The sequence below is a fragment of the Mycobacterium sp. NPDC003323 genome, assembly GCF_053589535.1.
Genome location: NZ_JBSFSB010000022.1, coordinates 1 through 55,851, shown reverse-complemented (window position 1 = coordinate 55,851; position 55,851 = coordinate 1). Strand labels below are relative to the sequence as shown.

Below are 55,851 nucleotides of genomic sequence, written 5' to 3'. Positions count from 1 at the left end.
GCGGATTCCTCTTCGCGGCGTTCCTGACTCCTGCCCAGCCCAACGGCGTCCTCGATGTGGGCGGCTATCGCGCCCTTCGACTCGGGGGTTGGGCCTGCGCGGTGTGGGCGACCTGCGCAGCGCTCCTCGTGGCCCTGAGCGTCTCGGACGTCTCCGGGCTACCCCTGCACCAGCTTGGGCTGGGCGATATCTGGACGGCCGCCGACCTTGTCGAAATCACCAACGCCTGGCGGTGGACCGCCGCCCTGGCCGCGGTGGTCGCGGTGGCGAGCATCCCGGTGCTGCGGTGGGCCCCCACACCGTTGCTGCTGCTGGCCTCACTGATGACTTTGGCGCCGCTGGGGTTGTCGGGCCATTCCTCCTCCGGTGGCGCCCACGACATCGCGACCAACAGTCTGCTCATCCACCTGATGACTGCTGCCCTCTGGATGGGCGGACTGCTGGCTCTGCTCACCCACGCCCGGCGGGTCGGAAACCATCTGGACACCGCCGTACGGCGATTCTCGACGATGGCCCTGTGGTGCTTTGTGGCGGTGGCATCCAGTGGCATCATCAACGCCGCCCTGAGGATCACCCCGGCAGACCTCCTCAGCGAGTACGGCTTGCTGCTTGGCGCCAAGGCACTGGCACTGGTGGCGCTGGGGATGCTGGGCTGGCAACAGCGCCGATCCGTGGTCAATGCGTTGCGCGACAACACATCCGCTCGCCAAGCCCTGGTGCGCCTGGGGCTGACCGAGGCACTGATCTTCGCGGTGGCCGTCGGTATCGCGGTGGGCCTGAGTCGCACGCCGCCGCCGGCGAATCGGGTCGAACCGTCGGCTGCGCAAATGGCCATCGGCTTCGAACCTGCCGGTCCGCCCACCACGGCACGCATCCTGCTCGACTGGCGTTTCGACCTGATCCTGGGGACACTCGCAGTCGTCCTTGCGGCCCTCTACCTACGTGGGGTGCGTCGGTTGCGACGACGAAAGACGCCATGGCCGTTGCCGCGCAGCATCTGCTGGTTCGGTGGTTGCGCCGCTCTGCTGGCGGCGACCTCATCGGGGCTGGGCAGTTATATGCCCGCGATGTTCAGCATGCACATACTGGTCCAGGTGTTGCTGTCGACCGTCATCCCGGTGTTGCTGGTGGGGGGCGCGCCAGTAACCCTGGCGCTACAGGCTTTGCCGAGGACGGCGACAGCGGCGGTACCGGGCCCACGAGAGTGGCTGCTCACAGCGTTGGGTTCCCCACTTGCGCGAGCGGCCTCCGATCCGCTGGTGGTGTCTGTGGCATTCATCGGCGGCATCGTCGTGCTCCACACCGAGACGATCTTCACCGTGTCAGTGAGCAATCACAGCGCCCATGTGCTCACCAACCTTTATCTCTTGGTGACGGGTTGTCTGTTCTTCGCCGTGATCAGCAGATCGGCGGATGCTCCCCGGCGGCGAGCGGCGATGCTGATCGCCGTGCCCGCAACCTATTTCACGGCGGGCCTGCTGGTGAGCAGGCGCGGCGACGTGCTCGGGGAATCGTTTTACCGATCGCTACAGCTGCAGTGGCACACCGAGCTGCTCGCTGACCAGCGCATCGGCGGCGCCATCGCGATCACCACGGCGCTCATCGCACTGTGGTGCGTCGTCATCTTCGCGGTGTGGCCGAAGCTTCGCCGCCGATGGACAGTTCGCGCCGTCGGCGTCGCAGGAGCGCCCCGATGACCGATAAGCCATCCCGCGTACGCGCAACGATTCCGTCCGATCACGCAACACTGATCCATGCTGTCGGCCTCAGTACCGCCGCGCTCGTCCTCGGATTCTGGGCGTTGGGGGCGCTGGCCGCTCTGGTGTTCAGCGCCGGCTTCGTCGGGGGACTTGTGCTGTGGCTGCTGGTGCCCGCGAGGGGCAGCTGGATTGATATCCACGTGCCGTACTGGCTCGCCCTTGTGCTGTTCATCGCCCACCGAATCGAGGAGAAGCAGTGGGGCTTCTTCGCCTTTCTGTCGTCGGTGACCGGGGTTCAGACACCTGAGATCGCCTCAGCGCCGGTCATTTCGCTCGTCGTGGTCTCGGTGGGCGCGTGGCTACTCGTGCCTGTGCTGATGCGCATGGAGCACCCCTTGGGACCGTATCTGGCGTGGACCTTCTTCGCCTCACTCGGCATCGCAGAACTGGCCCACTGGTTGGTATTTCCCTGGCTGGCGCCGATGGGCGTCGGTTACGTCCCCGGCATGGCCACGGTGGTTGCGCTTGCGCCGGCCGCGTGGTGGGGAATGTGGCGGCTGTGGCGCGGCCGCCCAGCTGAGCCTGCCCCGCGCACCTGAGGCATCGGGGGGTCTTGAGTTCCCGGGCGAACACGGGGTCTCGCCGCTGCCGGCACACGCGCCAGTAGGTGTTGGAACGCGGCGCGGCACGGATTGACTTACTACATCCACTAGTACGTATTTACTCAGTACGTTAGTCTACGTATTTAGTCAGTAGATTGTGGTGATCTGTCGTGGATTGCAGCCGATATCAGGAGGATTCGTTGGTAGCCGAAGCGCCCCCGGCCGGAGAACTCGTGCCACGGCGTCCGTTCCCGCCACGGATGGGCCCGAAAGGCAACCTCATCTACAAGATGATCACCACGACCGATCACAAGGTGATCGGCATGATGTACGTGGTCACCTGCTTCGGGTTCTTCATGGCGGGCGGCCTGATGGCGCTACTGATGCGCACGGAGTTGACGGTGCCGGGGCTGCAGTTCCTGTCCAACGAGCAGTACAACCAGCTGTTCACCATGCACGGCACCGTGATGCTGCTGTTCTACGCGACCCCCATCGTCTTCGGGTTCGCCAACCTGGTTCTGCCGCTGCAGATCGGCGCGCCCGACGTCGCCTTCCCGCGGCTCAATTCACTGTCCTACTGGTTGTTCCTTTTCGGCGCGCTGATCGCCATGGGCGGCTTTATCACCCCCGGCGGCGCCGCCGACTTCGGCTGGACCGCCTACACGCCGCTGTCCAACGTCATCCACACCCCCGGCGCCGGCGCGGATCTGTGGATCGTCGGCCTGATAGTCGGCGGTTTGGGCACCATCCTCGGTGCGGTGAACATGATCACCACCGTGGTCTGCATGCGCGCCCCCGGTATGACCATGTTCCGGATGCCGATCTTCACCTGGAACATCCTGGTGACCTCGATCCTGGTACTGCTGGCCTTTCCGCTGCTGACCGCCGCGCTCTTTGCGTTGCTGTCGGATCGGCATCTCGGATCGCTCATCTATGACCCGGCCAACGGTGGTGTGCTGCTGTGGCAGCACCTGTTCTGGTTCTTCGGCCACCCCGAGGTATACATCATCGCACTGCCGTTCTTCGGCATCGTCTCCGAAATCTTCCCGGTGTTCAGCCGCAAACCGATCTTCGGTTACACCACCCTGATCTACGCCACGCTGGGTATCGCGGCGCTGTCGGTCGCGGTGTGGGCGCACCACATGTACGCCACCGGTGCGGTGTTACTGCCGTTCTTCTCGTTCATGACGTTCCTGATCGCGGTGCCGACCGGTATCAAGTTCTTCAACTGGATCGGCACCATGTGGAAGGGGCAGTTGACCTTCGAGACACCGATGCTGTTCTCGGTGGGCTTCCTGATCACCTTCCTGCTCGGTGGCCTGTCGGGGGTGCTGCTGGCCAGCCCGCCGATCGACTTCCAGGTCAGCGAAACCTATTTCGTCATCGCGCACTTCCACTACGTGCTCTTCGGCACCATCGTGTTCGCCACCTACGCGGGCATCTACTTCTGGTTCCCGAAGATGACCGGCCGCCTGCTCGACGAGCGCCTGGGCAAGCTGCACTTCTGGCTGACCTTCCTGGGCTTCCATGCCACCTTCCTGGTACAGCACTGGCTGGGCAATGACGGGATGCCGCGTCGTTACGCGGACTACCTGCCCAGCGACGGCTTCACCACACTCAATGTCGTTTCCACGGTCGGTGCGCTGGTCTTGGGTGTGTCGACGTTGCCGTTCGTGTGGAACGTCTTCAAGAGCTGGCGTTACGGCGAGCCCGTCGTGGTCGACGACCCGTGGGGCTACGGCAACTCCCTGGAGTGGGCCACCAGCTGTCCGCCGCCGCGGCACAACTTCACCGAGCTGCCCCGGATCCGTTCGGAGCGTCCGGCGTTCGAGCTGCACTACCCGCACATGGTCGAGCGGATGCGGGCCGAGGCCCATATCGGCCGTGCGCACGGTCCCGACGACGGCGACGTGACCCGGCTCGACGACGAACACGTCCGCACCTGAACTCGGGGATTGACTACTCATATGCACACATGCGTATAGTTGCATGTATGACGGAACGAGAATGCGGCGGTGATGCCGGACGCAACGCTTCCCCCGCGGTGAACTCATTGGCCCTCGCCCTGGCGGACCTGCTCCCCGACGGAGACCAGCGCTGCGCTGAGCGATTGACGTATGACCTTGCCGCACAGACGATCATCAAGCAGGCTCACGTCATCGCAGGGGAGGGCCGCACGCCGCAACTGTGTGTCCACTACGACGCTGCCGAGGTTGGCGAAGGTGATGTCGCACGTCGAGCGCAGCGCGCGGCGGCCACCATCAATACCCGCTACGGTCACCTCAGTCGGTCACTGGACGAGACGATGCCCGGCGAAAAGACCCGCGCAGCCCTCGCCCAGTTGCGTGCTACGCCGGGTGTCGTGGCCGCGGAGGTCACGTCGGCCGCCATCGTCGTGGAGTTCGAACGCGCACGCGTCACCGCCCAGGAACTAGTCGAACTGATCAGCGACCATCTCCCGTCCGTCACGGAGCCTGGAACCCCCGAGCACGACAGCGAACACGCCGGTGGTGGCCACTCCGATGACGGCGACGCTCACGACGGCCATCGGCACAGTCATGGCGGAATCTTCGGAGAACGCAGTGAACTCATCTTCGCGGGATTGTCCGGGGCACTGCTGGTTGCGGGCTGGGCCCTGGCGAGCTTTGCCGACACCCCACGTACGGTGGAGGTGATCGCCTATTCGCTGGCCTTCTTCTTCGGTGCCTTCTACACCGTGCAAGAGGCGTACGCGAGTGTGCGGTACGGCAAGTTCGAGATTGACTTCTTGATGCTGGTCTCAGCGACGGGCGCCGCTGCACTCGGTGAGGTTGCCGAGGGTGCTCTGCTGCTGTTTCTGTTCAGCGTCGGCCACGCGCTTGAGGGCTACGCGATGGGCCGCGCACGGAGTGCGATCGAGGCACTGTCTGAACTTGCGCCCAAGACAGCTCTGGTGCGGCGCGGTGGCACCGGGGATGCCATCGAGATCCCGGTCGCCGACCTTCGCGTCGGCGATATCGTCGTCGTCCGCCCCAACGTGCGCTTGGCTGCCGACGGTTTTGTGGTCGCCGGGTCGAGCAGTATCGATCAGGCCCCGGTGACCGGCGAGAGCGTCCCGGTGGACAAGAGTCCGGTGGCCGACATCGCGGCCGCCGCCGCGGCACCGGAACTTGTCGATGCATCGGGACGCGTCTTCGCCGGCACGATCAACGGCACCGGCGCCATCGAGATCCAGGTAACCCGACGCGCGGCAGACTCGACGTTGGCGCGTGTGGTGCGCCTCGTCGCCGAGGCGCAGACCAAAACAACCTCTGCTCAACGCTTCACGGACCGCTTCCAACGTATCTTCGTCCCGACCATCTTGGCCGGGGTTGTGCTGCTGTTGTTCGCCGGACTAATCGTCGACGAACCGTTCACCGCGACGATGTATCGCGCGCTGGCTGTACTGGTGGCGGCCAGCCCGTGTGCGTTGGCCATCGCCACACCGAGCGCGGTGCTGTCCGCGGTGGCGCGCGCCGCGCGGGCCGGCATTCTCGTCAAAGGCGGTGCCGCGCTGGAGGAACTGGGCCGCGTGCAGGTCTTGGCCTTCGACAAGACCGGGACCCTCACCCAGGGCAGGCCACAGATTACCGATGTCATCGCCACCTCCGGCGCCGACGACACCGAACTGCTCTCGGTCGCGGTCGCCGTTGAAGAGCAAAGTGACCACCCGTTGGCACGCGCCATCGTCCGTGACGGCCGTGCGCGACTGTCCGGGGCGGCGTTGCCTCAGCCGAGCAATATTCGTGCGATGACCGGCCGTGGTATCGCCGCGACCGTCGATGGGCTAGATGTCCGCATCGGTAAGCGCAGTCTTTTCGAGGAAGCGGGCCAACAGATTCCGACTCAGTTGTCGGCCGATGTCGACTTTCTCGAACAGTTGGGCCGCACAACCATGCTGGTGCGTGCCGGTGATCGCTGGCTGGGAGTGATCGGCCTGATGGATGTGCCGCGCGTCGAAGCAGCAGCGGTCATCAAGCGCCTCGGACGCCTCGGCATCGAAGAAACCGTCATGCTCTCCGGGGACAACCAGCGTGTCGCCGACGCTGTCGCCGCGCAGGTCGGCGTGGCCACCGCACGTGGTGACCTGATGCCCGAAGACAAGGTGGCCGAAATCGCGTCCTTGCGTGCGCACCGTGGGCGGGTGGCCATGATCGGTGATGGTGTCAACGATGCGCCCGCGATGGCACGGGCGAATGTCGGCATCGCCATGGGTGCCGCCGGCTCGGACGTGGCGCTGGAGACCGCCGATATCGCGCTCATGGCCGACGACCTCAAAGCACTGCCTTTCGCTGTCGACCTCAGTCGCCGGTCCACGCGCATCATCAAGCAGAATCTGTGGGCCAGCCTGGGCATCGTCGCCGTACTGATCCCGGCGACTGTCTTCGGTCTGGGTATCGGCCCGGCGGTCCTCATCCACGAAGGTTCCACCCTGATCGTCGTGTTCAACGCACTGCGCCTGCTCGCGACGCCGACCCCGACTGACGTTGCGTCAGGCTCATGATCGACGCGGCTAGTCGCTGTAGCACAGGTGATTTCGACCATCAGGATGTGCGGTCGGTGGTGGTGTTCGCAGATATAACCGGGTTCACGACCTACACCGAAGCCCATGGGGATCACCGCGCCGCGCAGCTGGCGACTTCCTTTGCCGAGATCGCTGCAAGCGTCCTCGGGCCCGGCGATGAGATGGTCAAGACGATCGGTGACGCCGTCATGGTCACCTGCGCCACTACCGTGGCTGCGGTCGGTTTTCTGCGTCGACTCAACCGCGAAACTTCCCGCATTAGCGGCTTTCCCCTGTTACGCGTGGGCATGAGCGAGGGACCGCTGGTGCGGCGGGGTGGGGATGTGTTCGGTGCCACCGTCAACACCGCGGCCAGGCTGGTGGCAGTCGCGCGACCGGGCCAGGTGATCGCCGATCACGCCACCGTGTCTGCGGCCGGGCACCAGGGTGGCCTCACCGCGGCACCCCTGGGGGCCTTGCGATTGCGCAATATCGATCTGCCCGTTGAAGCGTATCTCGTGGACATCGATTCTCAATGATCAGGATGAAGATCTAGATCTGCCAGTCCTGGGCGCCGTCGTTGTCGTCATAGACTCCCACGGAGTTCTTGACGACCACCGGATCTCCGCTGCCGAAATTGTCGAAGAACCATTGAGCGTCGGCCGGGCTGAGATTCGGACATCCATGGCTGACATTGCGCACGCCCTGATCGTCCACCGACCATGGCGCGCCATGGACGAAGATCCCGGCATTGTTGATCCGTACGGCATCCTGAACTCTGATCCGGTAGCCCTCGGCCGAGTCGATCGGTACCCCGTAGGTCGATGAGTCCATCACCATGTCGGCGAACTTCTCCAGCACGTAGTAAGTGCCGTTGGGTGTTTCGTAGCCGGGCTTCCCTAAGGACACGGGGATGGTCTTGACCAGTTCACCGTTGCGCATCACCGCCATCTGTTTGGTGGCGTCATCGATGGTGGCCACCAATGCATCGCCGGTTCGAAAGCTCGACTTCGTCCCGCCGGCATCAATGTTGACGGTGGTCCCGGCAGGCCAGAATTCCAGCGGTCGCCAGCGCAACTGAGTGTCACTCATCCAGTAGAACTTGCCAGGGACCGCCGGTTCAGAGGAGATGCGTACGGCCTGCTCGGCCATGGGCCGATCCGCGATGGGGCGTTGGAAGTTGATGATGATGGGCTTGGCTACCCCGACCGTCGAGCCGCTGAGCGGGTTGAACGTCGGCGGGGCGAAGACAGCTCGGCCGACATAAGGTTCGGGATTCTGGCCTGCCGGAACGGCCGGCGTATCGCCGGGAACCACGGGTTGGACAGGCTCGGCATGAGCGGATGTAGCTGCCGCTACCACGAACAGCATCGATGCCATCGACAGGACCGCGATGACACGCGTGCGGGCGGGCGAGATGCGCATGGCAGTGCCGGTCAGTTCTGCAGAGCCTGGTCGAGGGCAGCCGACATGTCCTCGTATGTCCTGAACTCCAGCTGCTCACCGTTGACAAAGATGGTGGGTGTGCCCCGCACACCGAGAGCCTCGCCGTCGGCGACGTCCACGTTGATGCGGTCGATGGTCGCGGGATCGTTGTAGGCGGCGTCGAACGCGGTCATGTCCAGACCGAGCTCGGTGGCGAACCCGCGGAACGTGGCGTCGGCGGGGACTTGCTGCTCACCCCACTGGGCCTGGGTTTCGAACATCTTCTTGTACATCGGCTCGAACTTGCCCTGACCGGCGGCGGCTTCGACGGCTCGTGCAGCCCGCTCGGCGTTGAAGTGGGATTGGATGGGGAAGTATCGGACGACGAAATTCACCCGATCGCCGTACTCGGCGCGCAACTGCTCCACGAGCGGAAACGCGGCCCGGCATGCTTCGCACTCGAAGTCCAGGAACTCGACGAAGGTGACATCGCTGTCGTCGGCGGTGTTGAGGCGATGACTATCACCACGGACAAGTTGACCGGGGTCATCCACCTGAGCCTGTGTCGGCGAAGCCGCGTCGCGGACCGAGAGATACACCCCGGCACCGATGAGCGCGGTGATCACCACAAAGAGGGTCACGAGAAGTCGTGTGAGCGGGGCCAACTGTGTACATCCTTCGTGGTGGTGGGACATCGCCGTGCCGGAACTCGTCGCTTCGGCGGTGCCACCGACTATATACGGAGTAACTCAGTAGACGTCCGCGTGTGCACGTCACCGGTCCAGCGGCGATTCACTACGCGACAGGTGTGCGCGAGGTGGCCGGCCGGCGCGCAGCATGATCGCCGCGATCACGATCAGACAGATCACCGCGACCGACAGAATCCAGAACGCCGGATTCGAACCCGCCGATGACTGATCGGTGTGGCCATCGTCGTAGCTATGCGTCGCCGGCGTCGAGATACCCGGTGACTGCGCCGACGACGTCGACCCGTACACAGGTGGGGCCGCTGCACACCCGGCTATCCAGACGGTGATCACGACCAGTGCCGCCCGTACCGTCATCGCACGAAGTAGATGACGGCGAACAGCGCGATCCAGACGATGTCCACAAAATGCCAGTAGTAGGAGACGACGATCGCAGCAGTCGCCTGCGCCGGGGTGAACTTGCTCATCCTGGTCCGCGCCAACAACATCAGGAACGCCACGAGCCCGCCGATCACATGCAGCCCGTGAAAACCGGTGGCAAGGTAGAACACCGATCCGTAGGCGCTGCTGGCGATGGTGGTGCCCTCGGCGACGAGTTTGATGTATTCGTAGCCTTGGCCCAGGACGAAGAACAAGCCCATCGCAAAGGTGACGAGATACCAGCGGCGCAGTCCGAACACATCACCGCGTTCGGCGGCGAACACGCCCATCTGACAGGTGAGCGAGGACGCGACCAGCACCAGCGTCACCGGCACCGCCAGCGCCAGGTTCAGTTCCGTGGGCGGGGGTGGCCATACCTCGGCCTGGGCGCGGGCGGTGAAATACATCGCGAACAGGCCGGCGAAGAACATCAGCTCGCTGGAGAGCCACACGATCGTGCCGACCGCGACCATGTTGGGCCGGTTGAGGGAATGCACTTTCGCCGTGATGGCGGTTCCGCTGGTCATCGTCGTTCCTCACGGGCAGTCGGTGCCATAGTACGTAGTAAATACGTACTATGGCACAACGTAGTAAGCGTGCCAACTCGCCTATGCGGGAACGGCATTGCCGATCCGGTGATCTCGGATGGACATCGGACGCCATCTTCCGTAACCTTTCCGTGATCTACGTAGTAGATACGTAATAGCCGGGAAGGCGAGGAGAGCCGATGCATCACGTCCGCGCGCGTGCGCGATCCCGAGACTTCCGCGCCCGCTGCTACGCGCTCGCCCTGATGGCCGCGGCACTACTGCTGGCCGGCGCCGGACAGGTGCACGCAGACCCCGCTGCCGACGCACTGGCACGCATGAATGAGCTTGCGCGTGAAGCCGAACGCCTGACCGAGCAGATGTACGCCGCCGAAATCGACCTCGAAGCCAAGGTGGCTGCCCAGCGGGCAGCAGACGAGCGTCGCCGTATCGACAGCGTTGCTGCAGCTTCTTCGGATGCCGCGCTCACCACGTATCAGGCAGCGGTGGACGAAGCCGCCGCTGCGGCCTACACGGCCGGATCGACAAGCACCCTAGCGGCCGTTCTCGTCGCCTCATCCCCGCAACGCATGATCGACGACCTGTCGCTCAAAACGCTGATGGCAGAACAAATGGCCGAACGAATGACGGCGCATCGCGCAGCGATGGCCGCAGCGCGAGCCGCTGCGGCCACATCGCTGCAATCAGCGACGCAGGCCCGCGCCGCCGCCGCGGCAGCCGCCGCGGTGCGAGCCGACCTGCAGGCCACACAGAGCCGCGTCAAGGAGCAGATCGATGCGGTCGAGGCTCAGTACCGCGCACTGACACCGCAGCAGCAGGCCGTGCTGGCCGATCCCGGCCCGGCCCCGGCGCCGCCGCCCGACACCGCCATCCTTGCGCTGCCCGATACCGCACCTGCGCCGCCAATCGCGGCAGGAGCAACGACTGTGGTGCAAGCCGCACTGAGCCGCATCGGGTCGCCGTACTCCTGGGGGGCCAGCGGCCCCGCTGCTTTCGACTGCTCGGGGCTGATCAAATGGGCATTCCTGCAGGAAGGCAAGTCGCTTCCGCGATCCAGCCAGGCCCTGGCGGCCGGTGGAGAGCCCGTAGCCATCGAATCGCTGCAGCCCGGCGATATCGTGACCTTCTATTCGGATGCCTCACATGCCGGCATCTACATCGGCCAGGGAAACATGGTGCACGCATCCACCTATGGCACACCGGTCAAGGTCGCCCCGATATCGTCGGCGCCGATCTACAACGCGCGGCGCTATTGATCATGCAGCAATCGAATCTCGGCATTCTGGAAAACGCGGTCATGGACCGGGTCTGGCAAGCATCTTCCGGAGTCACCGTCCGCGAGGTGTTCGACGAACTCGCCAGATCGCGCCAGATCGCCTACACAACGGTGCTTTCCACGCTGGATAACCTGCACCGAAAAGGCTGGGTGCGACGAGAACGGGAACGCAAGGCCTTTCGGTACTGGCCGACCATGACCCGCGAGCAACGCTCCGCCACGGTGATGCGCACGGCGCTGGAGGCCGGCGGCAATCCTGACGTGGTGTTGGCCTTCTTTGTGGAACAGATGAGCGCGGATGAGTCCGAGCATCTGCTCCTAGAGGCGTCGCGATTGTTCGATCGCCGATAGCGTCTAGACGGCGGCGTTGCCGGCCTTCCACTGCTCCCACGGAATATTCCAGTCACCCAGGCCGTCTGTGCCAGACAATGTCGAACCGACGGTGTTGACGACCTCGACGATGTCGCCGCGTTTGGTGTTGTCGTAAAACCACTTTGCGTTCTCGGTGCTGGCGTTGAGGCAACCGTGACTGACGTTTGTGTGGCCCTGGCTGCCGACCGACCACGGTGCGGCGTGCACGAAGATGCCGCTGTAGGACATCCGGGTGGCGTAGTTGACCTCGGTCCGGTATCCGTCGGCGGAGTTCACCGCCACACCGTAGGTCGAGGAATCCATGACCATGAAGTAATGCCGTTCGGCCACGATATAAGTGCCGTTGTCGGTGGGCGTGGAGTCCTTGCCCATGGAGATCGGCATCGTCTTCGCCACCTCGCCATTCACCCGAACCGTCAGGATCTTGGTGTTGTCATCTGCTGTGGCGATCACCTGGTCTCCGACGGTGAAGGCGGAGGTTACATCCTGTTGTCCGAACAGGCCATCGCCGAGGTCGACCCCGTAGGTCTTGACCTGGACCTCCACCTTCGTGCCGGGCTCCCAGTACTGCGCAGGGCGCCAACGTACTTCACGGTTGTTGAGCCAGTAGAACGCACCCTCCACCTCAGGAGTCGTCTTCACCGTGATGGCGCGTTGGGCGGCCAGCCGATCGGGGATGTCTTCATCGAACTGGATGGCCACGGGCTGACCGACCCCGACGATCGCCTGGTCGGCTGGCGTCACATACGGCATCGTCTGGTTCTGAGGCGAGTGCGTTTCGAAGGTGGCCCGGGCACTGATGGTGCCGCCCAGTCCGAGTGCCTCGGCCTGCAACGTGTACTGCCGGTTGTAGCCGAGAGGTTCGGTGGTCTCCCAGCGGGTGCCATCGCCGCTCAGCGCGCCCTGGACCTGGCGGCCGTCCTCATTGACCAAGCGGACGACGCCCAGGACTCCGGCCTCGGCGCTCACCGTGACCGGCGACTCAACCGACACACCGACGGCCCCGTCGGTCACCGAAGTCTGCAGCTCGGGCACAAGCAGATCGGCATACGGTGTGCCCTTATCCAGGGACTGCGGTTCGGCGGCGGCACCCGAGCTGCCGCAACCGCTCAGGCCCGTCACCAACGCCGACAACACCACCAGTGCCGCCAATGACCACGTGAACCCATGCCGTCGCCCCGTCATCACAGCGCCGACTTGCCCCATCAACGTCACCCCATCGCTTGCCCGCCTGCATCTAGGCTACATTCTACGTAGCGGATACGTAGGTTCAGTCCACGGTGCCGCGCGGCAGAGTTGCCACCATGGCCACGCAGGGAGGACACGTGCTCAAAACGCCGATTGCCCGGCTGGCCATCACGGCCCTGGCTGTCACTGTCATCGTCACGGTGGCCGTGTTCCTGCTCGTGACGCGGGACAGCGAGGCGCCCAGCGTGGCCGGCGAAACATCCTCGACCGACCCAACGGCCGCCGCCGTCGTTCGCGACAACAGCCACCGACTGAATTCCGTCCCCGATGCGGCAGTGACAGTCGTGGAATTTCTGGACTTCGAATGTGAGGGTTGCCGCGCGGCCTACCCGATGGTCGAGGAACTGCGTGAACAGTACGGTGATCGGGTTGAGTTCGTGGTGCGCTACTTCCCGCTCTCGGGCCACTTCAATGGCGAGCGCGCAGCCCGCGCGGTGGAGGCTGCCGCACAGCAGGGCAGCCTCGAACCCATGTACCGAAAAATGTTCGACACCCAGGAGCAGTGGGGCGAACAGCGAACCCCCGCCGACGACGTCTTCCGAGGTTTTGCCGAGGAACTGGGTCTGGACATGGCCGCCTTCGACACCGCCTACGTCGATCCAAAAACCGCGGAACGGATTCGCCTCGATATGGGCGACGGTGAAGCCCTCGGGGTGATGGGCACACCGACCTTCTTCGTCAACGGCATGCAGATCGCCCTCCAGACACGCGATGATCTGCGCGACGCGATCGACAATGCACTGCAGAACAACGCGCCGGCATCGTGAGCCGACTGCCGCCTCCTGCCAGGGAGCTCTATCGCCGCGAGATGAGAGACGCGCGAAACGCCGACACCGCGGCGCGGCGGTGGTCGCACCTGGAGAGGGCGCACATCGTCTCGCAACCAGATCCGTGGCTACACACTTGTAACCACGCAGCCATGCTGGCACTCGCTTTACGCCAGCGTGACCGCCGGGAGGCCGTCGGTCAGCTGATACGACTAGTCGTGGCGGCACCAGGCTCACTCAGCGGCCGCTACCCACCGGGCAACACTGGCCGCACCTCGGCGGGCCTGATGACGCCGATGCCGATTCCCGATGATCTGCTGACCTAAAGCGCACACCGCGACACGCTTGGCGACGGCCGCAGTGGGACACGGTGCCGTGTTAAAACTATCTACGTATTTAATTCGTAGATACGACGGGAGTCAGAAGTTGAAGGCCAGGCAGGTGTTTTCGCTGCTGGGCGCGTTCCTCCTCTGGGCTACGGTATTCTCTCCAACCGCTGCGGCGTCCTGCACTCAGGCGGCCGGGCAGTGTGATTTTCGCGAACGTCTCATCGAGGCGGAACGTTATCTGCAGACCCGGCCCGGAACGGTCGGGTTCGTCCTGCGTGACCGCACGACCGGCGGTGCATATCGCAATGCGAACGCCGCGACGCCGATCTGGACAGCCTCGACCATCAAGCTCGCCATGGTCGCCGACTTGCTGACGCGGGAACAATCGGGGTCGCTGCAACTGAGCTCCACCGATCGCCAGCAGATGGCCGCGATGTTGCGCAGTTCTGACAACACCGCCGCGGACGCGCTGTGGTCGCGCTACGGGGGACCGTCAAATATCTTCAACACGAACTTCGTCCGGTTTGGCATGACAGGTGTGCGACCGCAATCCGGATTCGGTGACGTCTACCCGTACTGGGGGTTCCAGAAGGCAACAGCCGACGATCTCGACGCGCTAATGAATTACGTGCTGAGCCGTCTGACGCCCACGAATGCCACAGCAGTAGTGGCCGAGATGCAAAACGTAGACAGCTCACAGCAGTGGGGAGTCTGGGGCGCCGGAGCGGCAATGGCACCGGGAAACAAGAACGGCTGGTCCCAAGAGGAGGGCGGCTGGGTAGTCAATTCCGTGGGTTTCGCCGGACCGCAGCAGCGGTACACCCTGACGATCATGAACAGCCTCAACGCCCAGGGTGGCTACGACGATGGGGTTCAGACCACCACCGAGCTTGCCCGAATCCTACTAAAGCCGTGAGGCGCCGGGATTACGGCAACACCCGAGAACCATGGCCGCACAGAAGCATCCGGTCAATGGCAGTGCATCGAAGTAGCGGCACATCGAGAGACAAGCCCGAAGACCAGCGAATCCGGAACCCAGTAGACAGCTGAGCGCTTGATTCCGCTGAACGCGACTGAAATCTGTCGCTATGGCCAGCCATAGCGATGCAGTCGGATGTTCACGAACCTGACCCACACCGGCAGTGAGCGCCCATACCGCTTGGATGCGGATGTCAACATGGGCCAGTACCTGAACAATGAAAGCCCTCCGCTTGTAATCGATTCAGCGCACCAGCACAGTACTGTGTTCATCCGCTAGCACGAGAATCACACGTCGAACTTTCGCCCGAACCGCTGTGACCCCGGTACGGGCCCCGATGGAGAGGTCTCAAACGCATGACCGGACAAAGACCTGAAATGGGCTCTGTGGTCGCGTGGGCACTGGTATTCGGGTCGTCGGCCGCAGTGCTTGTCATCGAGATCACCGCACTGAGACTGCTCGCTCCCTATCTGGGCCTGACTCTGGAAACAAGCACGTTGGTCATCGGAATTGCGCTTGCAGCAATAGCTCTCGGCTCGTGGGGTGGTGGCAGGCTCGCTGATCGCGTTGACCCTCGGCGACTCCTGGGGCAGACCCTCGGCGGATCGGGGGTGGTCGTGGCATTCACTCCCACCGTGGTGAGGATGGCAGGGGAGTGGGCGCCCGCAGTATTGATGCTGGTCGCATCCCTGACGATCCTGATTCCGGGCGCGCTCCTGTCGGCGGTGACGCCGATGGTCACCAAGTTGCGCCTGACCAGACTTGACGACACAGGAGCCGTGGTCGGTTCGCTATCAGGGGTGGCCAGCGTGGGTGCCATAGCCGGAACGGTGCTGACCGGATTTGTTCTGATATCCCGGGTACCGGTCAGCGCGATCCTTGTCGGGCTAGGAATCGTGCTGGTGGCGGCTGGCGTCCTGTGCGAATGGCGTATGCGCACATGGACTGTCGGCAATGCTGCCGGGTTGACGATGGCGGTACTCGTCGGCGGACTGACGGCCCTTATCGCTCCTGGAGAGTGTGATGCCGAGACGAAGTACCACTGTGTGCGTGTCGTGGCTGACCCGCAACGCGAGGCAGCACGCACGCTCATGCTTGACGGTCTGCGGCACTCCTACGTCGACGTCGATGATCCAACGGTGTTGCAGTTCGCCTATGTTCGCGCGATCGCGGCAGGCATAGACGCAGCCTTTCCCGACAGCGAACCTCTGCAGGCCTACCATCTGGGTGGAGGCGGGCTCACTTATCCTCGCTACCTCGCGGCAACTCGTCCCGGAACGGAAAGTCTGATCTCGGAAATCGATGGAGGCGTCGTACAAATCGATCGCGACGAGCTGGGTCTGTCGCCCGAACTCGGGATCGATGTTCGCGTCGAAGACGGCAGACTCGGGCTGCGGCGACTCTCCACGGGGAGCAAGGATCTGATAGTCGGCGACGCCTTCGGCGGGGTCAGTGTCCCCTGGCATCTGACAACGACACAAACGTTGAGCGATGTGCGCAGGGTCTTAAAATCGGATGGAATATACATCGCCAACCTCATTGACTACGCCGATCTAGCATTCATTCGCGCGGAAGTAGCGACGCTGTCCGCTGTTTTCGACAATGTCATGCTGCTTGGCGAGCTTCGTGATCTCGGCGGCGATCCGGATCTCGGTCCCAACGGCGGGAACTTTGTCGTCCTTGCCTCTGACCGCAGCGTTGATGGCAAGACTGTGCAAGACCACCTCAACAACAGATCCATCAAATGGACCAGCATGTCCGGCGCCGATCTGAGCGCGTGGGTAGGTAGTGCCGAACAACTCACCGACGACTACGCGCCCGTCGACCAGCTACTGGAACCAGACCGCCCCGCACGCTAATGCTGTCAGACCACCAACTGACACTGCCAACCATCGTTATCAGACGGCGCATCGATTGCGATCGACCTGCACCACCGTACCGTTCCCACTTTCGCCACTTGGATGGCAGAAATCGCTGCGCCATCTCCGTGGCAATCTTGAAAAAGCGCAGCTAGGCGAGGCGTCGTTCGCCATCGAGTTTGGCAATCGACACCTGCTGCCCCGCGGCCGCGACGACTGCCGCCGACGACTGCCGTCGCGTCAGGAAGTCCACCGCTCGTTGATGCACATCCGTTGCGGCGGCGTGCGTCGTGTCTTCCGGAGCCGGGGTGGCATCCGGCCATCCCACGACATCGGATTCGTCAGGGGTACTGGTGCCTGTGTCGTGCAGCGGTTACGAGCTGACGCTTGTGGTGCGCCGTGATCGTGAGGTAGTTGGGGCTAGCGGTGGTTTCGACGTGTCGGGGGGCCGGGTTGCACCCCCCTTTGGTCGCAATTTCGGGTCGGCGGTGGCCGTTGACGCCTATGAACACCAGAAAGGCGTACACCATGACCACAGCGCAGGATGTTGTCGTCCACCACGGTCGGGCCTGGGTTGATGCGGACCGGTCGGTGCGCATCGGCTACACCGTCGCCACGCCCCCTCAGCCGACCAAGACGGTGGTGCTTCTTCACGGCGCGCCTCAAACCCGCTATGAGTGGCGCAAGGTCATGATGCCGCTCGCTGGCGCAGGCTACCGAGTGATCATGCCCGATTATCGCGGTGCCGGTGCGTCCGACAAACCCCGCGACGGCTACGACAAGTGGACCATGGCCGGTGACATTCACACTCTTGTGCGCGACGTGCTGGGGGTGGAAGAGCCGATCTCGTTGGTCGGGCATGACCTCGGGTCGGCACTCGCGCTGAGTTTTGCGCTGCGATACCGCGCTGATGTCGTCAGCGCCACATTCATGGAAGCTCCGCTGCCGGGCACGAGCTATTACGACTGGCGGGTGGCTCAGAAGTCCGCGTGGCAGTTCTCTTTTCATGCCAACCCCGATATCGCGGTATACCTCACGCACGGACGGGAACGTTGGTACATCACCCGCTCTTTCGATGAGTTGACCTACCAACCGGACGCGATCTCCGACCTCGACATCGACGTCTACGCCCGGGCTTTCGAAGCCCCGGGAGCCATGCGGGCACTGTGTGAGATCTACCGGGAACTCGACCGCGACGCGGAGAACAATCGCACCGCGTTAGGCGCACACGGCAAGCTCACCGTCCCGGTGCTGGCTTCCGGCGGGGCATCCGGTCATCTCGGGAAGCATTTCCGGGCCATGTGTGAAGAGGTCGCCGATTCGGTGACAGGCCAGCTCGTGCCGGACTGTGGCCACTGGGTCGCCGAGGAGCAGCCGGCGTACTTCACCAGGATGTTCTGTGAATTCGATTCGGATGCGCGGGCCTGAAACTCAGCACTGGTTGCCCGGGCCGGCAACGGCAACGGCCATACGGCGAAGCCACACGGGAAGCGAAAACGAGAACAATGGAGGTAGTTGCAAGATGAGCGTGAACCCGCAGACGATCAGCATTGCTGGTAAGACGGTCGCGCGCTTGGGCTTCGGATCGATGAGGTTCACGGGCCGCGGGATCTGGGGCGAGCCACAGGATCGAGATGAATGCCTTGCTGTTGCCCGTCGGGCGGTCGACCTCGGTGTGCAGTTCATCGATACCGCCGACTCCTACGGTCCGCATGTCGCCGAACAGATTCTGTATGAGGCGCTGCATCCGTACCCCGACGAGATCGTGATCGCGACAAAAGTGGGATTGACCCGAAACGGACCTGACGTCATCGACACTGACTCCGGACCGAAACGCCTGGGACCGGCGGCGTGGCCACCGGTCGGACGACCCGAATACCTGCGTCAGCAGGTGTTGATGAGTCTGCGCCGCCTGGGCGTCGACCAGATCGACCTTCTACAGCTACACCGGGTGGATCCGAAAATCCCGTTGGCAGAACAGATCGGCGAACTGAAGATGCTTCAGGATGAGGGTAAGATCCGGGAGATCGGCATGTCGCAATGCACGGTCGCACAGCTTGACGAGGCGCGACAGATCGCTCATATCGCGAGCGTCCAAAGCCGGTTCAATGTCATCGACCGAGGTGCGGCAGACATGCTGGACGTGTGCGAACGCGATGGGATCGCTTTCATTCCATGGGCGCCGGTGGCGCAGGGCGGACTGACAGAAGCCCATCAGGCGCTCACTGATGTCGCTCGCGCGCACAGTTGCAGTGTGGGACAGGTGGCTATCTCCTGGCTGCTGCATCTCTCACCCGTCATGCTCCCCATCCCTGGCACGTCGCGCCGCACGCATCTGGAGGAGAATGTGGCCGCCGCCGAGCTGAGGTTGACACCGGAACAGATCGGCCAGCTCACCGCGGCTTCGCTCTGATTGCGCACGCGGTGGGTGGCAGTGAAAGCTCCTGCGCCGGTGAAGGTATGACGCTAGTCGGGCACGGCGGACTCAGTGAGGGTCTCCAGCAGGGCGACGGCATCGGGAGAGGGCCCCCCGTCGAGCGCGCAGTAGACAAACAGCCGCTGGTCGGGGGCATCTGCCACCTCGAGCGCCTCGAAGTGCAGATGTAGGTCGCCGAGTCGCGGGTGCTGGAAGAGTTTGTCCTCGCTGGAGCGCGGACGCACGTGGTGTGTCGCCCACAGCTCGGTAAAGACCGAACTCCGAGGCGAAAGTTCATCCACTACTTCGGCAACGCGGTCGTCGCCAGGGAAACGGGTAAGACCCCAGCGGAGATTGCCGACTGTCTGAGTGGCCACGTGGTGCCAGTGGGGGTAGAAGCTCCGTGCGGCAGGGTCGAGGAACACCATGCGGGCGAGGTTGGAGGTGTCGGCAAATCCGCTGTACAACGCGCGGCCGGCCGCGTTGATGGCAAGGATGTTGAGGCCGAGGTCGACGGCGAACGCCGGCACGCGCAAGCCATTGTTCAGGAGGAGCCGGACTCCCGCGGAGGCGGTGGTGGTCGCGGGAAGCGGTGCCGTGAGGGGGTCCGGATGGACGAGCGAGATGAGGTACGCGGTCGCGTGCGCGTCGAGGCGCAGCGCGCGCGCGAGGGCACGAAGTACTTGTAATGACGGGCGATGCTCTCGGCCTTGTTCAAGCCTGCGGTAGTAGTCGGTGCTCAATCCCGCCAAGAGTGCCAGTTCCTCTCGGCGAAGGCCCTGAACCCGCCGGCCGGTACCTGGTATGAGGCCGGCCTCCTGCGGGGTCAGCGCTTGCCGCCTCGCCCTCAAGAAGGAAGACAGCTCTGCTGAGCGATGCGCCATGACGCAATCCTTGACGGACATCATTGCAGCTGGCAAGGCCGTGTAGCGCTCAGCGGTTCTGGCTTCCGAGTGGCGCCATCCGGATGATCAAACCAGCTGCGTCATCTTTGTGCCAGAAATGCAAAGGGCCAGTTGGGGAGCGGTGACGTTCGCCATCACTTTCGCAATCGACAGCGGTCGTGTTGTCTTCACCCAATCTTTACGGGATGTGGAAAAGACCCATACCGGTAGGTCTCACGCTGAAGGAGCGGGCGCCTCGTCACGGCGCTCTACTGGCTGCGTTGTCGATTCAATCGAGAAAGGGTGCACGCAGATGCGACTCAATAGATTTGGAAACGGATTTGTGGCGCTAACGGCGTCCGCACTCGTGCTGAGTGCCTGTTCGGGCGGCTCGACGACCAGTGAGTCGACGGCGGTGGTCACCTCGTCGTCGGCGTCGAGTCCGGCCTCCAGCACCGCAGATGCCAGTGCGCACAATGACGCCGACGTCGCATTCGCCCGAGGAATGATCCCCCACCATGAGCAGGCGGTGGAGATGAGCGACATGCTGCTCGGCAAGCAAGGGGTGGATCCCGCGGTGGTGTCGCTGGCCAACGAGATCAGGGCCGCACAGCAACCCGAGATAGAGCAGATGCAGGGCTGGTTGCAACAGTGGGGCGAGTCCGCCACGCCGAGCATGGGTGGCTCGGATATGCCGGAGCACGACATGCCCGGACATTCCATGCCTGGCCACGATATGTCCGGTGGCGGAATGGGTGAGATGCCCGCGATGGGCGGCGGCAGTCACGGCATGATGTCGGAAGCCGATATGGCTGCGCTGCAGAACGCCCAGGGTGCTGAAGCCGGCACGTTGTTCCTGGAGCAGATGATCGAGCACCACGAGGGTGCGGTCACGATGGCTCAGCAGGAGATCGACAACGGGCAGTTCCCGGCGGCGGTCGAGATGGCCCACAGCATCGTGGCGGCTCAGCAAGCCGAAATCGAGGAGATGCGAGCACTGTTGGCCAAGTAGACGGTCCCGTCGGTGTCGCTAACGGTCCGCTTCCTGGACGACGGCCACACCGCTTCGCGACGCGATGGGAAGCTCGACGGTGAAGGTCGCGCCGTGTCCCGGCCCGGCACTCGCCACCGCGATTGTCCCCGAGTGCGCTTCGACCAGGGCCTTTGCGATGGCCAGGCCCAGGCCGGCGCCACCATGTCCGCGGTCACGGGCGGCGTCGGCGCGATAGAACCGTTCGAATACTCGCGGCAGGTGCTCCTCGGCGATCCCTTCGCCGTCATCGGCCACGGTGACGATCACGCGGTCATTGCGGTGGACACAGCCGACTTCGACGGTGCCGCCGGCAGGAGTGTGCATCAAGGCGTTGTCGATAAGGTTTCCGAGCACCTGGGCCAGTCGTTGCTCATCGGCCCACAAGGCCGGCAACTCCGGGGGCTGATGGAGCCGGATGGCGACACGCTTGGTGTCGTACCGTTCCTTGGCCGCGGCGACACAACGGCGTGCGACGTTGCCCATGTCGACCATGTTGGGTGACAACGTGAATGAACTCTCCTCGGCTTTGGCCAGTGCGGCGACGTCATCGGAGAAGCGCACGAGCCGCCGGGTTTGGTCGCGCAGCATCGCCGCGGTGGCCGGGTTCAGGGTGCGCACGCCGTCTTCGAGGGCTTCGATGTAGGCTTCCAGAACCGCTACCGGGGTGCGGATCTCGTGGGCCAGATCGCCGAACAGTCGCTGACGTGTCGAATCGACCGTTTGCAGTCGGGATGCCATCTGGTTGAACGCGACGGCGAGCGCGTCGAAGTCCTCGCCGAGATTCGGTGGCGACACCCTGGTCTCGTAGTGGCCTCTGGCGACGGCTTTGGCGGCCAGGGCCACCTCGGTGACCGATCGCTGCAGGCGCCGGCTGACGTAGAAGCTGACGGCGAGGGCGACCAACGCCGAGACCGCCACCGCAACCCCGATCGATATGACGGTCGCGTAGCCGTAGGCCTCTTCGGCGTGGACTTCCTCCATGGAATCGGCCGGCACCCCGGCCCGGTGGAGGTGTTCGCGAAATAGGGGAGGTCCGACGATGGCGGCCACCGCGGTGGTGGTCAGCGCCCCGGTGATGACCACGATCGCCTGAGCTGCCAGCAGCCGCAGGCCGATGCCGGGTCGGCGGGATCGCTTCCCCGCCTGTGCGGTCATTGCCCGGTGCCCATGCGGTAACCGACGCCGCGCACGGTGGCGATGTAACGCGGCTGGGCTGCATCGTCGCCGAGTTTGCGGCGCAGGTGTCCGATGTGGACGTCGACGAGGTGTTCGTTGCCCACCCATGGGCCGTCGCGCACGATTTCGAGGAGCTGGCGGCGGCTGAGCACGACACCGGGCCGACCGGACAGGGCCTCCAGGATGTCGAACTCGGTGCGGGTGAGCAGAATTGGGTGATCGTCGACCCGCACCTCGCGGGCGTCGACGTTGATGCTCAGGGCCCCGAACTGTCTGGGTGGCGTGGGCCGGTGCTGGGCCCCGGTCGCCGCCCGCGCGGTGTGCAGGTTGCGGGGGCGGCGAAGCATGGCCCGGATCCGGGCGACGAGTTCACGCGGGCTGAACGGTTTGGTGATGTAGTCGTCGGCGCCGACGGTCAGACCGAGGACGGTGTCGATCTCGGCGTCGCGCGCAGTCAGCATCACGACGTAGGCATCCGAGAAGGTCCGCAGCTGCCGGCAGACCTCAAGACCGTCGACGCCGGGTAGTCCCAGGTCGAGTATGACGACGTCAGGATCAAGCTCGCGGGCAACCGCGATGGCGTCGATGCCGTTGTCGGCGACGATGGTCTCGAATTGCTCACGCTCCAGGTAGCTGGCGACAACCTCGGCCAGTGGCACCTCGTCGTCGACGACGAGTGCCCGGTAGCCGTTGGCCGGCGCCGAGGATGGTCCCGCTGGGTGCTCCATGAGTCTCATGGTGCCTGCTCGCGACCGGATCGAATCGATTTGAACTGCGCGAAGGGCCGATCTTGAGCGGATCTTCACAGAACACTTACCGAACCCGGAGGTGCCCTCGCCATAGTGGAATGGCCCCCGCAGCGAACTGCGATGCGCCGTACGGAGATGTCAGCAAACAGTTCGCCGTGTAGTTCGGCGTGCGCGAGACTGCACGCTGATCTACGTACTGAAACCGTAGGTGGCCAGGGTTATCGGCTCCGACGTGCGCCGAACACAAACTCGACGTACAACGAAAGCGGCTGGTGCACAGTAACGTCGACGAATGGGAGCGGCGACCGGCGTGGATGATGTCGGCGACACGCCGCGACATCGCCGGCAGATCACAACCCGGTGTCGGGTTTGCAGGCTCGCGGTCCGGGGTGGTTGTGCTGTTACAGTTGGCAACATTGTGGGCATCTCCGGCGCGATCTCGACGCGGCGACGACGAGCAGTCGTGGCCGCAGCGATCGCGTTCTTGATCGCGATAATCGGGGCGGAGTCCGCACTGGTCGGTGTGCAGTCCGCGCCTGACCGGCACGGACCGCACGCGCTGATCGCGCACGGCGCCGATGCCTCGGTGCTGATCGCCATCGAGCATCCGCATGTGTCCCGCGGCGACATCCCGCTCGCGCCGGACACCGTCGCCGAAGCGGTGCTGCCGCGGGCGACCATGACGCTGCTGGTGTTCACTCTGGTGGCCTTCCTGATCGGTGTGCCGGTGCTGTGGCGGCACCGGGTGACGGCGACACCTCGGGGTCCTCCGCGAGCGGGATCGCACACGTTGTCGGGGCGGGACGTGCTCGCCCATTTCTGTATCGCGCGCCGCTGATCGGTCAGCGCCAGGTGATGTCCTCCTTAACTTGGAGGACCACCGGTGACTGCTGTCCGCCATCAGCTGCCGCGCCCGGTCGCGGCGTCACAGAAGCGACATCCCACGATGAACCATGTCCTGTCCATCCACTCTGCCCGCACGGCCCCGCTACCCGAGAAGCCCGACCTGGGCCGATATGAGCGACCCGCCACCATGGTCGGCCAGACGCCCGTCTTGCGCATCGCCGAACCTTTCACAACCTCAGAACGAGGCTTTTGGGCCAAACTCGAAGGATTCAACCCCGGCGGGATGAAAGACCGTCCCGCGTTGCACATGGCCGCACGCGCCCGCGCCAACGGCTCCTTGGCCCCTGGCGCCCGGATTGTTGAATCCACCAGCGGTACGCTGGGTTTGGGTCTGGCACTGGCCGGAACGGTCTATGGTCACCCGGTCACACTGGTCACCGACCCCGGGCTGGAACCGATCATCCAGAACATGCTCACCGCGTTCGGCGCCCAGGTCGAGGTCGTCACCGAGCCCCATCCCGAAGGCGGATGGCAGCAGGCCCGCAAGGATCGCGTGGCGCAGATCGTGGCATCCGATCCTGACACCTGGCATCCCGATCAGTACAACAATCCGCACAACGTCGAGGCCTACCGTGGCTTGGCGCTCGAGCTGCAGCAGCAGCTCGGAAGGGTGGATGTGCTGGTGTGCTCGGTGGGGACCGGAGGGCACTCTGCGGGCGTGGCACGCGTGCTGCGCCAGTTCAATCCACGTATGAGGCTGATCGGCGTCGATACGGTCGGATCCACCATTTTCGGTCAGAAGGCCAGGACGAGACTGATGCGCGGCCTGGGCTCGAGCATCTATCCCGGCAACGTCGACTACGGCGCCTTCAACGAAGTGCACTGGGTGGCCCCGCAGGAGGCCGTCTGGGCGTGCCGCACATTGGCCGCCACGCACTACGCCAGCGGCGGATGGAGTGTGGGCGCGGTCGCGCTGGTCGCCGGCTGGGCCGCGCGCACCGGACCCGCCGGTGCGACGGTCGCCGCGATATTCCCTGACGGTCCCCAGCGATACTTCGACACCGTGTACAACGACGAGTACTGCCGAGCCCACGGCCTGCTCGGTGCCGCGCAACCGCTGCAGCCGGCCACCATCGCCGATCCGCTGTCGCAGGTGGTGACGTCGTGGACCCGGTGCGCGCACGTCGTCGATCCCATGACGGTGAGTCGCTGATGGGTCTGGTTGCGCAGTTTCGGAGTTTCGGCTGGCCAAGCCGGCTGCTCATGGTCAATCAGTTCGGGATCAACCTGGGCTTCTATATGCTGATGCCCTATCTGGCAGGTTATCTGGCCGGGCCACTGGGTCTTGCCGCGTGGGCGGTCGGATTGGTGTTGGGTGTGCGCAACTTCTCCCAGCAGGGCATGTTCCTCATCGGCGGCACACTGGCTGATCGGCTGGGGTACAAACCGTTGATCGTCGGTGGCTGTGTGTTGCGCACAGTGGGATTCGGACTGCTCGTCGTCGCCGAATCTCTGCCGTTTGTGTTGATAGCCTCGGCGGCAACGGGTTTCGCGGGAGCGCTGTTCAATCCCGCGGTGCGTGCCTACGTGGCCGCCGATGCAGGTGAGCGGCGGGTCGAGGCGTTCGCACTGTTCAACGTCTTCTATCAGGCGGGAATTCTGGCCGGCCCGTTGGTCGGTCTGGCACTGATGTTCGTGGACTTCCGGTTGACCGCAGCCGCGGCCGCGATCGTGTTCGCGGGCCTGACCGTGGCCCAGCTGTTCGCGCTGCCGCAACGGATCGCCGCGGCGCCGGCGTCGAAGACCTCGGTACTCCAGGATTGGCGTTCGGTCGCGTCCAACCGGTCGTTTCTGCTGTTTGCCGCGGCCATGATCGGCTCCTATGTGTTGTCGTTCCAGGTCTATCTGGCCTTGCCACTCCATGCCCGAAAGCTGTTGCCAGGCCACGATTCGGTGGTCACCGCGATGATCTTCGTGGTATCCGGGCTCGTCGCCATCGGCGGGCAGATGCGCATCACCCGCTGGTTCGCCCGGCGGTGGGGTTCGGGGCGATCCCTGACGATCGGCATGCTGATCTTGGCGGCCGCCTTCCTGCCGTTGGTGGTGCTGCCCGAGGCCGGGCGAGCCGGCACGGTGGCGGCGGTGGCGGCATTGCTGCTGGCGACCGGGGTGCTCGCGGTGGGCTCGGCTGCGGTGTTCCCGTTCGAAATGGACACGGTGGTATCGCTGGCCGGTGGCCGCCTCGTCGGGACCCACTACGGCTTCTACAACACGATCGTCGGGGTGGGCATCCTGGCCGGCAATCTCGCCACCGGATGGCTGCTGCAGACGATGAATGCTCTGGGTCGACCCGATCTGGTGTGGTTGCTGCTCAGCCTGATCGGAGGGGTCTCTGCCTTCGGATTGTTCCGTCTGGATCGACGTGGCCGCCTCGACCCCGCACCGGCCGTCGACGGGAGGGTCACTACATGACGCCGGCGTCGATCGCGGGTCAGCTTTCGATGATGCGCACCACATACGGCGTCATGCCGGAGGTGCGGACGGGGGAGACCTTGATGGGAACGCCGGTCTGCTGCGCTTCGAGCATCCGGCCCCCGCCGAGGTAGATCGCTTCGTGTTGGCTGCCCTCCGGACCCCAGAACAGCAGGTCGCCCCGTTTGGCTTCCGACGGGGCGACTTTGCGTCCCGCGTCGTACTGATCACCGGAGTAGCGGGGCAGCACGATTCCCACACCGGCGAACGCGTAGCGGGTCAGCCCGGAGCAGTCGAAGCCCACCGTTCCTGCGCCCTGATTGAAGCCGCGGCTCGGGCCCTCCAAGGTGCCGCCACCCCAGGAGTAGGGCACACCGAGTTGGGTGCCGGCCCGGCGGATGACGTGCTCGATGGCCTGGGCGCCGTAGACCCGGTTGCCGCGGATGCTGGCGGCCGGACTTGCTGTCGGGCCCAGGATGCCCAGAGTGTTCAGAAACCGACGTCCCATGGCCAAGGCGGTCTGTGTCGCGGCTGCACTGGCCTGCAACGACGCGTTGGCGATGGCAATGGGGTCGCCGGGTGCGCCCGCACTGACAACCTGCGGCAGACTCGGATCCCAATGTCCGCCGGCATGTTCGGCGGTCGCGGTTGGTGTCGAGACCAGTAGTGACGCCGCGGCCAAGCAGATCGCCACGGCATACCGCGCGCCGGCACGTGATACGTGAGACCGAGGTCGCTGTCGGACGCTATCCGCCCCGGTTGCGCCTGCACATCGATTCTCGAGGGTCACATGGCCTCCTTCATGCTGCTGTCGATGAGGTGCCCCAGAACGAGTGTCAGCTCGCTAGATGATCGGTGTGACAACAACATACGTACTTGCTACGGACACAGTGTGAGTCCACGGCATGAGCATTCACCAGTGTTTCCATGAAGATTCGATGAAGGGAATCGCCCCTTTGAACGGGGCGCCGTCCTGGCGATCTGCATGCTTGCGCTATACCCCCATGGGGTATAGCGTCGGACTGTAGACACCGCGCCGGGAAGACCGGCCGAGAAGAAGTGGAGCGCGCATGAGCACGACGACCTACACCGTGACAGGCATGTCCTGCGGGCATTGCGAAGCTTCCGTACGTGCGGAGGTCGGCGGCCTGGCCGGAGTCGCCGATGTCGAGGTCAGCGCCGAAACCGGCGCCCTCACCGTGACCTCGGACGGATCCGTCGACGATGCGCAGGTCCGAACCGCCGTCGCGGAGGCGGGATACACTGCGGTGCGGGTCCGGTGAACGGAGGCCACGCCGAGCACCAGGCAGGTCCAGGCGCCGCGACCGAGCCCCAACATCACGGACATGAAAGCCACGGTCACAGTGGGCACGGCGGGCACGGCGATCACGTCGCCGCGTTCCGGAAACTGTTCTGGATCAACCTGATAATCGCCATCCCGGTGGTGGCCTTCTCATCGATGTTCGCCATGCTCGTCGGCTACGACATTCCCTCGTTCGACGGCGCACAGTGGATTGCTCCGGTGCTGGGGACGGTCATGTACGTAGTCGGCGGGCGACCCTTCCTGACCGGCGCCGTCAGCGAGATACGCTCCCGCAAGCCAGGAATGATGCTGCTGATCGGACTGGCCATAACCGTCGCGTTCCTCGCGTCGTGGGGTGCCAGCTTCGGCGTGCTGCACCACGAACTCGAATTCTGGTGGGAACTGGCCCTGCTCATCGTCATCATGCTGCTGGGGCACTGGGTGGAAATGCGCTCGCTGGCTCAAACGACGTCGGCCTTGGACTCACTGGCCGCGTTGCTGCCAGACGAAGCAGAGAAAGTCGACGGGGAGCACACCGTCACCGTGTCTCCGGCCGATCTGCGTGTCGGCGACGTGGTGGTGATTCGCCCGGGCGGGAGCGTTCCCGCTGACGGAACCATCGTCGACGGCCGCGCCGACATGGACGAATCGATGGTTACGGGGGAATCCCGGCCGGTCGCCCGCGGCCTTGGGGATACTGTCACCGCCGGGACCGTCGCCACCGACTCCGGCCTGCGGGTGCAGATCACCGCCACCGGAGACGACACCGCGCTGGCCGGAATTCAACGCCTGGTCACCGAAGCGCAGAACTCCTCGTCGCGAGCACAGCGGCTGGCCGACCGTGCCGCCGGGTGGTTGTTCTGGTTCGCCGTCGCCACCGCGGCCCTCACCGCGTCGATATGGGCGGCTGCCGGGTATCCCGACGCCGCGGTGGTCCGCGCGATCACCGTGCTGGGCATCGCATGCCCGCACGCGCTGGGGCTGGCCATTCCGCTGGTGGTGTCCATCGCAACCGAACGGGCAGCCCGCGGCGGTGTGCTGATCAAGGACCGTCTCGCGCTGGAAGGCATGCGCACCGTGGACGCCGTGCTGTTCGACAAGACGGGGACTCTCACCAGAGGTGAACCCACCGTCACCGCGGTACAGGCCGTCGACGGCCATGATGAGAGCACCGTGCTCGCGCTGGCGGCCGCGGCCGAAGCAGACAGCGAGCACCCCCTGGCCAAGGCGATCGTCCGCGCCGCCGCCGACCGCGGCCTCGTCCTCCCCCACGCGGCCGGCTTCACCTCGTCGCCGGCTGTCGGCGTGACAGCGACCGTCGAGGGCCACCAAATACGGGTGGGCGGACCCCGACTGCTCGACGAACTCGACGAATCCGAGATCAACCTCGCCGAACAGTGGCGCGCCGACGGCGCCATCATCCTGCACGTGGCCCGCGACGGCGCGGTCATCGGCGGTCTGAGCTTGGCCGATGAGGTGCGCCCGGAATCACGCGATGCCGTCGATGCACTGCACATGCTCGGGGTGCAGGTCGTCATGATCACCGGTGATGCCGAAGCCGTCGCCCACTCCGTCGGTCAGCAACTCGACATCGACCGCGTCTTCGCCGGAGTGCGCCCCGAAGACAAAGCGTCCACAGTGGCTGCCCTGCAGCACGAAGGGAGAAAGGTCGCCATGGTCGGCGACGGGGTCAACGACGCGCCCTCCCTCGCACAAGCCGACGTCGGCATCGCCATCGGCGCCGGTACCGATGTCGCAATCGCCTCGGCCGGTGTCATTTTGGCCAGCTCGGACCCGCGCTCGGTGCTCTCTGTCATCGAATTGTCGCGCGCCAGTTACCGCAAGATGAAACAGAATCTGTGGTGGGGCGCCGGGTACAACCTCATCTCGGTCCCGCTGGCCGCCGGAATCCTGGCACCTGTCGGCTTCGTGCTGCCCATGTCGATCGGTGCCATCCTGATGTCGCTGTCGACGATCGTCGTGGCCGCCAATGCGCAGCTGTTGCGGCGACTGGACCTTCGTCCAGAAGCCGGCACCAACACCGTCCTACAACGCTGATCGGTGACCGGAAAGTCTTCCCGAGAACCGTCGTGGAAGTGGGCTGCCTAATGCTCGTGGCTGGTGTGGTCGTGTAATGGTTGCGGTGGGGCCACCGGGAGCGGTGCGGCCTCGGCAGGCGGTGCCAGGGGCGGCGCACCGGGTGTCACATTCAGGGGGACAGCCGGAGCCGGCGCGTGCCCGTGTTGGTCGTCGCCGTGATGATCCCCGGCATGCCCGACATCGGTTCCGTGATGACCGGCATCCGATGAGGTTGGATCGTGATGGTCGGCACCCGCCTCGGCGGGGCTGTGATGGTGGCCATGACGCTGACCAGACACGACGCCCACCGTCGAGGCCAGTGTGACGACAAAGACCGCGCCGAGAAGCACCGCCGCACCGGCCAGCGCCGACACCGGTTCGCCCTGCAATCCTCGATACAGAATCCAGCCAGCGCCCATCACGACGTAGACCTGAAGTAGCAACGCCGCGAGGTCAGCGCCCTGGACTACCTCCGGTTGGAAGGCATGCGGACCGAACGGGGCACCCGCAGTGCGGGACAGCGCCCACAAAGCCAAGGCACCCACGTTGATCGCGATTCCCGTGGCCAGAACCGGTGTTGTGGTCCTGACCAGCACCGCCCGCGCCCAGATCAACTGCAGCAGTGCGAGAACAGCGAAGAACACCCCGGACAGCGGCCACTCCTGCCAATGCGCCGGCACCACCGCGAAGTGGACAACTGCAGCGCCCAGAGACGACAACGCCGCACAACGGGCCGCCAGCCTGCTGTCGGTTCTGGGCGCCGCCTTGATAGCCACCATCCGATGATGGCAGCACTTCGACGCTGCAGTACCCGACGGACACCACTTCTCTACCCGACCGAGATTCATCCGTCATGCCTCGTAGGGGTGGATCTGCAGAAGGCAGACGCATAGCGGCATACGCCAGAATTCTTGCGATACCGCTATTCCGGGTGAGGTGACTCAATCGATCGCCTGCGCCTACCTCTTTCCCATGGCCGCCGGATTGATCTGTAGCGACGGGTCGTCGGTGACGGCGGCCTCGAGCACGCCTCGAATGTCACGCGCAGTAGCGGATGCTCGGGCTGGCCTGGTACCGCGAGCGCCGTGCAGATCTCGCGGTACATGGCTCGATGGGCCGCAATGAATTCACTCGCTTCGGCATCGTTTCCGAGCCCGCCGGACATGATCAACCGGTAGGCGGGTTCGGCGTTCTCGGCGAAAGCCAGGAACTGTCGCGCTCTGCCGGGCTCATGGAGCCGATGCGCGCGGATATCACCTCGATGTGTCCGACCGCGACGCCTTCGCCGCGCACGCCGAGCACGTCGTCGGCGATTTCGGAGGTGCCAATGTGTTGATCAACAACGCCGGCGTCGCGTTGGTCGGCGAACTCACCGAGGTCAGCTGGGAACAGATCGACTGGATCACCGGCATCAACGTCGGCGGAGTCCTCAACGGCAGCAAAGCGTTTCTACCCCACTTGCAGGCTTCCGGTGACGGCCATCTGGTGAACATGTCGAGCATGTGGGGGCTGGTGGGCGCCCCGACCGGGTCGCACTACTGCGCCACCAAGTTCTTCGTGCGCGGTCTCACCGATGAGGGCCCGAGCCCGGAACGAAGGAAAGGTCGTTCCATGCGTGGATTGCTCTGCCAGAACGTTGATTCGCTGGCGGCCCTATCCGTTCCCGGTCCGGGTGAGGCCGTGCTTACCGCCGCACCAATCAGTCATGACGTTCGGCTACCGCTTCAGGTACGGCGGCACAAACCGACCGCTTCGATCTCGATCTGCGCGTCTTTTGGTAGGCGCGCAACTTCGTAGGTCGCGCGCGCCGGTGGGGCGGCACCGTCGAAGAACGTGGCATAGACAGCGTTCACCGCGTCGAACTTCGCGAGGTCGGTGACCAGGACTGTGGTCTTGAGGATGTCGCGCATCGAGGATCCGGCGTCAAGGAGGATCTCGTCGATATTGCACAGGCACTGATGTGTCTGTTCGGCGATGTCGTCGGAGCAGAGCTCAGCCGCGCCTGGCCGGATGGGTAGCTGCCCGGAGACGAAGATGAATCCGTGGGCGATGGTCGCCTGGGAGTACGGACCGATAGCCGCTGGTGCTGATGAAGTACTGATGGTGCGAATCATGTCCACTTTCTTGGTTATGGCGATACCGGTCATGTGCGTCAGCGGGAGATGTCTTCGAGTACGGTCTGCCGGGTTTCGGGCAGGAAGATGAGCGCGATCAGTGACCCGGTGACGAACAGCACGGCACTGGTCGCGAAGACCAACGTGGTGCCGCCGGAGGCGATGATGAGTGGGACGACGACGGGTCCGAAGATGGAGCCGAGTCGGCCCGCAGCGGTCGAGCTGCCCATACCGATGGCCCGTGCGCGGGTCGGGAAAAGCTCAGGGGTGTAGGCGAATATCGATGAGAACATCCCGAAGAAGAAGAACTGGAGGAATGACCCGGCGATGATGAGTTCGGTGAGCCCGGATGCGTTGCCATAGACGAACGCGGCGACCGCCGACGAAAGTGCGAACCCGACCAGACACAGTTTCCTGCCGACGATCTCGATGAGGTAGGCGGCGGTGAGGAAACCCGGGATGCCCCACACGGCCATGAGGATGATGTAGCCGACGGTCTTGACGACGTCGAAACCCGAGTCGGCGAGCAGTTTGCCAATCCATGTGGTCAATCCGTAGTAGCCGCCGAGGAGGCAGAACCACATCGCCCAACTGGCCAGCGTCCTGGTCCGATAGCTGCGGGAGAACAGGGTCCGCCAGGCGGAGTCCTGCCGGGGCTCATCGTTGAACGCGGCACTGTCGACTGGTGCGGGCAGCGGCTTGCCATAAGCTCGTTCGGTTTCGCGTTCGAGCGTCTCCAAGGTCTTCCGTGCATCGTCGAAGCGACCGCGGGAGACCAACCACCGTGGTGACTCGGGCAGATTGCGCCTGACGATGAGTGCGACAATCGCCAGACATGCCTGCAGGACGAAGAATCCGCGCCAGCCGAGCGTTGTGGAAAGCAAGATGTAGGACAGAATCCCGGCGAGGATGAATCCGACCGGCCAGGTACCTTCCATCAGGGCGACATAGCGGCCACGCTTGGCCGACGGCATGAATTCCGACAGGAGTGCGGCGGCTACCGGGAACTCGGCGCCCATGCCGATGCCCAACAGCAGTCGAAACGATGCGAGGCTCGCGAAGTCCCAGGAACATGCCAGCAGCAGGCTGGCGATACCCCACACGATGATGCTGTATTTGAAGACGGTGAGACGACCGAAACGATCGGCCAGTATGCCTGCGCCGATGGCGCCGATGAACATACCGGCGAACGTTGCGCTGCCGACGAGGCCGGATTGCATTGCGGTGAGCCCGAACTCGCGACTGATCGGGGCCAGCAGAAAGGTCAGGGCGCCCAGATCGATCGAATCGAAGAGCCAGGCTGTCGCGATGACGAGGAACAGTCCGCGCTGGTATCGCGTCCACGGCAGACGTTCGAGTCGGGCAGATACATCGGTGGTGCCGATGTGATTGCTGGGCAATGTCTTTGGATGTGCGGAGTCCACAGCAGGGAACCTTCCCTTCGGTGTCACCCCCTCAACGGGTGACGCAAAGAAGATCTTGCGACCCCGCGCGTCACCTGTCAAGGGGGTGACGGTTAAGCGGGTGTTAACCCGGCGGGCGCATCAGAGGTCTGCGGACGGCACCCCGTGCTCAACGCCGAACGTGCGTGGCTGTACGCATCAACCGGCGAAACCCGAAGGGTTTCGCCAACAGTCAGCTGCGCTTCCGTGCGCGGTAAGCGGCGGCCTTGACGCGGTTGCCGCATTCGTCCATGCCGCACCAGGTTCGTCGAGCGCCGCGCGACCGGTCGATATAGATCCGAGTGCACGCCGGGCGGCCGCATTCTTTCATCGGCGTCTGCGTGTCCGCCAGCGCGTCGACGGCGCTGCGGGCGATGTCGGCGAGTGCGGCGCGGGCATCCCCGGACCGCATGACGCCGGCATCGGTCAGCTCGACACGTACACCCGGTAGTGCGGCGAGGTTGTTGACCACCTCGAGGTCGGCCGGGTCGAAGGGAGTGTTCTGCAGGCGACTGCTCGCCAAGCGGTAGATCGCCTCGCGTAGGGACATCGCGCGGCGGAACGTCGCAGCGTCGATATGGAGATCGTCGGGAAACTGGTCGGTTTCGGCGAACCACTGCGCGAGGTCGTCGACGTCGTTGATGAGCTCCTCGGGCTCGGTGCGACGCCACTTCTGGGTGCCGGCCAAGTCCAGGGCGAGATTTCCGCTGACGAACACATATCCCACGTCACCATCTTGACCGGTGACAACCTTTGAGGCAAGCTCGTCACCTGTTAGAACGGTGACGAGATGGGAGTCATATGCTCACGCGGGACGAATACCTGTACTTCACGGATCGTGCTCTGCACGGAATGGCGCAGATCGTCGATGGCCTTGGCGATGAACTCGCCAACATGCCGGCATACGACGGAGCCAACACGCCCTATGCACTTCTGCACCACTGTCTGGCGGTCGTCGAAACCTGGGCCGGCGGATTCGTGCGGGGACGTCCCGTCGACCGTGATCGCGACAGCGAGTTCACCGCTCGCGGTGATGTCGGACCGCTGGTGCGCAGAGTGGATGCGGTCCGCGCGCAGATGCACAGCGATGTCCATGCGGCCGAACCCGCCTCACCCCTTCGTCGCGAACCACCCGCAGAGTTTCTGGGTCCGCCGACCACGCTGACCCAGGGCGCCGCGCTGCAGCACGTGTTCGAAGAACTGGCCCAACATCACGGGCAGATGGAGACACTGCGCGACGTGTTGGTGTTGTCGGTGGCCGGCGTCAAGGTCGATTGATGGTGAAACCCCTACTCCCGGAACGGCTACGTGGCGGACACGGTGCCAAATGGCGGGCCGTTGCCGACGACGTGCTGCCGGCCTGGGTTGCCGACATGGACCTCGGCATACCCGAGTCGGTCACTGCGGCACTCCGGCAGACGATCGACCGTCAGGATCTGGGCTACCCCTACTGGCCCGACGGCGACCCGGTGGTTCACGCTTTCGAAGAACGAATGCGGTCGCGGTACGGGTGGTTCCCCGCGTCGCACCGGACCCGCGTCTTCAGCGATCTGATCCAGATACTGCAGATCGTGATCGAATACGCCACCGCTCCCGGCGATGCCGTGGCGATCCAGGTCCCGAACTATCCGCCTTTTCTCGCTGCAATCCACCGTGCGGGGCGTCGCATCGTCGCGCTTCCGCTCGGCGAGAACCACGCCGGCTGGAGTTTCGAGATCGAGCGCTACCGCGCGATCTTCGCCGAACAATCACCGAGACTGCTGGTACTGGTCAATCCGCACAATCCCACCGGCCGCGTATGGACCCGCCCCGAACTGACGTCCCTCGCCGAGCTCGCGACGCACCACGGCACGCTGGTCCTTGCCGACGAGATCCATGCCGATCTCACCTATGCACCGCGACATCACATTCCCTTCGCTTCTCTGAGCCCAGACGTCGAAAGTCTCACGATTACCACCACGTCGGCGACGAAAGCCTTCAACCTGGCTGGAACACGCTGCGCGGTGGCACATTTCGGTCATCGGCCGACAGCCGAAGCGCTGGACAGAGCGCCGCTGGACTACTTCGGAACTCCCAGTGTTCTCAGCCGGGTCGCCACCGTGGCCGCTTGGCAGCACGGTGATCCGTGGTTGCAGGACACCATCGCACTTCTGAGACGCAACCGCGACCGCGTCCAGCAGTGGGCGGCTGATCGTCCTGGTATCAAGCACCACACGCCCGAGGCGACGTATCTGAGTTGGCTCGACTTCGGGGCGACCCGGCTCGCTGCGGATCCGGCGGCCGCCATCGTGGACCGGGGCCGGGTTCAGCTGAGCCCGGGGCGCGACTTCGCGCAACACACCGCGCTGGACACATCCCGCTTCGCGCGTCTGAACTTCGCGACGTCGCCCGAGGTGCTGGAAGCGATCTTGAATCGGACTGACACCGCGCTGTCGATGTGAGGGAAAGTATCGATGGGGGTGTCGCCGAAAACGCATCGCTGCAGTCCCGCCGATTCAGACAGATGACGCTTTGGCTCAGACGTTCACTTCAATACCTCGGGCGTGAAGGTGGCGTCGACCGAGCCCACGGTCATGGTCACCTGAGTTTCCATCACCATGACCTGCGCCGAGACCCGTCGATCGACGGTCTGAGCCAGTTGCTGCACCGGTGCGTGCGGTATCTGCACCACCGACAGGTTCGGTAGCCCCGCCACTTTGGCGCCGACGGTGCGCCACCAGGTGGCCACGCCGGCGGCGAACGGGAACAGCAGTACCTGCTCGGCCTGGCCCGCCGCCTTGCCCAGGACGCGCTCGTCGGGCTGGCCGACGTTGATCCACTCCAGGATGCGGCCGGTGTAGTCAGCGAGCCGCAGGTCCGGTACGCCAGGGGTGGACAGGCCCGGTCCGAACGTCAACTCGCCGTCGACGCCGCTGAGCCGGTGTGCGCGCAGCCCAAACGCCAACAATCGCACCACCATCCGCTCATCGGTCTCACTGGGATGGCGGGCCACGGTCAGCGCGTGATCGGCGTAGTAACCATGGTCGACATCGGAGACACCGAGTTCGACTTTGAACACTGTTGCGGAAAGGGCCACGTCATAGTGTCCACCCTGGTGGTGTTCCCCGACCAACCAGGCCGCTCGACCCACCAAACCGACGCGTGATAGACGGACAGTGCGGGTACCGTTCGCGCCGAGGGTGCCTCTGTTGGTAGGCGTGGAGGGCAGCGTGGCTGATCCGAGCGGACTGAGAATGGGGACCGCCGCAGGTCGGTGGGTGATAGTTGCGACGGTGCTCGGGTCCGGCATCGTGATGATCGACGGCACGGTGGTGAACGTGGCGTTGCCGCATATCGGTGCCGACCTGGGGGCGAACTTCGCTGCTCTGCAATGGGTCGTCAACTCCTACACCCTGACCCTGGCGGCATTGATTCTGCTGGGCGGTTCACTCGGTGACCACTTCGGCCGTCGGCGTCTGTTCCTGATAGGAGTGATGTGGTTCGCGGTCGCTTCGGCCGCGTGCGGATTGGCGCCGAATGTCGAAACGTTGATCGCCGCCCGTGCGTTACAGGGCGTGGGCGGTGCCTTACTCACCCCGGGCAGCCTGGCCCTGATTTCGGCGTCGTTCCGCGGCGTCGACCGCGCTGCCGCGATCGGCGCGTGGTCAGGTCTGGGTGGACTGGCCGGTGCGGTGGGGCCGTTCGTGGGTGGATTTCTCGTCGAGTGGAGTTGGCGGGCGGTGTTTCTCATCAATCTCCCGCTGGCCACGGCCGTAATCGTGCTGACGGTGCTGCGAGTTCCCGAGAGTCGTGACACGCAGTCACCACCAGGTCTGGACGTCGGCGGCACGATCCTTGCCGCGTTGGGTCTCGGCGCTCTGACGTACGGTCTGACCGGTCTGGGTAGTTCAGGGGTCACGGTCAGCGCGCTGGTGGCAGTCGGTGCCGGCGTGCTGGCGCTGACCGGGTTTGTCGTGGTGGAGCGGCGTTCCCCGCACCCACTGGTTCCGCCTTCACTGTTCAGCGACAATATTTTTCGTGTGGCCAATGCCATGACACTGCTGATCTACGGAGCGTTGGGCGTGGTCTTCTTGGTGTTGGTATTGCAGCTGCAGATCGTCGCCGGATTCAGTCCCGTTGCCGCTGGGGCTGCACTGCTTCCGGTGACGGCGATACTGCTGGTGTTTTCTTCGCGCGCCGGTGCACTTGCCGGCCGAATCGGGCCGCGACTGCCCATGACCCTGGGCCCGCTGGTCTCGGCGGCGGGACTGTTGCTGATGCTGCGTATCGGCCCGGGGGCAACGTGGGTCGCCGACGTGCTGCCCGCCGCGCTGGTGTTCGGTGCCGGCCTCGCACTGGTGGTGGCTCCGCTGACGGCCGCCGTCCTGGACTCCGCACCGGACCGCCTCGCGGGAGCGGCATCGGGGGTCAACAACGCTGTGGCCCGAGCCGGAGGGCTCCTGGCCGTGGCCGTGATACCAGGCATGGCGGGTATCAGCGGCGGCCACTACGCCGATCCAAGTGCATTCAACGCGGGGTTCCGCACCACCATGGTGATTGCCGCGGCCCTACTGCTCGGTGGTGCCGTTCTCGCCGCTGTCGGGATCAAGTCCCGCCACACCGTCGTGGGCTCGGGTGAGCGCATGCGCGTCGAAGAGCGCGTCCACTGCCCGATCAGCGGACCTGCGCCCTGTCCCGACGCGTCGGCTCCACCCGTTGACAGGTCAACTCACGGTGGCGTGGCTGATGAGTGATGAACCTGTGGGAGGTGCCCTTACCAGGTATTCGCCGCGCCCGGCCACCGACCCGTTTGGCACCCCGAGGCGTCGGGCACCCATGTCGAGAATGCAATGTGACGATGTGAGGAGTCCTTCAATGGCCATCTGCGATACCTGCGGCAACGACTACGACAAGGCTTTCGAGGTGACCTTCGCCGATGGACGGTCGGCGACGTTCGACAGCGTGGAATGTGCGGCCGTCCAGCTCGCGCCCGACTGTGCGCACTGCGGCTGTCGCATCCTGGGCCACGGCGTCGAGGCGGACGAGGGCATCTTCTGCTGCGCGCATTGCGCACGGAAGGCCTCCGGGGCCGACATCAACGATCGCTATCCGGTGCCGTCGGGAGCCTGAGCGCTCCGCGTTGCTACGGAGCGAGCGGATGCGGCGTGGCCGCACCCACGGTCACCCGCAGCGTGAATCCTCCGGAGTGCCGGTGCAAGGTGATGTCGGCGCACATCTGATGAGCCAGCCACAACCCGACTCCGGCAGTCGCCGAGTCCACGGCACGGACCAGGCCGACGAAGGGGTGGCGAGGTCCGTGCCCCGCATCGGTGACATGGGCGACGAGTCGATCGAGATGGCGCCACACTCGTAGTCTCGTGGGAGAGCGACCGTGCACAGCGGCGTTCTCGACCGCCTCGCTGACTGCAAAGACCAAATCCTGAACTTCGGTACTGGTGACCATGGTGAGACCGCTCGTCGCGGCGTGCTGCACCGCCGCGCGTGCTGCTGCTGCGGTTGGGTTCACCAATTCCACTGCGGGCGAACCGGTTTCGGCCGGCGGTGCACTACCCATCAGATCGTTGAGGACCTCCGCAGGCGCAGTGAACTGCGGATTTTGCAGATGCCGACCATCGCTGGTGGCCAGATGCGGGTGGGTGCGGGTGACGTCGGCAAGAACTTCTGCGGGGGCCGAGCGTACGTCGTATGGGCACAGTCCCCACACCGGGAACGCGCTGTACGCGTCATTGACCGCCGCCTCATAGCGAGCCCACCATCCCCACGGAACACCGAACCCGGGATGCGGGACATCTCCCACGATGCGGATCTGTGGGGCACCCCGTTTGGTGTGCTCGGTCATCAATTCCTGATAGGACCGAATCGCTGCGGCTGGGCGCGCGTATTGCATGTCGGCCGGAATGAAGGTGACGCCGGTGGTATCGGATAGGGCGGACTTGACCAACTGGCTGTTGGTCGCAGCGAGGGTGACCAGCGTCGGTTCCCCGGCGGCGACCCCGTCGGTGAGGAAGGGCAGCACAATCGCGAGGAATTCCTCGTCGCTGGCATAGAACGCCGCCTCGTGGAAGTAGCCGTCGGTGCCTGCCGCGGCGCCGGATCTCATGACGGTCCACCTACGGTGAGGTGCGCGAATTTCATGAAGTCGGTGATCCGGCCGACTGCGTATCCCGCGTTGTGCACGATGATCCGCGTGTCGTGTCGTCGTCCCAGATCGTCGAGTGCCGTCAGGGCGTGGTGATCGACGAACGTCAGTCCGGCGGCGTCCACCACGACCGGCTGTCCACGGTCGATGTCCGTGCGATTCAGCGCAGCCTCGAACAGGTCGTGCGCCGATCGGTCGATCTCTCCGGTCAGTGCCAACGCGACCGTTTCACGCCTCGGCGACGAGTCGTTGTGCAGAGTTCCTGCAGCATGCCACCGGAACATCGTGTCGGCGTTGCTGACCGGATGCATGCACCCGACCTGAGCGACGCCGCGCGCGCCGAGCACCGTCCGGTCGTAGGCGCACAACGCCGACATCGGGTGTCGGCTCATGTACCGGTCGATGAGATGCTCGTAATGGGCGAACGCACTCAACTGCTCTGCGGTCTGTACCAACGCCGTGACATCGGCCGCGACCCGGAATCCGCTGAAGCCGGACTCCAGCGCCGCCGCCGTCGCCTCGGCGTAAACGGCGATCTGTTCGTCCGCCGACACGACATGTCCGATTCCATAGGTGCTACCGATCGATGTCACCTTCACGGCGTCATCGCGCCGTGGCGCGAGTTCGTCGAGTAACCAATTGCGGGTTGCGACAGTGCTCGTGCCGGTCGACGGCCCGTGGCGGTTCGTTCCATCGAACACGTATTGCACCTGCAAACCCTGAGCCAGCCCGTCAGCGAGAAAGTCGCGGGCCTGCGAGGCGAACTCGGCGGCATCGCCGAACGCGAAACAGAGGTGGTCATGTCGACCGTAGCCCTCGACGGAGTCGAGGACTCGAGACGCGCGCATTTCGTCGAGTGTAGGCGCGCCGGGCAAACAATCGGACTCTTGCACGAGATCCGGCGAGTTTTGGACCGGACTCGGCGGTTGCGGGTCGATGGCTTCACGCTGCGTGGGCCGGCGTATCCGACGCGGACATATCGCCCTACCTGACCGAGAACGGGGCATCCGGGTCGGTTCTCGGTCTCCTCACAAGGTTGCGCGGATCGGATGACCCGTGACGTTTGGCAGCCCTAAGAAGCGGTATGCGGCTCACGTCGCCCGCCGAGCACGGGCACGCCGGCGACAACAGTGTCCGCTTCCGAGTTTCTGGAGTCTCCATGTTCCGTCACACCGATTACATGCAGTTCGACGTCAAGCCCGAAAAGCCCGACCCGGTATACGCGCGCAAGCTCCAGGAGCTGCTGGGTGGCGCGTTCGGCGAGATGACCGTGACCATGCAATACCTCATGCAGGGCTGGAACTGCCGCATGAAGGGCAAATACAAGGACCTGATCATGGACATCGCGACCGAGGAGATCGGTCACGTCGAGATGATCGCCACCATGTGCGCGCGACTGCTCGAAGGCGCACCGGCCACCGACTCCACCAAGAACGCGCTGGGCGACCCCGTCGTCGCCGCCGTGATGGGCGGCATGGACCCGCAACAGGCCATCATCTCCGGAGGCGCGCCCACCCTGTCGGACAGCCAGGGGTCACCCTGGAACGGCAAATACATTGTGGCGTCGGGCAATCTGCTGGCCGACTTCTACGCCAATGTGGCGGCAGAGGCGCAGGGCCGGGTGCAGACCGCGCGGCTGTGGCACATGACCGACGATCCCGGCGTCAAGGCGATGCTCAAGTTCAACCTCGCCCGAGACACCTATCACCAGAACATGTGGCTCGCTGCGATCGAGGAGTTGCAGGCTGACGGCGTGGAGGGCGTGGTAGCACCGAATGATCTGTTCGACGAGGAGTTCGAGGAGCACGCCAGCACGTTGTGGCACCTGTCCGACGGGGCGGACGCCGATAAGGGCCGCTGGATCGGACCGCTGCCCGACGGTCGCCATACCGGGCAGTTCCTCGCAGATCCGCAACCGCTCGGCGACCGGCAGTCGGGCCCGCCGCCGGACCCCAAGCTCTACTGCACCTACGACGGCGGTATGGGCGAACCGCGAACCCCGGCCTTCGGCACCGAGAAGGGCGTCATGGGCAAGCTGAAAGATGCCATGGATCCGGACAAGACGTAGTTCGGTCGAGGGGACGCCCGGCTCATTCCCGTGAGGCCGGTGCACACCGGCGGGTCGCCAGACCGGTGCCTGCCGGACACCCGCGTGGGATGTCGATGACCGCGCCGGGCGTCGTCCCGATCGAACGGTTCTGGAAAATCCTCTGCGCTACAACGTGATCGATTGATCGCCGCGTCGCGCCTGCACCAACGACGAACGCAGAAGCATGGTTTGCCGGGCGCCATCGGTGACCGTGCGCCGCGGAACATCGTCATCGATGCTGACCAGCTCCCACCCGTCGCCGAGCACGCTCACCACATCTGCGGTGGTGAAGAGCACGGCTTCGGGCATGGCCCCGCCGGTCATATCGGCGTTGGCGGGATGGTGGCCCACGATCAGCAGCGTGCCCCCGGGGCGTACCGCCGCGGCGAGTCGGCGGAATACGACATCGCGTTCGGCGATGCCGTGCAAGTAGTGTGTCGTCACCAGATCGAATGCGCGTTCCGCAGGTATCCACGTACTCAGATCGTGCTGCTGCCAGGATATTCGGCTCGCCACGTCGGGACCCGCAAGATCAGCATGGTGGCGTCCGCGGTCCAGCGCGCTGCCGACAAAATCGACGGCTGTGACCGTCCATCCGCGGCCGGCCAGCCAGATGGCGTCCGCGCCCTCGCCGCAGCCGGCGTCGAGTGCCTCGCCGACGGCCAGGTGCGCCGCGATATCGGTGAGGGTGTGGTTGGCGGGGAGTGTGGGCCGATCAGGCCGGGCGGCGGACTTCCACCTGTGCTCCCAGAAATCCCTGTCCAGACCGGGCAGTGAAAGGCCTTGTCGCCGGGCGTGATCGGCAACGCGTTCGCTGACTCGTCGCTCCGATTGTGCGGAGAAGACGTCCTCGTCGTGTCGTTGATGCATCGTGTTTCCTGATCTGGGGTGTACGGATTCAGTGCCGCGGGGCGCGTGGCGCGGTGCTCGTCGCCCATCACCGAAACTACCGCGTCTTGCGTTTGTCGCACGTTAACTTGCTGATTCGGCAAGAGGGTAACCGCCGGCGACGCCTGAAAGGGCCATGCGGTCATGGGCGTGTGTTGGTTGTCGCCTACGCAGAAGAGGTTCGGAGCCGGCGTCCGACCACTCGACCGATGTGCTCCAGGAGGTCCGTGGTGCGGCCACGGTCACGTGATGTGTCCGTACCGGCGATGCCGGCGACGGAGAAGATATCGGCGAAGGGTGTGTCGGCCGGCGCGAGTTCACTCGTTCCGACGACGGCGTAGACGTTCTTCGGAGACGCCCGTCGCGCAACGGCGACCGGGAGTTTGCCGTCGAGCGACTGGCGGTCCAGTCGTCCCTCGCCGGTGATGACAGCATCGACTTCTTGACAACGGCCATCGAAGTCGAGCAGGTCCAGGAAGTAGTCGGCCCCCGACACCACGGTGCCGCCCAGGATCATTGCCGCGAATCCCGTACCGCCCGCTGCGCCGGCCCCGGGCCGTGCAGCCATCGCCTGCGCATCGACGAATCCCGACTCCCCGAACGCCTTCACCAGTGCCTGAAGTCCGGTGTCCAGTTCCGCCACCTGAGCTGCCGTGGCGCCCTTCTGCGGTCCGAACACGGCCGCCGCGCCGGTCGGTCCGACAAGGGGGTTGGTCACATCGGACGCGATGATCAGGGAGGTCTGACCAAAACGCACTGTCTGTGCGGGCTCGACGCCGCGGATCTGCGAGAGCCGGGAGGCAACCGGCGGCACCACCGCGCCGTCCACGTCCAGGAACCGGTAGCCGAGGGCGGCGAGCATCCCGATGCCGCCGTCGGTGCTCGCACTACCGCCCAGTCCGAGCACGAGGCTGGCCGGTTCTCGTTCGAGTGCGCACCGAATCACCTCACCGAGGCCGTAACTCGATGCGGTGGTAGGGGCCAAGACACCGTCGGGCAGGCTCTGCAGCCCGCAGGTGTTGGCCACCTCGATGACAGTTGTGCCGTTCCGTTCGGCGATACGTGCGCGGTGCGGTCGGCCGACTGCGTTCACGACCTCAACGTGCCGTGCGACGAACCCGGCGCGTACCGCGGCGTCGACACTGCCGTCGCCGCCATCGGCCAACGGCAGGGTATCGGTCTGGACACCCGCTTCGGCCAAGCCCGTGGCCAGGTGGTCGGCCACCTCGGCGGCCGTGAGGCTGCCCTTGAACTTGTCGGGTGAGATCAGGACGCGCACGGTCAGAGAACTGCGCCGAGGGCCAGAATGATGGGCAAGGAGATCACCGACGCGAGTGTCATTGCCCCGCTGTGAGTTTTGAAGGTGCCCCGGGTGGAGAAGCCCAGCAGCGACTGGAACATCCAGAAGAAATTGCTGCTGACATGCGGGAGGAACAGGGCCCCGGATCCGGCCGCCAGTGCCACCAGGACGACGGGAACACCCAGGGTGCCCGCGATGGGCGCCAGAATGCCTGCGGCTGTGATACCGGCAACCGAGATCGAACCGAGCGCGATGTGCAGGATGGCGGCGACCAGCCAAACGAGCAGCAGTGGCGGGAGGAAGTCGGAGCGGAAGGCATTGCCCAGAACCTCTGCCATGCCGGATCCTTCGATGACGAAACCGAGTGACCCGCTGATGCCGCTGAGGACGAGGATCGGACCGCACTGGGTCAGGGCAGATCCGATGGCCGAGGAGATCTCGCCGCGGTCACGGACGCGACTGGCCAGGAAAAAGGCAAGTCCGGCACCGGTGAATATGGCCACCACGGGATCGGTGAAAAAGGCAATGGCATCGGCCTGCCACCCCGCGATCTCGGCAAGCGCGCCGCCGGCGATCAGAGCCAGGGTGAGCAGCACCGGGGTGATCGCGACGAACAGGTTCAGTTGTCGCACCGGCGTGACGAAGTCGGTCACGGTGGCGGTACCACCGCCCGATGGGGCCGGCGCCGGTGCGGAACCAGAATCTCTGTTCGCCCGTCCCGTCGGCCCGGCGTCGGACTCGGTATCGTCCGGCAGTTCGATCTCGTCGAGATCCTTGTCCCAGCCCATGAACGGCAGTAGCAGTTGGAAGACGAGCATCGTCAGCAGTGCGGTGGGCAGCCCGACGGCCAAGCCGAGCAGGAACATCTGGCCGAGCGGTACGTCGAGGATGCCGGCGATCGCGATGGCAGCGACACCCGGGGCGACGAACACGAGCCCGACCTCGATACCGGCGGTGAGCGCACCGCCCATCAGCGCGAGTCCACGCGGCCCGAGACGTGGCCCGAGCCGGCGAGCGAGGGGAGACGACAGCACCAGCAGTACGTCGGAGTAGATGGAGGAGAACAACGAACTCAACGCTGCGGCGAACACATACGGAACGCTGCGCTCTCCGAAGACCTTCAGCATGGCCTCGACGAGGCGTTCCATGGTGTTGGTGACGGTGAGCAGGGCGCCCAGGATGACGCCGAAGGTCACCAGCACGCCGATATCGCCCATCACATCGGCGAAGCCGTCGGAGATGGCGGCGGGGGTGTCCTTGAATCCGATCGTCATGACGCCCAGATACAGGGTTCCGAGCAGCAGCGCGAACACCGGCGGGAACTTCAGCCAGGTGATGCTCCCGACGATGCCGACGATCGCAATCGTCGCGTGAACGAACAACAGGACTTGATCCGACATGAAAATGCTCCTTGCGACACCACTGCTGTGTCCCGGACCCGGGAACTCCCTCAAGGTGACCTCAGTCACCATGTCGACGTCCAAGACGTGTTTTCGTTCCGATAGATAGATTGCTTCTATCGATTGCCTCTGACCTGGATCGGGGAAGGTGTTGCCGCGATGGACATCCGTCAACTGAAGTTCTTCCTGGCCGTGGTGGACCACGGGACGGTGCATCGCGCGGCCGAGGAGCTCTACGTCGCGCAACCGTCGGTGTCGCACTCGTTGCGCCGGTTGGAAGACGAACTGGGCACCGAGTTGTTCATGCGCCGAGGCCGTGGCCTGGTGCTGAACTCGGCCGGTGAAGCTCTGGTGGCGCCGGCCCGGGAGCTGGTGCAACTGCTGGAGGTCGCCCGGGCGACGGTCGAATCGGTCGACGGTCTGCGGGGCGGTCGGCTGACGGTGGCCTCCATGCCGTCACAAGCGGTGAGCCCGCTCACCGAGCTGATCGCTCGATTCACCCGCCGCTATCCGGGTGTCGAGGTGGTTGTGCTTGCCGCCGATCGCCCCGACGATGTGCGCGACGCCCTGCGCACCGGCGCCGCTGAATTGGGTGTCCTGGCCCGCCCGCGGACGACCGCGGGCTTCACCGATCTGGAACGCCGGCATATCGAAGTGCAGCAGTTCGTGTTGGTGACGACGCCCGGGGTCGATCTTCCGGAGGAACCCATTGCGCTCGATGCCCTGCGCGGTCTCCCGCTGATCGTCGGGCAACCCGGCACCGGCATGCGCCGGGTTGCCGACACCATCCTGGCGGGTACCGACTGCCGACTCGTCGTGGAGATCGAGCATCGCGAAGCCCTGCTGCCGTTGGTGCTCAGCGGTGTCGGTGCTGCGGTGGTGGCCGAGTCGTGGCGCGCCTTGGCCGAGTCCGTCGGTCTGGCGGTGCACACGCTGGTGACGGACGACGAACTGGACGTCGAACTGGTCTGGCATCCTCGGCGGCTCAGTCCCGCTGCGGAGGCGTTCGTCGCCACGACGGGCACCGTCCGATAGACGGCATCTATCAGACCGTGACGAAACAAGTCTTGGACGGACGAGGAGTCCGCGTCGTTGAATCGTGTGCAGGGCGGGGTCGGCGTCGACGGCGTCGCCCGAAGTTCAACGCAAGCACCTCGGAAGGATTCTCAGGATGGCCAAGACGCACCGGATCGCAGTCATTCCCGGCGATGGTATCGGCGTCGAAGTAGTCCCCGAGGGACTCAAGGCGCTCGAGGCCGCCGCGGCAGCCTTCGACTTCGGACTCGACTTCGAGCAGTTCGATTACGCCAGCGCCGACTACTACGTCAAGACCGGAAAGATGTTGCCCGATGGTTGGTTTGACGAGTTGAACCGGTTCGACGCCATCTTCTTCGGAGCGGTGGGCTGGCCTGATGTGGTGCCCGACCACATCTCGCTGTGGGGCAGCCTGTTGCAGTTCCGACGCCACTTCGACCAGTACGTCAACCTGCGGCCGGTCAAACTGATGCCCGGCGTCGCCAGCCCGCTGGCCGGTCGCGAGCCCGGTGACATCGACTTCTTCGTCGTGCGTGAGAACACCGAGGGGGAGTACTCCAGCATCGGCGGCAAGATCTTCGAGGGCACCGACCGTGAAACGGTGATGCAGGAAACCGTGATGACCCGTGTCGGTGTCGACCGAATCCTGAAATATGCGTTCGAACTTGCTCAGCGTCGACCGAAGAAACATCTGACCTCGGCCACCAAGAGCAACGGCATCTCGATTTCCATGCCGTACTGGGATGAGCGCGTCGAGGCGATGAGGCAGAACTTCCCCGACGTCGATGTGGACAAGTACCACATCGACATCCTGACGGCGAACTTCGTGCTGCATCCGGACTGGTTCGATGTCGTGGTGGCCAGCAACCTGTTCGGCGACATCCTGTCGGACCTCGGCCCGGCCTGCACCGGCACCATCGGCATCGCGCCCAGCGGAAATATCAACCCCGAAAAGCGTTTTCCGAGTTTGTTCGAACCGGTCCATGGGTCGGCACCGGATATCGCGGGTCGCGGCATTGCCAACCCCATCGGGCAGATCTGGTGCGCGTCGCTGATGCTGGACCATCTCGGAGAGCCCGAAGCCGCTGCGGCCATCCTGGGCGCCATCGAAACGGTGCTCGCTCGAGGAGGCGATGTCATGACACCCGATATGGGCGGGCAGGCCACGACCGCGACGCTCGGCAAAGCCATCTGCGAGGAACTGCGCAACACTCCGTCCGGTGCCGACAGGCGTTGATTCACCTACGAGTTCGACCACCCAGGCGGGATCGTCGACGAGTGTTTTGACAGCCGTATCGCACACTGATTCTCCGTCTGCGCAAAAGTCACTTGCACTACCGTGCCCGTAGGGCAACGGACACCGACGGCTGCGATGGTCACTGCGCTGCATGCGCCGCTTGCCATGATGGCGGCCCTGACCGCCGCCTTCTTCGCGGCGTATCCGGTCAATCGCTAACTACTGCAGCGCGGTAAGGGGCATGCGTTGGATCTGACGGCCACGGCTGCAGCCATCGGTGCGGCGTGAATCTGCGTCGTTTGGATCCGATAGAGATTCTGCAGACTTCCGACGGCTGCGCAGACCCTGTGCAGGGTGGTGATCACCGACGCATCATGGTGTGCACGCCCCCGTGGTGCACACCCGCTGCCGCCGTCGCCAAAACACCAACCCCGTCATGAGTGCCACCGACGCCGCGGCCAGTATCGGCTACACGGGCGCCCACAAGTTCAACGCCCCGGTGGTGCCGATGGCTGCCAAGATCAGCTTGTTGCATACGGGGCACCCGATGGCGAGCACCGCCAACGTGATTCCGCCGACGGCGCTGCCGCCTGCGCGTGGTGGTGCGGACACGCCCACATACACGGCGGTCAACAACCCGATCGCCACCACGGTGGGGTATTCCCACCAGCGCACCGGCACCTCACGACCGAACCACGGCGTGTCGATGATGTCGGTGGGCACCGCCATCAGCGCCGCCGTGCCGACGCCTGCGCCGACCGCCTTCAGCCGGCGACGCACCGCAACGGTCGATCGGGTCGTCTGCGGCGCAATCATGGCTACCTGCCTACTGACCGGGGCGGGTGTTGTCGAGTCGACCGGGCTTGCCCGCCGTGGGATCCGCTACGCCCTGCTGGGTCCGGACCAATGCGATGAGCAGCCGGCGCAGTGCCGGTTCGTCCGCGCCGATGGCGGCAATCAGTGACGGGTCGTTCTTCTCGCGTTCCAGCAGCGCCCGGTAGACGCGGCGGCCGGCCGGCGTGCTCGCCACGGACTTGCGTCGCTCATCACGTGGATCCACCCGGCGGCTCACGTAGCCCAACCGTTCCAGCCGTTCGATGGTGCGACTGGCCGTTTGATCGGTCACCCGGCAGGCCTGGGCGATGGTGCGTTGGGTCGCCGGACCCGCGTCCACCACATGCAACACCACCAACCCCGCGCTGGACAGGTCGTACTCGCGCAGCACGTGCTCCCAGGACTGCTCGACCAGGCGGGCCGCCATCGACAGCAGCCGTCCCGTCGGCCAGTGGTCCAAGTCGTCCATCACTGACCTCTCGTTCGCGGACACTTGCAATTGTTCAGCAGGCTGAACAATATGGTGGGTACCTACCGATTGTGTCAGCACCGCAACGGCGGCCGGCCTCAGCAGAAATGGACGCAGATGACTTCTGAAACCTCGACCGCGGGTCGCGCCCAGCACATCCCCGCCCTCGTCGTATCGCTGGTGGCCGTGGCCGCCGTCGCGATCCTCGGCGGCCTGGCATCCGTCGACGCCGCAAGCGATTACGGGCAGCTGGCACAACCCGATTGGGCACCGCCGCCGAACGTCTTCGGCCCGGTGTGGACGGTGCTGTACGTGCTGATGGGCATCGCGGCCTGGCTGGTCTGGCGGGCCGACCCGCAACTCCGCAACCCCGCGATCATCGTGTACACCGTCCAGTTGGTGCTGAATCTGCTGTGGTCGCCGCTGTTCTTCGGACTCGGGTGGCGCGGCGTCGCGCTCATCGACATCGTGCTGCTCGACATCGCCGTGGCGACCACCATCGCACTGTTTTGGAAGGTCAACCGCATCGCGGGCGCGATGCTCATCCCGTACCTCGCATGGGTGCTCTTCGCGACCGCCCTGAACTACTCGATCTGGTCGCTCAACAGCTGAACCTCGACCCGCACCGGCAGCCCGGAGTACGGTGCCCGCTGTGCAGAAACGACACCCGGGATCGGCGACGGAGGTGACCCGTGAGCTGGCCGAGGCCAGCCTCGCCGATGTCGACACCCTGACCGATCGCCTGGTGTCGGCGATCTTCACCGACAACCCGGAATGGACCGACTACGGCAGCGTGCCGCGCGAGGATCTGCGCGAGGGTTGCCGCAATTACCTGATCCGGGTGCTGGAATCGCTGAGCGGCCGGCGCACCGGCACCGACGATGTCGTCGAGGCCATCGCCCGGCACCGCGCCGACCAGGGGGTGCCGCTGGAGGTCATGCTGCGGACCTTCCGGCTCGGCGGCCGCATCGTGTGGGAGGCCCTGCTGGCACGAGCCAAATCCGCCGGCGTCGATCCCGACGTGGTGCCCGATGCCGGCACCGCCACCTGGACGGTCATCGACGAGCTGTCCTCGGCGCTGTCGAGCGCCTACCGAGACAGCGAGCAGGAGCGGGTTCGCCATGACGAGCAGCGCCGTAACGCCCTGATCGAGGATCTGCTGGACCGCCGAGCCGGCGACGTCGGATACGCCAGCCGGGTCGCGCGCGAACTCGACCTGCCCGTCGGCGGCGGCTATCTGGTGGTGGTGACCGACGTCCGCCACGACGGGGCACCCGGCCTGGCCTCACCGCGAAACACGTTGAACGGGATGGGATTCCGCTCGGTTTGGCATTCCAAGGTGGAAACCCGGGTCGGCGTCGTCGCACTCGAGCAGCACGCCGCCGCCGACGTCATCGCGCGGTTGCGCCCCATGGTGCGGGGACGGTCGGCGGCATCATCTGCGGTCGCCGGACTCGCCGATGTCGGGGCGGCCTACGCCGAGGCCGTGATCGCCCTGAGCCTGGTCCCCGCCGGGTCCGCCGAGCTGGCGTGGCTGGACGAACACCTGGCCGAGGCGGCGCTGGTGCGCTCCCCGGATCTGGCCCGACGCCTCGTCGATCGCAACCTGGCCGGTGTGCTGGCGCGGCCCAGCCACGAGCGCGAGGTGCTGTTGGAAACCCTGATGGTCTGGTTGGAGGAGGACCGCTCGACGGTCAACACCGCCGCCCGCCTGCACTGTCACCGCAACACCGTGCTGAACCGGCTGCACCGGATCACCGAACTGGTGGGCCGATCGCTGCACGGCCGGGCCTCCTATGTCGAGCTGTCGCTGGCCCTGTCCGCACTGGCGATACCGGGGGATCGGGACTGAGATTGGGCAGACTGCCCAATTGATGTGATCGAACGCTGGGCCATGCGGCCATGGTGGCGACCTTCACACCGTTGCAGACTCGACTGCGTGCGTGAATTCGATCTGCTGGTCGTCGGCGGCGGCCCCGGTGGTTATGTCGCGGCCATTCGTGCTGCGCAGCTTGGTCTTTCGGTTGCCGTCGTGGAGAAGGAGCGGCCGGGCGGGGTGTGCCTGAACTGGGGCTGCATCCCCACCAAGGCGATGCTCCGGTCCGCCGAGGTGCTGCAGACCGTGCGCGACGCCGCCGCCTACGGTGTGCGCGCCGACAACGTCGGCTTCGACTACAGCGCCGTGCGGGACCGGATGACCGATGTGGTCACCACCCTCACCGACGGGGTGGCCGGGTTGCTGAAGGCCAACGGTGTCAACGTCATCCACGGGCACGCCCGCTTCACCGGCCCGACCACGGTCGAGATCTGCGATGTGGAGGCCGGTGTGGGGCCGCGCTATGCCGCCGCACCCGGTGAGCGAGTGGACGTGGCGAGCGCCCGCGACGTCATCATCGCCACCGGGTCCGCCCCGATCCCGCTGCCGGTCCCCGGCGCCGACCTGCCCGGCGTGATCACCTCCGACGGCGCGTTCTGCCTGACCAGCGTTCCCGACCGTGCGGTCATCATAGGCGGCAGCGCGGTCGGCGCCGAATGGGCCAGCCTGTTCGCCGCCTTCGGCAGCGACGTCACCGTGGTCGAGATGCGCGACACCCTGGTCCCGGCCGAGGACGCCGATATCGCGGCGGCCCTGAAGCGGTCCTTCGTCGCGCATGGCATCACCGTGCACACCGGGTCCACCGTCACCGCCATCGAACGCACGGACGGCCTGCGGGTATCCGTCAGCGGGCCCACGCCTCATGAAATCGACACCGACATCGTGCTTTTCGGGGTCGGTCGGCGCGCCAACACCGCTGAACTCGGATTGGACACCGCCGGTGTGGCCATCGACGCCCGTGGCTTCATCACCGTCGATGACCAACTGAGGACCAACGTCGAGCACGTCTACGCCATCGGCGACGTCACCGGCAAGGCACTGTTGGCGCACGTCGCCTCCCATCAGGGTCTCACCGCCGCCGAGGTCATCGCCGGCCACGACAAGCGCATCGACTACACCGTGGTGCCGGCGGCCACCTTCACCCACCCCGAGATCGCCAGCGTCGGGCTCACCGAGGCCGCCGCCGTCGCCGCCGGTCACGACATCGTCACCGGAAAGTTTCCGTTCGCCGCGCTCGGCCGGGCCCGAACCTTCGGCGACACCGAGGGTTTCGTCAAGATCGTCGCCGGCAAGCGGCACGGCGAGGTGCTCGGTATGCACATCATCGGCCCGTCGGCCAGTGACCTGATCACCGAGGGTGCGCTGGCCATCACCCTGGAGGCCACCCTCGACGAACTCGCCGACACCATCCACGCTCATCCCACCCTCGGGGAGATCGGGATGGAAGCCGCGCTCGCCGCGCTCGGCATGCCCGTACACATCACCGGAACGAAACGCTGAGGATCCTGCGATGACCGATACGATCGACCGACCCGCGCTCGTGGGCGAAGAGGTGGACACCCTGCGCGGCTACTACCGCCAGATGGTGCTGATCCGGCGCTTCGAAGAGCGCGCCGCCCAGGGCTACACGCAGGCCAAGATCGGCGGCTACTGCCACCTCAACCTCGGCGAAGAGGCCACGGTGGTCGGCCTGATGGCCGCACTGCGCCCCACCGACTACCTGTTCACCAACTACCGCGAGCACGGCTACGCGCTGGCCAAGGGAATCCACCCCAACCGGGTGATGGCCGAGCTGTACGGCCGCAGCACCGGCACCTCCAAGGGTTGGGGCGGCTCGATGCACATGTACGACACCGAGACCCGGCTGCTGGGCGGCTACGGCATCGTCGGGGGTCAGCTGCCGCTGGCCGTCGGTGCCGCGCTGGCCGTCGACTACCGCGGCGGCGACGATGTGGTGATGTGCCAGATGGGCGATGGCACAACGAATATCGGAGCCTTCCACGAATCGCTGAACCTCGCCGCGCTGTGGAACCTGCCGGTCGTGTTCGTGGTGACCAACAACAAGCTCGGCATGGGCACCACCGTGGAGAAGGCATCGGCCGAACCCGAGTTGTACAAGCGCGCCGCGGCCTACCGGATGACGGGGGAGCGGGTCGACGGCACCGATGTCCTGGCGGTCCGCGATATCGCCCGCCAACTGGTCGAGCAGGCCCGCAGCGAGGGTAAGCCCGCCCTGCTGGAGGCGGTCAGTCACCGGCTGCGTGGGCACTCGGTGGTCGACCCGGCCAAGTACCGCGCCGAATCCGCGGTCGCCGCAGCACAAGCCGCCGACCCGGTGGTCCTGTTCAAGGCCCAGCTGCTGGGCTCCGGCGCCCTGGACGACGCCACCGCCGCCGAACTGGAACAGTCCGCCCAGGACGAGGCCGACGCGGCGGTCGCCTTCGCCGACGCCAGCCCACACCCCGATCCGTCCACCCTGTTCGACTACACCTACGCGACACCCGTACCGGGAGAATCGCGCCGGCTGCCCGCCGACCCGCTGTTCTGAGAGGAAAACCGTTGCCCGTCATCAGTTATCGCGAAGCGCTGCGCGACACTCTCCGTGCCGAGATGCAGCGCGACGACTCGGTCTTCCTCATCGGCGAAGAGATCGGCGTCTTCGAGGGGTCCTACAAGATCACCGCGGGCCTGCTCGACGAGTTCGGCGAGAAGCGGGTCCGTGACACCCCGATCGCCGAGGAGGGGTTCGTCGGCGCCGCGGTCGGGGCGGCCATGCTGGGTCTGCGCCCGGTCGTGGAGATCATGACCATCAACTTCTCGCTGCTGGCGCTGGACCAGATCGTCAACCACGCCGCCAAGATCTACGGCATGTTCGGCGGGCAGACCAGTGTGCCCATGGTCATCCGGACCCCCGGCGGCGGTGGACAGCAACTCGGCGCTACCCACTCGCAGAACATCGAGCTGTACTACGCGTTCGTGCCGGGCCTCAAGGTGGTGGCGCCCAGCACGCCCGCCGACGCACGGGCCCTGCTGCAGGCCGCGATCCGCGACGACGACCCGGTGCTGTTCCTGGAGAACCTCGCGTTGTACAACACCAAGGACGAAGTTCCCGAACAGATCGAACCGATCGAGATCGGCAAGGCCGCGGTCCGGCGCGCCGGCACCGATATCACCCTCATCGGGTACTCGCGGATGGCCAAGATCGCCACCCAGGTCGCCGAGCGCCTGCACGACAAGGACGGCATCTCCGTCGAGGTGATCGACCTGCGCAGTCTGCGCCCACTGGACCGCGAAACCCTGATCCGATCGGCCCGCAAGACCGGATGCGTCGTTGTGGCCGAAGATGATTGGCTCACCTACGGGATCGGCGCCGAGATCGCGGCGTCGATCTCCGACGGCGCCTTCGACCACCTCGACGCCCCCGTGCGCCGCGTCGCGGCCGCCGAAGTTCCCCTGCCCTATGCCAAACCGCTCGAGCAGGCCGCCCTGCCGTCGGCGGACTCGCTGTACACCGCGGCCCGCGAGACGCTGGCCGCCGTCGGCCGGCTCTGACACCACCGAGGACCACACATGCCCGAGATCACCATGCCCCGCCTCTCCGACACCATGGAGGAGGGCGTCATCCTGACCTGGCTGAAGAAGATCGGCGATCCGGTCGAGCGCGGCGAGGTTCTCGTCGAGATCGAAACCGACAAGGCCGTCATGGAATTGGAGTCCTACGACGACGGCGTACTGGAACGCCTGCTGGTCGGCGAGGGCGACCGCGTGGCCGTCGGCATCCCGATCGCCGTCATCGGCGACGGCAGCGCGGTGTCCTCCGACACCCCGGCGCCTCAGAGCGCTCCGGTCACCGCGGTCACCGCGCCCACGGCACCCGCACCGAGCGCCGCCCCTGCGCCCGTGGCCGCCGAGCGGACCGACCGGCCCAAGGCGTCCCCGCTGGCCCGCAAGATCGCCGCCGACAAGGGCGTCGACCTGAACACCGTGACCGGAACCGGCCCGGGCGGGCGCATCATCCGCAAGGATGTCGAATCCGTGCCCGCCCCGGCCCCGGCGAGCGCACCGGCGCCGGTCGACGGCGACTCCGAGGTGGTGGCGCTGACCACGTTGCAGCGGGTGGCCGCCAAACGGCTCACCGAGAGCAAGCAGACCGCTCCGCACTTCTACCTGACCGCGGCGGCCGACGTGACCGAGCTGCTGGCCTTCCGCGAGACCGTCAACGCCAGTCTGCGCGCCACCGACGGCCCCAAGGTCAGCGTCAACGACTTCCTGGTCCGCGCCGCGGCGGTCGCGCTGCGCCGTCACCCCGCGGTGAACGTCTCCTTCGGCGGTGACGTCCTGTATCAGCACCGCGGCGTGCACATCGGTGTCGCCGTCGCCGTCGACGCCGGACTGGTGGTGCCGGTGGTCCGCGACGCGGACCGCAAGACCGTCTCGCAGATCGCCACCGACACCAAGGAATTGGCAGGTCGTGCCCGCATCGGCAAGCTGCGCCCCGACGAGATGTCCGGCGGCACCTTCACCATCTCCAACCTCGGCATGTACGGCATCGAGCAGTTCGCCGCGGTGATCAACCCGCCCGAGGCCGCCATCCTGGCCGTCGGCGCGGCGAGCGAGGAACTGCGCCTGATCGACGGCGAGGTGGTGGCCCGCAGGATCCTGCGCCTGACGCTCTCGGCCGACCACCGTGCCATCGATGGCTCGACCGGCGCACAGTTCCTACGCGACCTGACCGCACTGCTGGAAAACCCGCTGCAACTCGTCGTCTGAACGAAGGCACCATGACCGTCACCCGTAAATCTCAGCTCCCCGTGCTCAGTCCCGTCACCGAGCGCTGGGACTGGCAGCTGGCCGCACGCTGTCGCGATGAGGACCCGGCGGTGTTCTACGGGACCGAGAATGAGCATCGCCGGCTCAAGAAGAAGCGCCAACAGCACGCCAAGTCCATCTGCGCGCAGTGCACCGTGGTTGCCGAATGCCTGCGGCACGCGGTCAACCACCATGAACGGCACGGGGTCTGGGGCGGACTGACCGAGGCCGAGCGCGGCCATGTGGATCGGAGGCCGAGATGACCGTGGTACCCGAGGGCCGTAAGTTGCTGCGCCTTGAGGTGCGCAATGCCGAGACGCCGATCGAGCGTAAGCCGCCGTGGATCAAGACGCGGTTGCGCACCGGCCCGGAGTACACCGAGCTGAAGAGCCTGGTCCGTCGCGAGGGTCTGCACACCGTGTGCGAGGAGGCGGGTTGTCCCAACATCTATGAATGCTGGGAGGACCGCGAGGCGACCTTCCTCATCGGCGGGGAGCAGTGCACCCG

The 55,851-nt window shown here is 65.3% G+C and carries 56 protein-coding genes and 2 pseudogenes (1 of these 58 only partly in view); 36 read left to right on the top strand and 22 right to left on the bottom strand.

Annotated features, from left to right (window positions below):
* The 5 genes from ACWDUN_RS27595 to ACWDUN_RS27575 form a co-directional block, all read left to right on the top strand.
* Positions 1-1,697 carry the 3' portion of a cytochrome c oxidase assembly protein gene (locus ACWDUN_RS27595; protein ID WP_449933736.1) on the top strand. It extends 208 nt beyond the left edge of the window, so only the last 1,697 of its 1,905 coding nucleotides appear in the window; its start codon lies beyond the left edge, outside the window; the stop codon is at positions 1,695-1,697.
* Positions 1,694-2,299, top strand: coding sequence for a hypothetical protein (locus tag ACWDUN_RS27590; protein WP_449933734.1), 606 nt, complete (start codon positions 1,694-1,696; stop codon positions 2,297-2,299). Before ACWDUN_RS27595 ends, ACWDUN_RS27590 begins: the two co-directional genes overlap by 4 nt.
* Positions 2,300-2,502: 203 nt before the next feature.
* Positions 2,503-4,248, top strand: a complete 1,746-nt coding sequence (ctaD, locus tag ACWDUN_RS27585; RefSeq protein ID WP_449933732.1) for an aa3-type cytochrome oxidase subunit I — start codon at positions 2,503-2,505, stop codon at positions 4,246-4,248.
* A gap of 47 nt (positions 4,249-4,295) precedes the next feature.
* On the top strand, positions 4,296-6,824 hold the full coding sequence (locus ACWDUN_RS27580) for a heavy metal translocating P-type ATPase (protein ID WP_449933730.1): 2,529 nt from the start codon (positions 4,296-4,298) through the stop codon (positions 6,822-6,824).
* Positions 6,821-7,363 carry an adenylate/guanylate cyclase domain-containing protein gene (locus ACWDUN_RS27575; RefSeq protein ID WP_449933729.1) on the top strand — a complete coding sequence of 181 codons (543 nt, stop codon included), beginning with the start codon at positions 6,821-6,823 and terminating at the stop codon, positions 7,361-7,363. Before ACWDUN_RS27580 ends, ACWDUN_RS27575 begins: the two co-directional genes overlap by 4 nt.
* Positions 7,364-7,376: 13 nt before the next feature.
* On the opposite strand, the gene ACWDUN_RS27570 is transcribed toward ACWDUN_RS27575, so the two are convergent.
* From ACWDUN_RS27570 to ctaE, 4 genes are all read right to left on the bottom strand, one after another.
* Entirely contained in the window at positions 7,377-8,249 is an 873-nt protein-coding gene (locus ACWDUN_RS27570) for a L,D-transpeptidase (protein ID WP_449933727.1), read from the bottom strand.
* An 11-nt stretch (positions 8,250-8,260) separates the two neighbouring features.
* The gene (locus ACWDUN_RS27565) at positions 8,261-8,914 is read right to left on the bottom strand and encodes a DsbA family protein (protein ID WP_449933725.1); all 654 of its coding nucleotides are present in this window, start codon (positions 8,912-8,914) and stop codon (positions 8,261-8,263) included.
* A gap of 108 nt (positions 8,915-9,022) precedes the next feature.
* Entirely contained in the window at positions 9,023-9,313 is a 291-nt protein-coding gene (locus ACWDUN_RS27560; protein ID WP_449933723.1) for a hypothetical protein, read from the bottom strand.
* Positions 9,310-9,903 carry an aa3-type cytochrome oxidase subunit III gene (gene ctaE, locus ACWDUN_RS27555; RefSeq protein WP_449933721.1) on the bottom strand — a complete coding sequence of 198 codons (594 nt, stop codon included), beginning with the start codon at positions 9,901-9,903 and terminating at the stop codon, positions 9,310-9,312. The genes ACWDUN_RS27560 and ctaE overlap by 4 nt, the downstream gene beginning before the upstream one ends.
* Positions 9,904-10,103: 200 nt before the next feature.
* Between ctaE and ripC the strand changes: the two genes are divergently transcribed.
* Together ripC and ACWDUN_RS27545 are read left to right on the top strand one after the other, a co-directional pair.
* Entirely contained in the window at positions 10,104-11,180 is a 1,077-nt protein-coding gene (ripC, locus tag ACWDUN_RS27550; RefSeq protein WP_449933720.1) for a peptidoglycan hydrolase RipC, read from the top strand.
* A 2-nt stretch (positions 11,181-11,182) separates the two neighbouring features.
* A complete protein-coding gene (locus ACWDUN_RS27545) occupies positions 11,183-11,551 on the top strand; it encodes a BlaI/MecI/CopY family transcriptional regulator (protein ID WP_449933719.1) in 369 nt (122 codons plus the stop codon).
* A 3-nt stretch (positions 11,552-11,554) separates the two neighbouring features.
* On the opposite strand, the gene ACWDUN_RS27540 is transcribed toward ACWDUN_RS27545, so the two are convergent.
* Positions 11,555-12,778 (bottom strand): L,D-transpeptidase, encoded by a 1,224-nt coding sequence (locus ACWDUN_RS27540; protein ID WP_449933717.1) that lies wholly within the window; start codon positions 12,776-12,778, stop codon positions 11,555-11,557.
* Positions 12,779-12,876: 98 nt separating this feature from the next.
* Here ACWDUN_RS27540 and ACWDUN_RS27535 point away from each other — a divergent pair, with 98 nt between their 5' ends.
* The 4 genes from ACWDUN_RS27535 to ACWDUN_RS27520 all read left to right on the top strand — a co-directional run bounded on the left by ACWDUN_RS27535 (position 12,877) and on the right by ACWDUN_RS27520 (position 16,754).
* A complete protein-coding gene (locus ACWDUN_RS27535; protein WP_449933715.1) occupies positions 12,877-13,587 on the top strand; it encodes a DsbA family protein in 711 nt (236 codons plus the stop codon).
* Entirely contained in the window at positions 13,584-13,913 is a 330-nt protein-coding gene (locus tag ACWDUN_RS27530; RefSeq protein ID WP_449933713.1) for a DUF3703 domain-containing protein, read from the top strand. The genes ACWDUN_RS27535 and ACWDUN_RS27530 overlap by 4 nt, the downstream gene beginning before the upstream one ends.
* Before the next feature lie 115 nt (positions 13,914-14,028).
* On the top strand, positions 14,029-14,832 hold the full coding sequence (locus ACWDUN_RS27525; protein WP_449933711.1) for a tat pathway signal sequence: 804 nt from the start codon (positions 14,029-14,031) through the stop codon (positions 14,830-14,832).
* Between the two features lie 419 nt (positions 14,833-15,251).
* Positions 15,252-16,754, top strand: coding sequence for a fused MFS/spermidine synthase (locus tag ACWDUN_RS27520; RefSeq protein ID WP_449933710.1), 1,503 nt, complete (start codon positions 15,252-15,254; stop codon positions 16,752-16,754).
* 151 nt (positions 16,755-16,905) lie between these two features.
* On the opposite strand, the gene ACWDUN_RS27515 is transcribed toward ACWDUN_RS27520, so the two are convergent.
* Entirely contained in the window at positions 16,906-17,082 is a 177-nt protein-coding gene (locus tag ACWDUN_RS27515; RefSeq protein WP_449933709.1) for a hypothetical protein, read from the bottom strand.
* A 200-nt stretch (positions 17,083-17,282) separates the two neighbouring features.
* On the opposite strand from ACWDUN_RS27515, the gene ACWDUN_RS27510 reads away from it, so the two are divergent.
* Positions 17,283-18,182, top strand: coding sequence for an alpha/beta fold hydrolase (locus ACWDUN_RS27510; RefSeq protein WP_449933707.1), 900 nt, complete (start codon positions 17,283-17,285; stop codon positions 18,180-18,182).
* Between the two features lie 94 nt (positions 18,183-18,276).
* The gene (locus ACWDUN_RS27505) at positions 18,277-19,167 is read left to right on the top strand and encodes an aldo/keto reductase (RefSeq protein WP_449933706.1); all 891 of its coding nucleotides are present in this window, start codon (positions 18,277-18,279) and stop codon (positions 19,165-19,167) included.
* A 53-nt stretch (positions 19,168-19,220) separates the two neighbouring features.
* On the opposite strand, the gene ACWDUN_RS27500 is transcribed toward ACWDUN_RS27505, so the two are convergent.
* Positions 19,221-20,075 (bottom strand): helix-turn-helix domain-containing protein, encoded by an 855-nt coding sequence (locus ACWDUN_RS27500; RefSeq protein WP_449933704.1) that lies wholly within the window; start codon positions 20,073-20,075, stop codon positions 19,221-19,223.
* Positions 20,076-20,367: 292 nt separating this feature from the next.
* Between ACWDUN_RS27500 and ACWDUN_RS27495 the strand changes: the two genes are divergently transcribed.
* On the top strand, positions 20,368-21,066 hold the full coding sequence (locus ACWDUN_RS27495; RefSeq protein ID WP_449933768.1) for a DUF305 domain-containing protein: 699 nt from the start codon (positions 20,368-20,370) through the stop codon (positions 21,064-21,066).
* An 18-nt stretch (positions 21,067-21,084) separates the two neighbouring features.
* On the opposite strand, the gene ACWDUN_RS27490 is transcribed toward ACWDUN_RS27495, so the two are convergent.
* Together ACWDUN_RS27490 and ACWDUN_RS27485 are read right to left on the bottom strand one after the other, a co-directional pair.
* Entirely contained in the window at positions 21,085-22,242 is a 1,158-nt protein-coding gene (locus ACWDUN_RS27490) for a HAMP domain-containing sensor histidine kinase (RefSeq protein WP_449933703.1), read from the bottom strand.
* Positions 22,239-22,991 carry a response regulator gene (locus ACWDUN_RS27485; protein ID WP_449933701.1) on the bottom strand — a complete coding sequence of 251 codons (753 nt, stop codon included), beginning with the start codon at positions 22,989-22,991 and terminating at the stop codon, positions 22,239-22,241. The genes ACWDUN_RS27490 and ACWDUN_RS27485 overlap by 4 nt, the downstream gene beginning before the upstream one ends.
* A 484-nt stretch (positions 22,992-23,475) precedes the next feature.
* Between ACWDUN_RS27485 and lpqS the strand changes: the two genes are divergently transcribed.
* From lpqS to ACWDUN_RS27470, 3 genes are all read left to right on the top strand, one after another.
* Entirely contained in the window at positions 23,476-23,850 is a 375-nt protein-coding gene (gene lpqS / locus ACWDUN_RS27480; RefSeq protein ID WP_449933699.1) for a putative copper homeostasis (lipo)protein LpqS, read from the top strand.
* 108 nt (positions 23,851-23,958) lie between these two features.
* Complete coding sequence (locus ACWDUN_RS27475) at positions 23,959-25,071, top strand: PLP-dependent cysteine synthase family protein (RefSeq protein WP_449933767.1); 1,113 nt, start codon at positions 23,959-23,961, stop codon at positions 25,069-25,071.
* Positions 25,071-26,330: an MFS transporter gene (locus ACWDUN_RS27470; protein WP_449933766.1), complete on the top strand. Its 1,260-nt coding sequence runs from the start codon at positions 25,071-25,073 to the stop codon at positions 26,328-26,330. Before ACWDUN_RS27475 ends, ACWDUN_RS27470 begins: the two co-directional genes overlap by 1 nt.
* A 19-nt stretch (positions 26,331-26,349) precedes the next feature.
* Here the strand turns inward: ACWDUN_RS27470 and ripB are convergent, their stop codons facing one another.
* The gene (gene ripB, locus ACWDUN_RS27465; RefSeq protein WP_449933698.1) at positions 26,350-27,024 is read right to left on the bottom strand and encodes an NlpC/P60 family peptidoglycan endopeptidase RipB; all 675 of its coding nucleotides are present in this window, start codon (positions 27,022-27,024) and stop codon (positions 26,350-26,352) included.
* Between the two features lie 376 nt (positions 27,025-27,400).
* Here ripB and ACWDUN_RS27460 point away from each other — a divergent pair, with 376 nt between their 5' ends.
* On the top strand, positions 27,401-27,613 hold the full coding sequence (locus tag ACWDUN_RS27460; RefSeq protein WP_449933696.1) for a heavy-metal-associated domain-containing protein: 213 nt from the start codon (positions 27,401-27,403) through the stop codon (positions 27,611-27,613).
* Positions 27,610-29,691, top strand: coding sequence for a heavy metal translocating P-type ATPase (locus ACWDUN_RS27455; RefSeq protein ID WP_449933694.1), 2,082 nt, complete (start codon positions 27,610-27,612; stop codon positions 29,689-29,691). Before ACWDUN_RS27460 ends, ACWDUN_RS27455 begins: the two co-directional genes overlap by 4 nt.
* Positions 29,692-29,738: 47 nt before the next feature.
* On the opposite strand, the gene ACWDUN_RS27450 is transcribed toward ACWDUN_RS27455, so the two are convergent.
* The gene (locus ACWDUN_RS27450; RefSeq protein ID WP_449933692.1) at positions 29,739-30,491 is read right to left on the bottom strand and encodes a hypothetical protein; all 753 of its coding nucleotides are present in this window, start codon (positions 30,489-30,491) and stop codon (positions 29,739-29,741) included.
* A 275-nt stretch (positions 30,492-30,766) separates the two neighbouring features.
* Between ACWDUN_RS27450 and ACWDUN_RS27445 the strand changes: the two genes are divergently transcribed.
* Both ACWDUN_RS27445 and ACWDUN_RS27440 read left to right on the top strand, forming a co-directional pair.
* On the top strand, positions 30,767-31,048 hold the full coding sequence (locus ACWDUN_RS27445; protein ID WP_449933690.1) for a hypothetical protein: 282 nt from the start codon (positions 30,767-30,769) through the stop codon (positions 31,046-31,048).
* Positions 30,943-31,509 (top strand): annotated as a pseudogene (locus tag ACWDUN_RS27440) (SDR family oxidoreductase); the annotation flags it as partial. The gene ACWDUN_RS27445 and the pseudogene ACWDUN_RS27440, both read left to right, overlap by 106 nt.
* On the opposite strand, the gene ACWDUN_RS27435 reads toward ACWDUN_RS27440, so the two are convergent.
* The 3 genes from ACWDUN_RS27435 to ACWDUN_RS27425 all read right to left on the bottom strand — a co-directional run bounded on the left by ACWDUN_RS27435 (position 31,437) and on the right by ACWDUN_RS27425 (position 33,986).
* Complete coding sequence (locus tag ACWDUN_RS27435; protein ID WP_449933689.1) at positions 31,437-31,859, bottom strand: Rid family detoxifying hydrolase; 423 nt, start codon at positions 31,857-31,859, stop codon at positions 31,437-31,439. The pseudogene ACWDUN_RS27440 and the gene ACWDUN_RS27435 sit on opposite strands and share 73 nt — an antisense overlap.
* A gap of 5 nt (positions 31,860-31,864) precedes the next feature.
* Entirely contained in the window at positions 31,865-33,250 is a 1,386-nt protein-coding gene (locus ACWDUN_RS27430) for an MFS transporter (RefSeq protein ID WP_449933687.1), read from the bottom strand.
* 211 nt (positions 33,251-33,461) lie between these two features.
* Positions 33,462-33,986, bottom strand: coding sequence for a CGNR zinc finger domain-containing protein (locus ACWDUN_RS27425; protein WP_449933764.1), 525 nt, complete (start codon positions 33,984-33,986; stop codon positions 33,462-33,464).
* An 83-nt stretch (positions 33,987-34,069) separates the two neighbouring features.
* Between ACWDUN_RS27425 and ACWDUN_RS27420 the strand changes: the two genes are divergently transcribed.
* Both ACWDUN_RS27420 and ACWDUN_RS27415 read left to right on the top strand, forming a co-directional pair.
* Positions 34,070-34,546: a DinB family protein gene (locus ACWDUN_RS27420; RefSeq protein WP_449933685.1), complete on the top strand. Its 477-nt coding sequence runs from the start codon at positions 34,070-34,072 to the stop codon at positions 34,544-34,546.
* Positions 34,547-34,617: 71 nt separating this feature from the next.
* Positions 34,618-35,709 carry a MalY/PatB family protein gene (locus tag ACWDUN_RS27415; RefSeq protein ID WP_449933683.1) on the top strand — a complete coding sequence of 364 codons (1,092 nt, stop codon included), beginning with the start codon at positions 34,618-34,620 and terminating at the stop codon, positions 35,707-35,709.
* An 83-nt stretch (positions 35,710-35,792) separates the two neighbouring features.
* Here ACWDUN_RS27415 and ACWDUN_RS27410 read toward each other — a convergent pair whose 3' ends face one another.
* Entirely contained in the window at positions 35,793-36,344 is a 552-nt protein-coding gene (locus tag ACWDUN_RS27410) for a YaeQ family protein (protein WP_449933682.1), read from the bottom strand.
* A 157-nt stretch (positions 36,345-36,501) separates the two neighbouring features.
* Between ACWDUN_RS27410 and ACWDUN_RS27405 the strand changes: the two genes are divergently transcribed.
* Entirely contained in the window at positions 36,502-38,001 is a 1,500-nt protein-coding gene (locus tag ACWDUN_RS27405; protein WP_449933762.1) for an MFS transporter, read from the top strand.
* Between the two features lie 121 nt (positions 38,002-38,122).
* Positions 38,123-38,377: a hypothetical protein gene (locus tag ACWDUN_RS27400; RefSeq protein WP_449933761.1), complete on the top strand. Its 255-nt coding sequence runs from the start codon at positions 38,123-38,125 to the stop codon at positions 38,375-38,377.
* A 13-nt stretch (positions 38,378-38,390) separates the two neighbouring features.
* Here ACWDUN_RS27400 and ACWDUN_RS27395 read toward each other — a convergent pair whose 3' ends face one another.
* Together ACWDUN_RS27395 and ACWDUN_RS27390 are read right to left on the bottom strand one after the other, a co-directional pair.
* Entirely contained in the window at positions 38,391-39,368 is a 978-nt protein-coding gene (locus ACWDUN_RS27395; RefSeq protein ID WP_449933680.1) for an anti-sigma factor RsbA family regulatory protein, read from the bottom strand.
* Positions 39,365-40,255, bottom strand: coding sequence for an MEDS domain-containing protein (locus ACWDUN_RS27390; protein ID WP_449933678.1), 891 nt, complete (start codon positions 40,253-40,255; stop codon positions 39,365-39,367). The genes ACWDUN_RS27395 and ACWDUN_RS27390 overlap by 4 nt, the downstream gene beginning before the upstream one ends.
* A 311-nt stretch (positions 40,256-40,566) precedes the next feature.
* Between ACWDUN_RS27390 and ACWDUN_RS27385 the strand changes: the two genes are divergently transcribed.
* Positions 40,567-41,475 (top strand): manganese catalase family protein, encoded by a 909-nt coding sequence (locus ACWDUN_RS27385; protein WP_304105975.1) that lies wholly within the window; start codon positions 40,567-40,569, stop codon positions 41,473-41,475.
* 147 nt (positions 41,476-41,622) lie between these two features.
* Here ACWDUN_RS27385 and ACWDUN_RS27380 read toward each other — a convergent pair whose 3' ends face one another.
* The 3 genes from ACWDUN_RS27380 to ACWDUN_RS27370 all read right to left on the bottom strand — a co-directional run bounded on the left by ACWDUN_RS27380 (position 41,623) and on the right by ACWDUN_RS27370 (position 45,084).
* A complete protein-coding gene (locus ACWDUN_RS27380; RefSeq protein ID WP_449933676.1) occupies positions 41,623-42,366 on the bottom strand; it encodes a class I SAM-dependent methyltransferase in 744 nt (247 codons plus the stop codon).
* Positions 42,367-42,550: 184 nt separating this feature from the next.
* Positions 42,551-43,663: a glycerate kinase gene (locus ACWDUN_RS27375; protein ID WP_449933674.1), complete on the bottom strand. Its 1,113-nt coding sequence runs from the start codon at positions 43,661-43,663 to the stop codon at positions 42,551-42,553.
* A gap of 2 nt (positions 43,664-43,665) precedes the next feature.
* Positions 43,666-45,084, bottom strand: coding sequence for a GntP family permease (locus ACWDUN_RS27370; protein WP_449933672.1), 1,419 nt, complete (start codon positions 45,082-45,084; stop codon positions 43,666-43,668).
* Between the two features lie 159 nt (positions 45,085-45,243).
* On the opposite strand from ACWDUN_RS27370, the gene ACWDUN_RS27365 reads away from it, so the two are divergent.
* On the top strand, positions 45,244-46,119 hold the full coding sequence (locus tag ACWDUN_RS27365; protein ID WP_449933670.1) for a LysR family transcriptional regulator: 876 nt from the start codon (positions 45,244-45,246) through the stop codon (positions 46,117-46,119).
* 136 nt (positions 46,120-46,255) lie between these two features.
* Entirely contained in the window at positions 46,256-47,356 is a 1,101-nt protein-coding gene (locus tag ACWDUN_RS27360; protein ID WP_449933668.1) for a tartrate dehydrogenase, read from the top strand.
* Between the two features lie 468 nt (positions 47,357-47,824).
* On the opposite strand, the gene ACWDUN_RS27355 is transcribed toward ACWDUN_RS27360, so the two are convergent.
* Positions 47,825-48,172, bottom strand: coding sequence for a hypothetical protein (locus ACWDUN_RS27355; protein ID WP_449933666.1), 348 nt, complete (start codon positions 48,170-48,172; stop codon positions 47,825-47,827).
* Positions 48,173-48,182: 10 nt separating this feature from the next.
* Complete coding sequence (locus tag ACWDUN_RS27350; RefSeq protein ID WP_449933664.1) at positions 48,183-48,659, bottom strand: MarR family winged helix-turn-helix transcriptional regulator; 477 nt, start codon at positions 48,657-48,659, stop codon at positions 48,183-48,185.
* Between the two features lie 117 nt (positions 48,660-48,776).
* On the opposite strand from ACWDUN_RS27350, the gene ACWDUN_RS27345 reads away from it, so the two are divergent.
* The 8 genes and pseudogenes from ACWDUN_RS27345 to ACWDUN_RS27310 form a co-directional block, all read left to right on the top strand.
* Positions 48,777-49,271, top strand: a complete 495-nt coding sequence (locus ACWDUN_RS27345) for a TspO/MBR family protein (RefSeq protein ID WP_449933663.1) — start codon at positions 48,777-48,779, stop codon at positions 49,269-49,271.
* Between the two features lie 40 nt (positions 49,272-49,311).
* The gene (locus ACWDUN_RS27340) at positions 49,312-50,511 is read left to right on the top strand and encodes a PucR family transcriptional regulator (protein WP_449933661.1); all 1,200 of its coding nucleotides are present in this window, start codon (positions 49,312-49,314) and stop codon (positions 50,509-50,511) included.
* Between the two features lie 87 nt (positions 50,512-50,598).
* Positions 50,599-52,035 carry a dihydrolipoyl dehydrogenase gene (gene lpdA / locus ACWDUN_RS27335; RefSeq protein WP_449933659.1) on the top strand — a complete coding sequence of 479 codons (1,437 nt, stop codon included), beginning with the start codon at positions 50,599-50,601 and terminating at the stop codon, positions 52,033-52,035.
* A gap of 10 nt (positions 52,036-52,045) precedes the next feature.
* Positions 52,046-53,083 (top strand): pyruvate dehydrogenase (acetyl-transferring) E1 component subunit alpha, encoded by a 1,038-nt coding sequence (pdhA, locus tag ACWDUN_RS27330; RefSeq protein WP_449933658.1) that lies wholly within the window; start codon positions 52,046-52,048, stop codon positions 53,081-53,083.
* Between the two features lie 20 nt (positions 53,084-53,103).
* Positions 53,104-54,087, top strand: a complete 984-nt coding sequence (locus ACWDUN_RS27325) for an alpha-ketoacid dehydrogenase subunit beta (RefSeq protein WP_449933759.1) — start codon at positions 53,104-53,106, stop codon at positions 54,085-54,087.
* Between the two features lie 18 nt (positions 54,088-54,105).
* On the top strand, positions 54,106-55,305 hold the full coding sequence (locus ACWDUN_RS27320) for a dihydrolipoamide acetyltransferase family protein (protein WP_449933656.1): 1,200 nt from the start codon (positions 54,106-54,108) through the stop codon (positions 55,303-55,305).
* Positions 55,306-55,316: 11 nt separating this feature from the next.
* Positions 55,317-55,607, top strand: a complete 291-nt coding sequence (locus ACWDUN_RS27315) for a WhiB family transcriptional regulator (protein WP_449933655.1) — start codon at positions 55,317-55,319, stop codon at positions 55,605-55,607.
* Positions 55,604-55,851: pseudogene (locus ACWDUN_RS27310) on the top strand (lipoyl synthase); the annotation flags it as partial. The gene ACWDUN_RS27315 and the pseudogene ACWDUN_RS27310, both read left to right, overlap by 4 nt.

Excerpts from the sequence above, each read along its gene's own strand:
- ACWDUN_RS27590 (WP_449933734.1), top strand. The coding sequence starts at position 1,694 with ATGACCGATAAGCCATCCCGCGTACGCGCAACGATTCCGTCCGATCAC.
- ACWDUN_RS27580 (WP_449933730.1), top strand. The coding sequence starts at position 4,296 with ATGACGGAACGAGAATGCGGCGGTGATGCCGGACGCAACGCTTCCCCC.
- ACWDUN_RS27575 (WP_449933729.1), top strand. The coding sequence starts at position 6,821 with ATGATCGACGCGGCTAGTCGCTGTAGCACAGGTGATTTCGACCATCAG.
- ACWDUN_RS27570 (WP_449933727.1), bottom strand. The coding sequence starts at position 8,249 with ATGCGCATCTCGCCCGCCCGCACGCGTGTCATCGCGGTCCTGTCGATG.
- ACWDUN_RS27560 (WP_449933723.1), bottom strand. The coding sequence starts at position 9,313 with ATGACGGTACGGGCGGCACTGGTCGTGATCACCGTCTGGATAGCCGGG.
- ctaE (WP_449933721.1), bottom strand. The coding sequence starts at position 9,903 with ATGACCAGCGGAACCGCCATCACGGCGAAAGTGCATTCCCTCAACCGG.
- ripC (WP_449933720.1), top strand. The coding sequence starts at position 10,104 with ATGCATCACGTCCGCGCGCGTGCGCGATCCCGAGACTTCCGCGCCCGC.
- ACWDUN_RS27545 (WP_449933719.1), top strand. The coding sequence starts at position 11,183 with ATGCAGCAATCGAATCTCGGCATTCTGGAAAACGCGGTCATGGACCGG.
- ACWDUN_RS27540 (WP_449933717.1), bottom strand. The coding sequence starts at position 12,778 with ATGGGGCAAGTCGGCGCTGTGATGACGGGGCGACGGCATGGGTTCACG.
- ACWDUN_RS27535 (WP_449933715.1), top strand. The coding sequence starts at position 12,877 with ATGGCCACGCAGGGAGGACACGTGCTCAAAACGCCGATTGCCCGGCTG.
- ACWDUN_RS27520 (WP_449933710.1), top strand. The coding sequence starts at position 15,252 with ATGACCGGACAAAGACCTGAAATGGGCTCTGTGGTCGCGTGGGCACTG.
- ACWDUN_RS27510 (WP_449933707.1), top strand. The coding sequence starts at position 17,283 with ATGACCACAGCGCAGGATGTTGTCGTCCACCACGGTCGGGCCTGGGTT.
- ACWDUN_RS27505 (WP_449933706.1), top strand. The coding sequence starts at position 18,277 with ATGAGCGTGAACCCGCAGACGATCAGCATTGCTGGTAAGACGGTCGCG.
- ACWDUN_RS27500 (WP_449933704.1), bottom strand. The coding sequence starts at position 20,075 with ATGTCCGTCAAGGATTGCGTCATGGCGCATCGCTCAGCAGAGCTGTCT.
- ACWDUN_RS27495 (WP_449933768.1), top strand. The coding sequence starts at position 20,368 with ATGCGACTCAATAGATTTGGAAACGGATTTGTGGCGCTAACGGCGTCC.
- ACWDUN_RS27490 (WP_449933703.1), bottom strand. The coding sequence starts at position 22,242 with ATGACCGCACAGGCGGGGAAGCGATCCCGCCGACCCGGCATCGGCCTG.
- ACWDUN_RS27485 (WP_449933701.1), bottom strand. The coding sequence starts at position 22,991 with ATGGAGCACCCAGCGGGACCATCCTCGGCGCCGGCCAACGGCTACCGG.
- ACWDUN_RS27475 (WP_449933767.1), top strand. The coding sequence starts at position 23,959 with ATGAACCATGTCCTGTCCATCCACTCTGCCCGCACGGCCCCGCTACCC.
- ACWDUN_RS27470 (WP_449933766.1), top strand. The coding sequence starts at position 25,071 with ATGGGTCTGGTTGCGCAGTTTCGGAGTTTCGGCTGGCCAAGCCGGCTG.
- ACWDUN_RS27460 (WP_449933696.1), top strand. The coding sequence starts at position 27,401 with ATGAGCACGACGACCTACACCGTGACAGGCATGTCCTGCGGGCATTGC.
- ACWDUN_RS27450 (WP_449933692.1), bottom strand. The coding sequence starts at position 30,491 with ATGGTGGCTATCAAGGCGGCGCCCAGAACCGACAGCAGGCTGGCGGCC.
- ACWDUN_RS27445 (WP_449933690.1), top strand. The coding sequence starts at position 30,767 with ATGCTCGGGCTGGCCTGGTACCGCGAGCGCCGTGCAGATCTCGCGGTA.
- ACWDUN_RS27435 (WP_449933689.1), bottom strand. The coding sequence starts at position 31,859 with ATGACCGGTATCGCCATAACCAAGAAAGTGGACATGATTCGCACCATC.
- ACWDUN_RS27420 (WP_449933685.1), top strand. The coding sequence starts at position 34,070 with ATGCTCACGCGGGACGAATACCTGTACTTCACGGATCGTGCTCTGCAC.
- ACWDUN_RS27405 (WP_449933762.1), top strand. The coding sequence starts at position 36,502 with ATGGGGACCGCCGCAGGTCGGTGGGTGATAGTTGCGACGGTGCTCGGG.
- ACWDUN_RS27400 (WP_449933761.1), top strand. The coding sequence starts at position 38,123 with ATGGCCATCTGCGATACCTGCGGCAACGACTACGACAAGGCTTTCGAG.
- ACWDUN_RS27395 (WP_449933680.1), bottom strand. The coding sequence starts at position 39,368 with ATGAGATCCGGCGCCGCGGCAGGCACCGACGGCTACTTCCACGAGGCG.
- ACWDUN_RS27390 (WP_449933678.1), bottom strand. The coding sequence starts at position 40,255 with ATGCGCGCGTCTCGAGTCCTCGACTCCGTCGAGGGCTACGGTCGACAT.
- ACWDUN_RS27385 (WP_304105975.1), top strand. The coding sequence starts at position 40,567 with ATGTTCCGTCACACCGATTACATGCAGTTCGACGTCAAGCCCGAAAAG.
- ACWDUN_RS27380 (WP_449933676.1), bottom strand. The coding sequence starts at position 42,366 with ATGCATCAACGACACGACGAGGACGTCTTCTCCGCACAATCGGAGCGA.
- ACWDUN_RS27370 (WP_449933672.1), bottom strand. The coding sequence starts at position 45,084 with ATGTCGGATCAAGTCCTGTTGTTCGTTCACGCGACGATTGCGATCGTC.
- ACWDUN_RS27365 (WP_449933670.1), top strand. The coding sequence starts at position 45,244 with ATGGACATCCGTCAACTGAAGTTCTTCCTGGCCGTGGTGGACCACGGG.
- ACWDUN_RS27360 (WP_449933668.1), top strand. The coding sequence starts at position 46,256 with ATGGCCAAGACGCACCGGATCGCAGTCATTCCCGGCGATGGTATCGGC.
- ACWDUN_RS27355 (WP_449933666.1), bottom strand. The coding sequence starts at position 48,172 with ATGATTGCGCCGCAGACGACCCGATCGACCGTTGCGGTGCGTCGCCGG.
- ACWDUN_RS27350 (WP_449933664.1), bottom strand. The coding sequence starts at position 48,659 with ATGGACGACTTGGACCACTGGCCGACGGGACGGCTGCTGTCGATGGCG.
- ACWDUN_RS27345 (WP_449933663.1), top strand. The coding sequence starts at position 48,777 with ATGACTTCTGAAACCTCGACCGCGGGTCGCGCCCAGCACATCCCCGCC.
- pdhA (WP_449933658.1), top strand. The coding sequence starts at position 52,046 with ATGACCGATACGATCGACCGACCCGCGCTCGTGGGCGAAGAGGTGGAC.
- ACWDUN_RS27320 (WP_449933656.1), top strand. The coding sequence starts at position 54,106 with ATGCCCGAGATCACCATGCCCCGCCTCTCCGACACCATGGAGGAGGGC.
- ACWDUN_RS27315 (WP_449933655.1), top strand. The coding sequence starts at position 55,317 with ATGACCGTCACCCGTAAATCTCAGCTCCCCGTGCTCAGTCCCGTCACC.